Raw genomic sequence first — 57,671 nt, forward strand, 5'->3', positions numbered from 1 at the left:
CTGCACAGCCTGATTAACTATCAATCCATGCTGGTGGGATGCTTAACGGGGGTACCGCTCTGCTACCTGGTAATCAGGGCTGTCCGCAATCCTTTGTACCTGCGCTCGTTTTATTCTCAGCTTCGTCTGCAGATTGACTATAAAGTTTCAACGATGGAGATCGCACTCTGGTCGCTGATTTTATTGATGATTATTGGATTACTTTTTATTCCAGAGCCGAATGCTGCTTCTATTTTTACCACCAACTACACGCTCTCTCTGCTGCTGCCCGTGATGCTGTGGGGGGCAATGCGCTTTGGCTATCGTCTGATGTCCATTATATGGACGCTGGTGCTTATCGTCAGTATTCACTTCTATTACCGCTACATTCCGGTTTATTCGAGCTACAGCACACAGCTGGCGATCACGTCGTCGAGCTACCTGGTGTTCTCATTTATCGTGATGTACATGGCGATGCTTGCGACAGAACAGCGCATTATCCATGCCCGGGTGAAGCGGATGGCGTATATTGACCCCGTAGTTCAGATGCCAAATCTGTGGGCGCTAAGCCGTAAGCTATCTTCCACGCCGTGGTCCGTGCTTTGCTTCCTGCGTATACCGGAGCTGGAAGTGCTCGGGCGCCACTACGGCATGATGGTAAGGATTCAGTACAAGCAAAACCTCGGCAAATGGCTGGAGTCCGCTCTGCAGGATGGTGAGAGCATTTATCAGCTCTCCGGTCACGATCTAGTGATCCGCCTTAACACGGATTCGCACGAGCTGCGCATTGCTTCTCTCGATGCGCTTATTAAGACATTCCGCTTTGTCTGGGATGGTATGCCGCTGCAGCCTAATGTGGGCGTCAGCTATTGCCACGTTCGTTCTCCGGTGCTGCAACTGTCGATGCTGCTGGGGGAGCTGAGCTCCATTGCGAATGTGTCGCTGATTACGGGCTCTCCCGAGAATTTGCAGCACCGTAATACCGTGTATTTACAGCAGCGGCTGAAAGAAAAGGTCACGGTGATGAATCGCCTCCAGCTGGCGCTGGAACATGACGGCTTCAGCCTGATGGTTCAGCCTATCGTCGGGATCCGCGGCGACAATTACCACGAGGTGCTTATTCGTTTGCAGGGTGAAAACGATCGGCTGATCGCGCCGGAGGATTTTTTACCGGTTGCGCATGAGTTCGGTCTGTCATCGCGCATCGATCTTTGGGTGATAGAACACGCTCTGATCTTCATGGATACCCGTCGTAAAGCGCTGCCTGGCCTGCGCCTGTCGATCAATATTTCACCGTCATCGGCCTGCGGCTCGCAGTTTCCAAAAACGGTAGCAAGCCTGTTGACGCGCTATAACATTCAGGGCTGGCAGCTGGTGTTCGAGGTAACCGAAACGCAATCGCTGAGCCACCCTGAACAGGCGATGCAAAATATTGAGCAGCTCCAGGCGCTTGGCTGCCGGATTGCTATCGATGATTTTGGTACCGGTTACGCCAGCTATTCGCGGTTGAAAAAGATCAATGCCGATATCCTGAAGATCGATGGCAGCTTTATTCAGAACCTGCTTTCCAGCAGTCTGGACTACCAGATTGTGTCGTCTATCTGCCACCTTGCGCGGATGAAAAACATGCATGTCGTGGCGGAGTTCGTTGAAACGGAAGAGATTCAGCAAGCTGCACTGGAGCTGGGGATTGATTATCTGCAGGGCTTTTATATCGGCAAGCCAGAGCCTTTGGAAGGCCTGGCTGCCGCAGATGAGTGAACCGCGCCCGTCAGGCCGCGATATCGGGTGACGCTTCTTCGGTAATTTTCAGCGCCCAGCCGGTTACCGCCTGCCAGTACTGCTGCTCTTTTTCCAGATCGAGCAGCACCAGCGCGTTCTGGCTAAACCAGTCGTGCGGGAAGCACAGCGTCCAGTGATTCGCTTCGGTGGTGAGCTTCAGCGTCGGCGGAGTGGTTGTCGCCTGACGCTGGTTATTCAGCAGCACGCCGAGGCGCAGCAGCTGGATCATCGGCAAGAACTGCTTTTTCTTAAACAGCGTAAAACGCGGCAGATCGTCGAGTTTTACCGCCTTGCGATGATAGCGAACCAGCGTGGCGATAAGCATCTGCTGTTCCTGATTAAAGCCCGGCAAATCGCTGTTTTGCAGAATGTATGCCGAATGGCGGTGCATTCCGCTGTGATTGATATTCAGCCCAACCTCGTGCAGCATCGCGGACCACTTCAGCAGCGCTGCCAGCTGCGGGTGCGCCTGCTTGCCGTTTTGCTCAACCCACTGCTCGTACATGCGGTTGGTGGTTTCCAGCACGCGGCGCGCCTGTTCGCGGTCCACGTTGTACTGGCTCGCCAGACTTTCGGCGGTGCGGATACGAATATCATCGTGGCGGAAGCGACCTTCCATTTCGTACAGCACGCCCTCGCGCAGCGCGCCGTCAGACAGGCGCAGCTCTTTAATTGCCAGCGAATCAAACACGCCGCAAAGAATGGCGAGGCCAGGCATAAAGACCGCCTGGCGGTCTTCGGACAGGCCCGGCAGGCTCAGTGCGCTGAAGCTTTTGAACTTCAGTACCTCTGCAACCAACATATCCAGGCGTTCAGGGGTGATGATGCCGTCCTTCTCGCCCATTTCGACCAGCACTTCGTGCACCGCTTTAATGGTGCCCGATGCGCCCATCGCCACGTTCCAGCCCTGAATACGATACTGCCAGGAGAGCGTTTCAAGCTTCTGCACCGCCGCGAGGCGAGCGCGCTGGAAGTTCTCTTTGCTGATGGCGCCGCCGGGGAAGAACGTCTGGGCGAAGCTGACGCAGCCCATACGGCGGCTTTCCACCAGCTGCGGGGTGAAGTCTTCGCCGATCACAAGCTCCGTTGAACCGCCGCCGATGTCGATCACCAGCTTGCGGCCTTTTTCCGGCTGCGTGTGCTCCACGCCCATAAAAATCAGGCGGGCTTCTTCATTACCCGAAATGATTTCAATCGGGTAGGGGATAACCTTTTCTGCACGCTTGAGAAACTCTGGCGCGTTCAGCGCCTGGCGAAGCGTGTGGGTGCCGACGATGACCACGTTTGCCGGGGAAAACCCTTGCAGACGCTCAGCAAACAGAGAGAGGCAGCTCATGCCACGCTCTATTGCTTCTTCGCTGAGCATGTTATTTTCACCCAGGCCGTCGGCCAGATGAACGCGCTGCTTCAGGCGGCCAATAATTTGCAGTGCACCGTCGACGACGCGCGCAATCACCATATGAAAACTGTTCGATCCCAGGTCGACCGCAGCAATCTCCTGCGGTCGTGACGTTTTGGTTTTAATGGGCATAGATTAGTCGGCTTGCTCAAGGGTTTTGATGTAGTCGTAAATCGCCAGCTGGGCCCGGACTTTGCGGCGATTGCCGCGAGGCACATAGCGATTACTCAGCTCTTTGTCGATAAAACGGGCTTTTACGGTGTCGCTGAACAGCAGATCGATGATATCCAGCACCTGCTGCTTCAGGCGCGGGTCAAGCAGCGGCGTGGCGACTTCAATGCGGTAGTCGATATTTCGCGTCATCCAGTCTGCCGACGAGAGCCACACCTTTTTGCTGCCGCCGTCTTCAAAAATATAGATCCGATCGTGCTCAAGGTAGCGGTCAACGATGCTGATGACGTTAATATTTTCGCTGATGCCTTCCAGCTGCGGGATCAGCGAACACATGCCGCGGATCAGCAGATTCACCGGTACGCCGGAGCCGGACGCCGCATAGAGTCTGTCAACCAGGCCTTTGTCGACCAGATTGTTCAGCTTCAGCGTTATGCCAGAAGGCAAGCCATTCTGGGCATTGGCGATCTCTTTGTCGATCATCTCGTACAGCAGGCGGCGCGAGTTTTGCGGCGACACCATCAGGTAATCGAAATTCACCGGACGGTAAGGGTTCTCAATGAAGTTAAACACCCGACGCACTTCGTTAGTGATGCGCGCATCGGCGGTCAGCAGCGAATAGTCGGTGTAAATACGGGCGGTTTTTTCGTTGAAGTTCCCGGTGCCGATATGCGCGTAGCGCACCACTTCATCGCCCTCCTTACGTGAGATAAGGAACAGCTTGGCGTGAATTTTCAGGCCCGGCGCGGAGAAGATAACGTGCACGCCCGCTTCGGTGAGGCGCTTCGCCCAGTGAATGTTGGCCTCTTCATCAAAGCGCGCCTGAAGCTCGACCACTACGGTAACTTTTTTGCCGTTGTGGGCGGCGTGAATCATCGAATCAATGATGCGGGAGTCTTTTGCCACGCGGTAGATATTGATTTTGATCGCCAGCACGCTTGGGTCAAACGATGCCTGACGCAGCAGTTCCAGAACGTGCTCGAAGGTGTGATACGGATAGTAGAGCAGCACGTCGCGCTCGCGGATCGCATCAAACCCGTTACGGAATTTATCAAACCAGACGTGTCGCAGGCGCGGCAGCGGCTTGTTCACCAGGTTGGCTTTGCCAACGTTCGGGAAGCCGATAAAGTCCTTAAAGTTGTGGTAGCGTCCGCCGGGGACGATGGAGTCATAGCGGGTGATGGCGAACTTATTGCGCAGCATTTCGACCATCGCATCCGGCATGTCGCGCTGATAAACAAAGCGCACCGGCTCTGCGGTCAGGCGCTGCTTAAGGCTGGAAGACATCAGCTCCATCAGGCTCGATTCCATCTCGTGCACCAGGTCGTACTCGGCGTCGCGGGTCATTTTCATCGAGTAGGCGTTCAGGGCGTCGTAATCAAAGAAGCCCTTAAAGATGTCGTCGAGGCAGTAGCGAAGAATGTTATCCAGTAGGATCATCGGCTTACGGCGGCGCGGCGTTTCCGGTGGCAGGTTAACAAAGCGCGGTACTTTATCAGACGGAATTTCCAGCAGCGCGTAGCTGATTTCGTCGCCGCGAATAATCTCCACCGCCAGATAGGTGTAATCGTCCTTCAGGAACGACACCAGATCGGTTTCGCGGTTAATCAGGATTGGCGTGATGTGCTGGCGCAGATAGTGTTTAAAGTAGTGGCGCAGCCAGCCTTGCTGATTGACCGACAGCTGACGTTCGTTGATCAGGAATATCTGGTTGCGTGCCATTTCCAGCAGCAGCTCGTTATAGAGACTGTCGAATTCCTGGTCGGCCTTCAGCACCCGGGCCTGAATTTTACCGAGTAGATGGCGGGAATGGGCGGTAATGCCTTGCTCTTCACTGATGATAATGCGGCGCTTGAGTTCGGCAAAACGCACCTTGTAGAACTCATCCAGGTTATTGGAGTAGATCCCCAAAAAGCGCATGCGTTCTATCAACGGGTTGCTTTTATCCGCCGCTTCCTGGAGAACGCGCTCGTTAAATGACAACCAGCTCAGTTCTTTTTCGATATAAAGCTTATCCTGACCCATTACTCCTCACACTCCGGTTGATTGACGCGGGCAGCCCTCACATTATGGCGAGCTTTGACCTGAGATGTCCAACTGTGCCAGATAAGTATGACAGTTAATTTTTTTCTTGAGGATATTAAGGCGTTGGGGCGTAGATGCGCGGCAGCGCTGTGCTTGCCCGGGCCTACGGTTTGTAGGTCGGGTAAGCGTAGCGCCACCCGACGGTAAGTTAGTCTTCGGAAGCATGTCCCTGAGCAGGAAGCTGCACGCCGTCGAGCCAGGCGCCGTTATTTTTCATTTCCAGACGGCCATCAACAAACCAGCTGACGACCAGCGGATAGATTGCATGCTCCTGATGCTGCACGCGGTCGGTGATTTCCTCTTCCGTGTCGCCGGCAAACACCGGCACTTTGGCCTGAAGGATCACCGGGCCGCCGTCGAGCTCGTCGGTAACGAAATGCACCGAGGTGCCATGCTCTTCGTCGCCGTTGTCCAGCACCTGACGATGGGTATGCAGGCCCGGGTATTTCGGCAGCAGGGAAGGGTGAATGTTCAGCAAACGGCCATAATAGTGCGCGACAAAAGCCGGGCTGAGAATGCGCATATAGCCTGCAAGTACGACTACGTCGGGCGCGTAGGCGTCAATCTCCTGGATCAGTTCGCGATCGAAGGCTTCGCGACTGGAAAACTGACTGGCGGACAGCGCATGGGCAGGAATATCTGCTTCACGCGCTCGCTCAAGGCCGAACGCATCGGCCTTGTTGCTGAACACTGCACGCAGGGTGCCGTTGATTCTCTTCTGCTTGCAGGCATCGATAATCGCCTGCAGGTTGCTTCCGTTGCCAGAAATCAGCACCACAATGTTTTTCATTACTCGATGACCACACGCTGTTCAGAATCGGAAGCTTTGATATACCCGATTTTCCACGCGTTTTCACCTTTCTCATTCATCAGCGCGACCGCTTTATCCGCCTCAGTTGCCGGGAGCGCAATCACCATCCCTACACCGCAGTTAAAGGTGCGGTACATTTCGTGTTGGCTAACGTTGCCCGCTTTTTGCAGCCAGTTGAATACGGAAGGCCACTGCCAGGAGGATTCGTCGATTACCGCCTGGGTGTTGTCCGGCAGCACGCGCGGGATGTTCTCCCAGAAGCCGCCACCCGTCAGGTGGGCAATGGCGTGGACGTCAACGTTCGCAATCAGCTCCAGCACATTTTTCACGTAGATGCGGGTCGGGGCCAGCAGGTGATCGGCCAGCGATTTGCCTTCCAGCGCTTCGGTTTCCGGGTTGCAGCCGCTGACTTCGATGATCTTACGCACCAGAGAATAGCCGTTGGAGTGCGGACCGCTGGAGGCCAGCGCAATCAGCACGTCGCCGTCGGCCACTTTGCTGCCGTCGATAATTTCTGACTTCTCAACCACGCCGACGCAGAAACCGGCTACGTCATAATCTTCGCCGTGGTACATGCCCGGCATCTCTGCCGTTTCACCCCCGACCAGCGCGCAGCCGGACTGCAGGCAGCCTTCGGCGATGCCGGAGATAACGCTGGCTGCGGTATCGACATCCAGCTTGCCGGTGGCGTAATAGTCGAGGAAGAACAGCGGTTCAGCGCCCTGAACCACCAGGTCGTTAACGCACATCGCCACGAGATCGACGCCAATGGTGTCATGACGCTTAAGATCCATTGCCAGGCGAAGCTTGGTGCCAACGCCGTCCGTGCCGGAAACCAGCACTGGCTCACGATATTTTTGCGGCAGCGCGCACAGTGCGCCGAAGCCACCCAGGCCACCCATCACTTCCGGGCGACGGGTTTTCTTCACCACACCTTTGATTCGGTCAACCAGAGCATTACCTGCGTCAATATCAACACCGGCATCTTTGTAGCTGAGAGAGGTTTTGTCGGTCACTGCAAATCTCCACGAAGGGCGTTAGCAAATAAAATCGGCGCCATTCTAACAGCCTAAGCAAACGTTTGCGAGCCTGGGAGAGGGATATCTTTTGCTGACGAATATTTACACGATAGTGAAGCCCCGGCGGCAAATTTGAACCCGTTCACGAAAATGAAACCGGTTACGGTTTAATGCTTGCAGGTTATTGCCAGAGCACACAATATTCCACTGAAACCGGTTTCTGAAATGGCATTCGGAGGAAGGCACAGATGCACATTGCCGCGTTTGATATTGGTGGAACGGCGCTGAAAATGGGCGTAGTGACGCAGGAAGGGGCGATACTCGCCAAAAGTAAAGCCATCGTTACCGGCAGCGACGGGGATGCGATTTTAGAGGGGGTCCTGCACTGGATCGACACGCATTCTGAGTGCGAAGGCATTGCCATCAGCGCGCCAGGCTATGTGAATCCCCACTCTGGCTTTATCGAGATGGGCGGTGCTATCCGCAAGTTCGATAATTTCGCCATCAGGGCGTGGCTTGAAGAGCGCACCGGGCTTCCGGTTGCGATCGAAAACGACGCCAACTGCGTGCTGCTGGCTGAGCGCTGGCAGGGCAGAGCCGCTGAAATGAGCGATTTTCTGGTGCTGACCATCGGCACGGGGATCGGCGGTGCCATCTTCTGTAACAATCAGCTGGTGCGCGGCGCAAAATTTCGTGCGGGCGAGTTTGGCTATATGTTCACTGAACGCCCCGGCAGCCGCCATCCCACGCATTACACCATGAATGCCACCTGCACAATGCGCGTTCTGCGCAGCCGTTACAGCCAACACTGTGGTAAAGCGCTGGAAGAAGTCAGCGGTGAGGAGATTTTTGATGCCTGGGATGCCGGTGATGTGACCTGCCAGCGTCTGGTCGAAGAGTTCTTCAATGGCCTGGGCGCCGGGCTTTACAACCTGGTTAATCTTTTCGATCCGCAGGTGATATTGCTCGGCGGCGGCGTTACGGAGCGCCCCGGTTTTCTGGCGCAGCTCAAACAGCATCTCGCCTGGTTTGGCATCGACGAATACGTCGATACCGTGAGCCACGGCAACGACGCCGGGTTACTCGGCGCGGTTTATCATTTTAATCAGCAGTCTGAACGTTAAAGAGGGAGTGGTTATGTCCGGATTTAAAAGCGATTTTCTGTGGGGCGGGGCCGTGGCGGCACATCAGCTGGAAGGCGGCTGGAAAGAGGGCGGCAAAGGCCCAAGCGTGGCTGATGTGATGACAGCAGGCGCTCACGGCCTGGCGCGTGAAATTACCGACGGCGTGCTGCCAGGAAAAAACTACCCGAACCACGAGGCGATCGATTTTTATCACCGCTATAAAGACGACATTAAATTGTTCGCCGAAATGGGCTTTAAATGCTTCCGCACCTCTATCGCGTGGACGCGACTGTTCCCGAAAGGCGACGAGCTGGAGCCGAACGAAGCGGGTCTGAAATTCTACGATGACCTGTTCGACGAGTGCCTGAAGTACGGCATCGAGCCGGTGATCACCCTGTCGCACTTCGAAATGCCTTACTTCCTGGTGAAAGAGTACGGCGGCTGGCGTAACCGTAAAACCATCGACTTCTTCGTGCGCTTTGCGAAAGTGGCCTTCGAGCGCTATCAGCACAAAGTGAAGTACTGGATGACCTTCAACGAAATCAACAACCAGGCCAACTACCACGAAGATTTCGCACCGTTCACCAACTCCGGCATTAAGTATGAAGAGGGTGAAGATCGCGAGCCGATTATGTATCAGGCGGCGCACTACGAGCTGGTGGCAAGCGCCCTGGCGGTGAAAATTGCCCGTGAGATTAACCCGTCATTGCAGGTCGGCTGCATGATAGCCATGTGCCCGATTTACCCGCTGACCTGCGCGCCGGATGACATGATGATGGCGATGAACGCCATGCATAAACGCTACTGGTTTACCGACGTCCACGTGCGCGGCAAATACCCGCAGCACCTGCTGAACTACTTCGACCGTCGCGGCTTTACGCTGGATATTACCGCCGAAGATAAAGCGGCGCTGCTGCAGGGCTGCGTCGATTATATCGGCTTCAGCTACTACATGTCCTTCGCAACTAAGGCGACGGAAGATAACCCAATGCTGGACTACGATGAAACGAAAGCGCTGGTCTCCAATCCGTACGTGAAGAAATCTGACTGGGGCTGGCAGATTGACCCGGTGGGGCTGCGCTACTCCCTGAACTGGTTCTGGGATCACTATCAGCTGCCGCTGTTTATTGTTGAAAACGGCTTTGGGGCGATTGACGTACGTGAAGCGGACGGCAGCGTGAATGACCAGTACCGTATCGATTATCTGTCTGCGCACATTGCTGAGATGAAAAAAGCGGTCGTGGAAGACGGCGTGGATCTGATGGGCTATACGCCATGGGGCTGTATCGATCTTGTTTCTGCCGGGACCGGCGAGATGAAAAAACGCTACGGCTTTATCTACGTTGATAAAGATAACGAAGGCAACGGCACGCTTGAGCGCAGTAAGAAGAAGTCGTTTGAGTGGTATCAGCAGGTGATCGCCAGCAACGGAAATAACCTGTAGCTGTCGGGTGGCGCTAATGCTTACCCGACCTACAATACACGTAGGCCCGCGTAAGCGTAGCGCCACCGGGCAGAACCCTGCGCCCAAGCCGGAGCCCTGCCTCCGGTTTTTTTGTCTCTAAATCACTTTGCTTGATATACGTCAAGCAACACGGGTATGGCGCAATCCAAAAAAAGCGGTATAATCCCGCGATTTTTTTGCGGATGCCACCTCAGAGGAGAAAGAGAATGAAGATTGTTGAAGTGAAACACCCACTCGTCAAACACAAGCTGGGCCTGATGCGTGAGCATGACATCAGCACTAAACGCTTCCGTGAACTCGCCTCAGAAGTTGGCAGCTTACTGACCTATGAAGCGACCTCCGATCTGGAAACCGAAACCGTTACCATCGAAGGCTGGAATGGCCCGGTGCAGATTGAGCAGATCAAAGGCAAAAAAATTACCGTTGTACCAATCCTGCGTGCAGGCCTCGGCATGATGGAAGGCGTGCTGGAGCACGTTCCGAGCGCGCGTATCAGCGTGGTCGGCATCTACCGTAATGAAGAAACCCTCGAACCGGTTCCGTATTTCCAGAAGCTGGTCTCCAACATCGACGAGCGTATGGCGCTGGTGGTTGACCCGATGCTGGCAACCGGCGGCTCTATGATCGCCACCATCGACCTGCTGAAAAACGCCGGCTGTAACAGCATTAAAGTGCTGGTACTGGTTGCTGCGCCGGAAGGTATTGCCGCGCTGGAGAAAGCGCATCCGGACGTTGAGCTGTACACCGCTTCCATTGACCAGGGCCTCAACGAGCACGGGTACATCATCCCTGGCCTCGGCGATGCCGGCGATAAGATCTTTGGTACCAAGTAAGTGATTCACTAAAAAGAGCCGACTTTGAGAGTCGGCTTTTTTTTGACTACAACACAACAACAATACTCAGAGGAAACGACTATGACGCGCCGCGCTATCGGGGTTAGTGAAAGACCGCCGCTTTTACAGACCATCCCGCTTAGTTTGCAGCATCTGTTCGCCATGTTTGGCGCAACCGTGCTGGTGCCTGTGCTTTTTCATATTAACCCGGCAACGGTCCTGCTGTTTAATGGCATCGGCACGCTGCTGTATCTGTTCATATGCAAAGGCAAAATTCCGGCCTATCTGGGCTCAAGCTTTGCGTTTATTTCCCCCGTACTGCTTCTGCTGCCGCTGGGATATGAAGTGGCGCTCGGCGGCTTTATCATGTGCGGCGTGCTGTTCTGCCTGGTGTCATTCATCGTGAAGAAAGCCGGAACCGGCTGGCTGGATGTGATGTTCCCGCCGGCAGCGATGGGCGCAATCGTCGCGGTTATCGGTCTCGAACTGGCAGGCGTTGCCGCGAACATGGCCGGTCTGCTGCCTGCCGACGGCCAGAGCGTCGACAGCAAAGTGATCATCGTGTCCATGGTGACGCTGGCTGTGACGGTGTTTGGCTCCGTGCTGTTCCGTGGCTTCCTGGCGATTATTCCTATTCTGATTGGCGTATTGGTGGGTTACGGCCTGTCATTCTCCATGGGCATGGTGGATACCGCAGCAATCAGCCAGGCGCACTGGTTTGCGCTGCCAACGTTCTATACGCCTCGCTTTGAGTGGTTTGCTATTTTCACCATTCTGCCTGCGGCGCTGGTGGTTATCGCGGAACACGTCGGCCACCTGGTGGTTACCGCGAACATCGTGAAAAAGGACCTGATCAAGGATCCTGGCCTGCACCGTTCAATGTTTGCCAACGGCCTTTCCACTGTAATCTCCGGTTTCTTCGGCTCCACGCCAAATACCACCTACGGCGAAAACATCGGCGTAATGGCGATCACCCGCGTATACAGCACCTGGGTTATCGGCGGCGCGGCGGTGATTGCTATTCTGCTCTCCTGCGTGGGTAAACTGGCGGCGGCTATCCAGATCATTCCGGTGCCGGTCATGGGCGGCGTTTCGCTGCTGCTGTATGGAGTGATCGGTGCGTCCGGTATTCGCGTGCTGATTGAATCGAAAGTGGATTACAGCAAAGCGCAGAACCTGATCCTGACCTCCGTTATCCTGATCATCGGCGTCAGCGGTGCGAAAGTTCACATTGGCGCAGCGGAGCTGAAAGGCATGGCGCTGGCAACCATCGTCGGTATTGCACTGAGCCTGATCTTCAAGCTGATCAGCGTCCTGCGTCCGGAAGAAGAAGTGCTGGACGCGGCCGACAGCGAGACGCCGTCTCACTGATCGTTCTGACGATCGAATGACCGGGCGAAGGATCCGCCCGGTTCTCTCCTTCATGGCTTTTGTGTTACACTCATCGCGTTTTTAGCAGTTCCATGTTGAGGTCACTCTGAACGCTCCGGCTCAGCTCTCTCTGCCACTCTATCTTCCCGACGACGAAACTTTCGCGAGTTTCTGGGCGGGCGATAACTCTTCTTTACTTGCCGCAGTGCAAACCATGCTGCGTCAGGAACACAGCGGATACATCTACGTCTGGTCGCGCGAAGGCGCTGGCCGCAGCCATTTGCTGCACGCGGCGTGCGCCGAACTGTCGCAGCGCGGTGATGCGGTGGGCTATGTTCCGCTCGATAAACGCACCTGGTTTGTGCCTGAAGTGCTGGAGGGAATGGAGCAACTGGCGCTGGTCTGCATCGATAATATCGAGTGCGTGGCCGGGGATGACCTGTGGGAAATGGCGATTTTCAATCTCTACAACCGCATTCTGGAATCCGGCAAAACGCGGCTGCTGATCACCGGCGACCGTCCTCCGCGTCAGCTCAATCTTGGCTTACCGGATCTGGCCTCGCGCCTCGACTGGGGGCAAATCTACAAGCTTCAGCCGCTGTCGGACGAAGACAAACTGCAGGCATTGCAGCTGCGTGCAAAAATGCGTGGTTTCGAAATGCCGGAAGACGTGTGCCGCTTCCTGATGAAGCGCCTTGACCGTGAAACCCGCACCCTGTTTATGACGCTGGATCAGCTCGATCACGCGTCAATCACCGCCCAGCGTAAGCTGACGATTCCGTTTGTGAAAGAGATCCTTAAGCTCTAGCGCGAGTTCCCCTCACCCTAACCCTCTCCCCAAAGGGGAGAGGGGATTCGATTGTGCCAACAGTAAATCCAGCGTGGTTTTCTCCCTCTCCCTTAGGGAGAGGGCAGGGGTGAGGGTCAACGTACTTCAATATCGTCCAGCAAATGCTGCATCAGCAGCGGAATCGGCCTGCCGGACGCCACGCTTCTTCCTCCTTCGCGCCACAGCGCCGTGCCGCTGACGTCCAGATGCGCCCATGGGATTTCCGGTGGGCAGAAGGCCTGGAGCAGCCATGCCGCCGAGGCGCTTATCGCCGCATTGTTTGTCGGCGTGTTGCACAAATCCGCAATGGCGCTTTCGGTTTGCTTTTTCAGGCGCTTATCGAGCGGCAGCGACCATACTTCGTCCCCGCTTTTCTTGCCGGCCTGCGTAAGCTGTTCCCGCAGCGTTTCACTTTGCGTCATCAGCCCGCTCAGCTCATAGCCCAGCGCTTTGACTACTGCGCCGGTCAAGGTCGCCATATCGATGATGAAATGCGTCTGTTCATGGCGCTGGCTGGCCCAGGCGATGGCGTCGGCCAGCACCAGACGGCCTTCGGCATCGGTATTGTTGATTTCCACCGTCATGCCGTTGCAGGCGCGCGCCACGCTGCCGGGCTGCATCGCGTCCGGACCAATCGCGTTTTCCGCCAGCGCCAGTACGCCCATCACCCGCACGGGCAGCGCCAGTTCGGCAATGCTCAGCATCAGCCCCAGCACGTTCGCCGCGCCGCACATGTCGTACTTCATGGTGTACATGCCTGCGCCTTCCTTCAGCCACAGACCGCCGGTATCGAAGGTAATACCTTTGCCGACGTAAGTGCGTACCGGGCCGTTTGCCACGCCATCATAGTGAATCGCCAGCAGGCGAGGAGGGCGCGTGGAGCCCTTGCCAACCGCGTACAGCAGCCCAAGGCCTTGCTCCTGAATGGCGTGCTCATCCAGCACTTCGCAGCGTAGCGCCGGGAAAGCGGCACAAAGACGCTCAGCTTCTTCCACTACAAACTGCGGCGTGCAGGCTTCCGACGGGATATCCGCGAGACGACGGGCTACGAGCATTCCGTTGGCAATAGCCGACTGCTGACGGCAGGCCTTCTGCAAGGCTTCCTGCTGTGACGACAGACAGAAAACGGTCAGCGTTTTGACCCGTACGCTGTGACCGGCAGTCGTTTTCAGGCCCAGATCGTCCAGTCGATGATCGAGATTGAAGAACCAGCGTAGCGCTGAATCACGAACGCGAGTTTCGGTAATGACGGAAAAATCCACTATCACATTGTCGCTGGAGGGCGCTTTGAAAAGCGGGCGCAGCTGCGCGAGCAATTCGTCCGTCAGGGTATCGTCCCAGGCTTGATTCGGGAGCAGCGTCAGGCGGGAAAAAGGCGCGCAGGCAAAGCGGCAGTCTGCCACTTCACCTTTGTCTGTCAGGGCGATCATCTCACCTGTAACGGAAAGGTTGAGAGAGCTCAGCAGCGGGCTGCGCGGCGAAGTGATTAAATGGCTGTCAGGGGGCAGATCGTAAGGCTCAGTGATAACGTGGTATTCCATTCTTTTACTCCTCAATCGGTGCGCGAATGCGTGCGGCGTAAGCCTGCATCCATTCGTCGTCGACTGGCTGATAGTGAGTTTTTTCTGCGCGGCGCTCGGCGCGGAAGACGGTCAGCGGCTGTTTCTCAGTCGCTACCACAAACGAGAACGTTTTGATGTTGGTTGCGGCGCCAAACTCGCCGTGGCGATTCATACACACCACGGAAAGATCGCCCGCGCGGCCAAAGCGTGACATCAGCTTGTCTTCCAGTTCGAAGACCACGGAATCGGCGGCCTGCTGCGGCGTCATGCCTCCCGCCATGCGGCGGACGATTTCATAGCTGGTGCAGCCCTTCATCAAATCTTCGCCCACGCCCGTGGCGGTTGCCGCGCCGGTTTCGCTGTCGCAGTAGAAGCCGGAGCCCATAATCGGTGAGTCACCGATGCGGCCACGCTTCTTCATAAACAGGCCGCTGGTGGAGGTGGCGACGCTCATTGAACCTTGCTTATCGAGGCCGATAATGCCAACGGTGTCGTGGCCATCATACGGACTTAAGCCTTTATCCAGCGTTTCGCGACAGCGCTTGCGGTAATGCTGCATCGCGCGGTCAGTGAGCATGGTTTTCTCCGCGAAGCCCTGTTCCAGAGCCCATTCGCGTGCGCCCTGGCCGACCAGCAGCGAGTTGTAGCGCTGGCGGCTCAGCGCCTGGGCCACGCGCACCGGGTTGGCGATATCGATCAGGTTACCGACGGCACCAAACGCCAGAGTATCGCCGTCCATAAAGGCGGCATCCAGTTCGACTTCACCGTTTTCCGTCGGCAATCCGCCATAGCCCACGGATTTGTAGTACGGAAAATCTTCCACGGCGGCAACCGCGTCGACGATACTCGCCGAAGCACCACTCCCTGCGGCAAGCTTTGTGGCGGCTTCGGTAACCCCTTCCAGCGCCATACGCCAGGTTGCAATAATTCCCCACATCGTTACGACTCCTGTTTTGCAAGCTTGCTGGTTTCTGTTTCGGTGATGGCTTCTGCGGCGCGGTACTGCTTGTCGAGGATGCGCATAAACGGCAGGTAGAGCATCGCGCCAATCAGCAGATTAAGGATTTGCATCACGCTGCCCGAGAGGTGCCCGGTGACGATAAACCCGCTCAGCACAGGCGGCAGCGTCCACGGAATAAATACTCCGGTGGTGACGGCCACCGCGCCAATTTTCATTGCTACATACTGGATTGTGACCAGCACCAGCGGGACGAGGTTGAACGGGATCAGCATGATCGGGTTCATGATCACCGGCAGGCCGAACAGCACCGGTTCGTTGATATTAAAGAGGGAGGCACCCGCACCGAGGCGTGCCACTTCGCGCATGTTTTTACTGCGGGCGAAAATCAGCATCGCGATAACCAGCGACAGCGTGGCCCCGGCGCCGCCCATCCAGATCATATCGAAGAACTGCTCGGTAATGATGTGCGGCGGCGTGACGCCGGCCTGAATGGCGGCGATGTTGTCGGTCTGATTTTCCATCCACAGCGGGCGAATGATGCCGTTGATCATCGACCCGGAGTTAATGCCGACGGACCACAGAATGGTGATGCTGAATACCGTCATCAGCGCACCGAAATAGGAGGTGCCATAGTGGCGCACCGGCGTGGCGACCACTTCATAGATGAACTGGTGGATGGTGCGGTAGTGGGTATTTTCAAAGCCGATACGGATAACCAGCACCAGAATCATCACCAGCAGCGCCGGGATCAGCGCGGCAAAGGATTCCTGTACCGCAGGCGGCACGCCATCCGGCATTTTAATAACCAGCTTTTTACGCTTCAGCCAGCAGAACAGCTCCGTCCACAGCAGGGAGCCAATCATTGACACAAACAGCCCTTTAGTCCCGATCCACTCAACGGGCATGACGGTGATGCCGCCGTTTTCGGCCACTTTAATAAACGGCGTGAGGATCAGAAAACAGACCAGCGCCAGGATCCCACAGGAAAGGCGGTCTTCTTTATAGTGTTCCGCCAGACGATAGGCGACCAGGAAGCTGATAAACAGCGACATCGTGGAGAACACCGCGTTAAACGGGATCTCGACGATGCTGCTCCAGCTGTCACCAAAGGTATGAGACATGAACTGCTGGTAGCCCTGATTCGGGAAGGAGGAGATCACCAGCAGGATCGAACCGACGATAATAAACGGCATGAATGAAACGTAGGCACCGCGAATCGCGCAAAGGTGGCGCTGTGCCGCCGCTTTGGCCGCCAGTGGCATCAGTTTGGCTTCTAAAAATCCCAGAACATTGTTCATTGTGAGCTCCGCACGAGACTGAGTGTTGGGTTGTGTGTTATGACTGCGGATTATCAATGAAAGGCGGATGGTGAAAGGTGAATTCGGTCACAATGCCAGCGCACAGAAAATGTAAGTCTCATATGATTAGTTATATAAAATCATCAGGAGCCGACGATGGAAATTAAGCTGCACGCCAATGCCACCACCACGCCGCGGATCCGTCGTTATCTTCAGGAATCCGATAAAAGCGACCGGGAGCTGGCGAAAGAGCTGGGTATTTCCGTGACCACCGTTCGACGCTGGCGCAACCGCGAACAAACGGGCGACCGGCATACGACGCCGCATGTGATATACAAAGCAATGAGACCTGAGCAAATCACGGTGGTGAACGCACTGCGCGATACGCTGCACGCACCGCTGGATGAGCTGCTGTTTATGGTAAATGAAGGGCTGGGGATCCCGGTTTCCCGCGCCACGCTCAACCGCTATCTTCGTCCTGCGCATCAGCGGGAAAAGCCGGGGCCGCAGGGCGTCAGGGCCCTGAAAAACGGGCATATGCCTGACACGCTGACGCTGCACTACCGTCGATTGTCGATGACCATGGACGATGGAGGTGAGCACCATCTGCTGTGGGCGCGTGAATCCGTCAGCGGCTGGTGCTCAGCGCGGGTCTTTTCCGGGATGTCTCTCCCGCTGGTCAAAACCTGGCTGGATGAAACGCTTGCATGCTGCCCGGCTGATATTCAATGTCTTGAGACCGAGGCCATTAAATGGTTCGCGATTGAGATACCGGGGCTGATTGTTATTCGTAAGCCGGAGCTCACTCCTGTGGCGATAACCTTCACGGAAAATCTGAGTACGCTGATCCCGGCGGCAGTGGAGCCGGATACACTGGTGCGGCGGCTATGTGAACTATGGAATACAGGCAAGGCGCAGAAAAAATTAGGAGAGTGTACGCCGCAGGCCTTTCTGGAAGCGCTGCGGCGCTGAAGATTACAGGATTTCCAGCACGGACTCCGGCGGGCGACCAATGCGCGCCTGGCCGTTTTTCACCACAATCGGGCGTTCAATCAGCTTCGGATTGGCAATCATTGCGTTGACAAGATCGGCCTCGCTGAGCGAGCTGTCCGCCAGATTCAGCTCTTTATAGAGATCTTCTTTCTGGCGCATCAGCTCGCGGGCACTTTTCATGCCGAGCATCTTCAGCAGCTGTTTCAGCTGGGCGGCATCCGGCGGCGTATCAAGGTACAGAATGACCTCCGGCTCTATGCCTTTCTCTTTCAGCTGCGCTAAGGTTTCGCGGCTTTTGGAGCAGCGCGGGTTATGGTAAATGGTGACCGGGTGGCTCATCGGGTATCCTTACATTTTCATATAGGGTTTAAAGGTGGCCTGCAGCTGGCGGAACTGATCGATGCGTGCGTCATAGCGGGCCTGCTGCAGACTGCCGAGCTTAACCTGCGAACTGGCGCTGCTGAGCAGAGAAATGGCCTGATCGAGCCGGCCAACCAGCGCCATATTTTCAGCGCGTGCCGCCAGCTCCTGATCGCGATTGCCGAGCTGGCCTTCCGCCTGCGCCAACAGATCCCAGCCGTTGGTGTCATCTTTATAAGTGAACGTATAGCGGTTAAGCAGCGTTGCCGCTTCACCCGGATTGCCTGACTGTAGCAGGGCGTTGGCAAGGTTCAGCTGCAGGACAGGATTGGTACGTAAATCTTTTGCTGCTTTCAGGCGATTAACCGCCTCGGCGTTCTTTTTCTGCCCGAGCGAAATGTCGGTGGCGAGGTCGAGATACCAGGCGTTTTGCGGGTTGGCCGTGAGCAGCGGCTGTAGTTGCTTGCTGGCTTCCGCGTAGTTATTGGCTTCCATCGCCTGAAGCGCCCGGCCATACTGCGCGGCGCGCTGTTCGCGAATATTACCTTTCGACCAGTTGTCCAGCAGATCGCTGCCAAGCTGATTCTGCCCGTTGTTGTACATGCCAAGCGTACGCGCTTTTGCCATGTAGAAATCTTCTGAAGACTGCACTACCACCGGACGCATCTGGTTGGCGCGGTTACGCGCATCGGCAAGACGGCTCTCCGGCAACGGGTGCGTCAGCAGCATTTCCGGCGGGCGCGATGAATAGCGGGACTGATCCATCAGCTTGTCCATAAACTGCGGCATGCCCTGCGGGTCGAAGCCGGAGCGCTGCAGCACCTGGATCCCGATACGGTCGGCCTCTTCTTCGTTCTGACGCGTAAAGCTGATGAGCCCCTGCTGCGTGCCTGCCAGCGTGCCGGTCAGCGCTGCCATCCCGGCCTGCGGGCTTGCCATCGCTAACAGAATGGAGCCCAGCGCCCCGACCCAGGTCAGCGGCGCATTACGCTTCTGATCTTCCATTGCGCGTGCGAGGTGACGCTGGGTGACGTGAGAGATTTCGTGCGCCATGACCGACGCCAGCTGGCTTTCGGTATCGGCATAGCGGAACAGCGCCGAGTGCAATACTACGTTGCCGCCAAAGAAGGCGAAGGCGTTCAGCTCGTCGTTGTTAATTAAAAAGAAATGGAACGGCGTGCGCACCGAGTTGGCGTGGGAAACCAGGCGCATCCCGAGGCCGTTAATGTACTGCACCAGCAGCGGATCGTTTATCAGCGGGGCGCTGCCGCGCAGCTGGCGCACGTAGTAATCACCCATTTGCATCTCTTGTCCGATAGAGAGCGTGCTGCCTGCGGTGGTGCCCATATCCGGCAGGGAATCGGCGGTATCCGCGAAGGCAGGCAGGGCCTGGCCCAGGGTCAACGACGCGATGAGAGTCGCAACCAGCGTTTTCTTTAACTGCCTGAACATAACTCGATCCTGTCTGTAGGGTGTGCCAGTTTGACCGACAACGCGGCGTAACGTTCCACTGTCGGCTGCCCTGGCAGTGTAGCTGGCAGAGAGACGCCTGGAAATACCCGCGCGCGACTTTTGCTGTCATGTGCGGCCCGCGGCAAAAAGCGAAGGCAATTTTGTGACACTTCGATACAATTCATGCGGGCCTTTTGCCCGCCATTCAGGGAACGGTGTAGTTATGCTCGAAATGTTAATGCAGTGGTATCGTCGTCGTTTCAGCGACCCGGAAGCGATAGCGCTGCTGGTCATTCTGCTTGCCGGCTTCGGCATTCTCTTCTTCTTCAGCGGACTGCTGGCCCCCTTGCTGGTGGCGCTGGTACTGGCCTATCTCCTCGAATGGCCGACCGCGCGTCTGGAGCGTATTGGCTGCTCGCGCCGTTGGGCAACCTCAATTGTGCTGGTGCTTTTCGTTGGTGCGATGCTGCTGATGGCGTTTGTGGTGATGCCCGTCGCCTGGCAGCAGGGCATCAATTTAATTCGCGACATGCCCGGCATGCTGAATAAGCTCTCTGATTTTGCCGCCACGCTGCCGCGCCGCTATCCGGCGTTGATGGATGCAGGGATCATCGATGCGATGGCGGAGAACATGCGTGCGCGAATGACGACCATGGGTGATTCGGTGGTGAAATATTCGCTCGCTTCGCTGGTCGGGCTGCTGACGCTTGCCGTCTACCTGGTGCTGGTGCCGCTGATGGTGTTCTTCCTGGTGAAGGATAAAGAGCAGATGCTCAATGCCGTGCGCCGCGTGCTGCCAAGAAACCGCGGACTGGCGGGGCAGGTGTGGAAGGAGATGAATCAGCAAATCACCAACTACATTCGTGGCAAAGTACTGGAGATGATCGTCGTCGGCGTGGCGACCTGGATTGGCTTCCTGCTGTTTGGCCTGAACTACTCGCTGCTGTTGGCGGTGCTGGTGGGCGTGTCTGTACTAATCCCTTACATCGGCGCGTTCGTGGTCACCATTCCGGTGGTGTGCGTGGCGCTGTTCCAGTTTGGCCTGGGAACAGAGTTCTGGAGCCTGTTTGCCGTGTACCTGATTATTCAGGGTCTTGACGGCAACCTTCTGGTGCCGGTGCTGTTCTCCGAAGCGGTGAACCTGCACCCGCTGGTGATTATTCTTTCAGTGGTGATTTTCGGCGGCCTGTGGGGCTTCTGGGGCGTGTTCTTCGCCATTCCGCTGGCGACGCTGATTAAAGCGGTAGTACATGCCTGGCCGGACAGCCCGGCGGTAGAAGAGTAGAAAAAGGCCCGCAAAATTTGCGGGCCTTTAGCTTTATGAGGAGATGTCAGCTGTTCTCTTTCAGCCAGCTCAATACCACATCGTGGTGATTGCTGGTTTTGAAATCATCGAAGACGTGCTGGACTTTGCCGTCGCCGTCGATAAGGAAACTGATGCGGTGAATGCCGTCGTAGGTTTTACCCATGAAGGATTTCTCGCCCCAGATGCCAAACTGTTCGCAGACCTGGTGGTCTTCGTCAGAGAGCAGGGTGAAATTCAGCAGCTCTTTTTCGGCGAAACGGGAGAGCTTTTCCGGTTTGTCGGTGCTGATACCCAGCACTTCAACGCCCGCTTTCTTTAACTCATCCATATTGTCGCGCAAGCCGCAGGCCTGTACGGTACAGCCCGGGGTCATGGCTTTCGGGTAGAAATAAACCAGAACACGCTGTCCCTGGAAGTCGGTCAAATTTACTTGCTCACCGTCTTGATCGGGCAAGCTAAATTTCGGTGCGATGTCACCGGCTTTCAGTGGGGTCATTACTAAACTCCATCTTGTTCATCATGCTGTGAATAATTGACGATGTTTATACTGCCTTGCGCTTTCAGTTCTGTACACAGGTCTTTAAACGCTTGTTCGATCTTCGCCGCATTTTGCGACGCCGGACTGTGTGCCGTCACCTGAATAAACAGCTGCGGCGAAGAGGCGTTATCGCCCGGCTGCGTGCGGGAAACCAGCTCGGCGATGTTCATTTCATGGGCGTCCAGCAGGCCGGTAAAACGCTCGATAATATGCGGTGAATCAGGTACTTCTACCTGAAGCCAGACGGTTGACGGCTGCGCCGGACGTGGCTGTGCCAGGGTACGCTTCATCACAATGAGCAAATCCAGCTCCGCCCCTTTCAACGGCAGCGTGGACTCAATCAGGGTGATGGCGTTCCAGGAGCCGGAGAGCAGCATAATAAACGTAAATTCATCGCCGAGCATCGCCAGCCTGCTGTCCTCAATATTACAGCCGCAGCTACTGACGTGACGGGTGATGGTGTTCACGATGCCGGGGCGGTCGGCACCCAGGGCGGTAATCACCAGATAGTGATGCAGGGAGGCTGTCAAACCTTGTTCTTCCTGTGAAAAGGGGAGGTTGTGACTAGGAAAGCATAAAAAAAACCGGCATACAACATCCTGAGTGCCTCCGCTCTCTTGCTTTTATAACAAGACCAAACGTACCATTGAGGCTCTTGTCCGCACCCGCACCGAGGATGGCCCATGTTCACGGGAAGTATTGTAGCGCTTGTCACGCCGATGGATGAAAAAGGTCAGGTCGACCGCTCCAGCCTGAAAAAACTGATTGATTATCATGTCGCCAACGGAACCTCGGCGATTGTGTCGGTAGGGACTACCGGTGAATCCGCCACCCTGAGCCACGATGAGCACGGTGACGTGGTGTTGATGACCGTGGAGCTCGCCGATGGCCGCATCCCGATCATTGCCGGTACGGGCGCTAACGCCACCGCCGAAGCAATCAGCCTGACCCAGCGCTTCAATAACAGCGGTATTGTCGGTTGTCTGACCGTCACGCCTTACTACAATCGCCCGACTCAGGAGGGGCTGTTCCAGCACTTCAAAGCGATTGCCGAACATACTGATTTGCCACAAATTCTGTATAATGTGCCGTCCCGTACCGGCTGCGATATGCTGCCGGAAACCGTGGGCCGCCTTGCCGAAATCAAAAATATTATCGGTATTAAGGAAGCCACGGGGAACTTAAGTCGCGTTCACCAGATCAAAGAGCTGGTTTCAGATGACTTCATTCTGCTGAGCGGTGACGACGCTACCGCGCTGGACTTTATGCAGCTTGGCGGCAACGGCGTCATTTCCGTCACCACCAACGTTGCCGCGCGCGAGATGGCAGAAATGTGTAAACTGGCCGCCGAGGGGCGCTTTACTGAAGCCCGTGCGATTAACCAGCGTCTGATGCCGTTGCATAATAAATTATTTGTCGAACCCAATCCTATCCCGGTGAAATGGGCCTGTATGGAGTTGGGTCTTGTGGCGACCGATACGCTGCGCCTGCCAATGACCCCGATCACCGCCCATGGCCGTGACGTGGTGGCATCCGCGCTGAAGCATGCCGGTTTGCTGTAAAGTTTAGGGAGATTTGATGGCTTACTCAGTACAGAAGTCGCAGCTGGCAAAAGTTGCGGGTGTTTCGCTTGTTCTGCTTCTCGCAGCCTGCAGTTCCGATTCGCGCTACAAGCGCCAGGTGAGCGGTGATGAATCCTACCTGGAAGCGGCGCCGCTTTCTGAACTTCATGCGCCTGCCGGGATGATCCTGCCGATCCAGAACGGCGACTACAACATCCCGGTTGCCCGCGGCGACGGTGCCACGGGGAAAGCGCTGGATATTCGTCCACCTGCACAGCCGTTAGCGCTGGTTTCTGGGGCGCGTACCCAGTTTACGGGGGATACCGCACAGCTGCTGGTTGAAAGCGGCCGTAGCGGCAACCTGTGGCCGCAGGTTGTGAGCATCATTCAGGGCCAAAACTACACCATCGACAAGCGCGACGACGCCTCGCAGTCCCTGACTACCGACTGGGTGCAGTGGAACCGTCTGGACGAAGATCAGCAGTACCGCGGTCGCTATCAGGTTTCAGTGAAGCCTCAGGGCTATCAACAGGCCGTCGTGGTGAAGCTGCTGAATCTTGAGCAGGCTGGTAAGCCTGTTGCCGATGCCGCGTCCATGCAGCGCTACAGCGCGGAAATGCTGAACGTGATTTCTGCGGGTCTGGATAAGAATGCCACCACGGCGCAGAACGCTGCGCAGAGCCGTGAAGGTGCCTCTTTCGATGTGCAGAGCGCAGCGGACGACACGGGGCTGCCAATGCTGGTCGTACGCGGTCCGTTCAACCTGGTGTGGCAAAAACTCCCGGCAACGCTTGAAAAAGTGGGCATGAAAGTGACCGACAGCACCCGTTCCACCGGTAGCGTGGCTGTCACCTACAAACCGCTTTCCGACAGCGGCTGGAGCGACCTTGGCGTGAAGGATCCGGGCCTCGTTTCCGGCGACTACAAGCTGCAGGTTGGTGACCTCGATAACCGCAGCAGCATGCAGTTCATCGATCCGAAAGGACATACCCTGACCCAGTCGCAGAACGACGCGCTGGTGGCGGTGTTCCAGGCGGCATTTAAGTAAGATTTTAAAGGGCTGGCGCAAACCAGCCCTTTTTTCTGATATGATACGCAAACGTGTGCGTAGCGCAGAAAACCTGATTTTTTGTTCATTTTCCTGACCGGAGTATTGAAAGATGCAAAAGCAAGCTGAGTTGTATCGCGGCAAAGCGAAAACCGTTTACAGCACGGAAAACCCGGACCTGTTGGTGCTCGAATTCCGCAACGATACGTCAGCAGGTGACGGAGCGCGTATTGAACAGTTCGACCGTAAAGGCATGGTGAACAACAAGTTCAACCATTTCATTATGAGCAAGCTGCAGGAAGCGGGAATCCCAACTCAGATGGAGCAGTTGCTGTCTGATACCGAGTGTCTGGTGAAAAAGCTGGAGATGGTCCCGGTGGAGTGCGTGGTGCGTAACCGTGCGGCAGGCTCTTTGGTGAAGCGCCTGGGTATTGAAGAGGGCATTGAGCTGAACCCGCCGCTGTTCGACCTGTTCCTGAAAAATGATGCAATGCACGATCCGATGGTCAATGAGTCCTACTGCGAAACTTTCGGTTGGGTTAGTAAAGAAAATCTGGCGACCATGCGCGAGCTGACCTACAAAGCCAACGACGTGCTGAAAAAGCTGTTCGACGACGCCGGTCTTATCCTTGTCGACTTTAAACTGGAGTTCGGCCTGTTCCACGGCAAAGTGGTGCTGGGGGACGAATTTTCCCCGGACGGCAGCCGCCTGTGGGACAAAAACACCATGAATAAAATGGATAAAGACCGTTTCCGTCAGAGCCTTGGCGGCCTGATTGAAGCCTACGAAGAAGTTGCGCGTCGTCTGGGCGTGAACCTGGATTAAGGCTAACCCCTTCTGATTAAAGAGGATGCTGTGCATCCTCTTTTGCTATCTGGCTTGTTTACTATGGTAATTCCACGCTTAACCGCCTACGATCAATCTATCAGAAACATAACGTTCAGAGGTTGTTATGCGTTGGCAAGGTCGTCGTGAAAGCGACAATGTGGAAGACAGGCGAAACGATTCCGGCGGGATGCCGCCGATGATGGGCGGCGGGCGCGGCGGTTTTCGTCTGCCAAGCGGTAAAGGCGGTATTATTCTGCTGATCGTCGTGGTGGTCGCGGGCTATTACGGCGTGGATCTCACCGGCATGCTGACCGGCCAGCCAATGGTGCAGCAGCAGAGCACCCCGCGTTCTATCAGCCCGAACGATGATGAAGCCGCCAAATTCACCTCCGTGATTCTCGCTACCACTGAAGATACCTGGGGGCAGATTTTCCAGAAAATGGGCCGTCAGTATCAGCAGCCCAAACTGGTGATGTACCGGGGTGCAACTCGTACAGGCTGCGGCACCGGCCAGTCCGTAATGGGGCCGTTCTACTGCCCGGCAGACAGCACTGTCTATATCGATCTCTCCTTCTACGATGACATGAAAAGCAAGCTCGGGGCCGATGGCGATTTCGCCCAGGGTTACGTGATTGCTCATGAAGTCGGTCACCACGTGCAGAAGCTGCTGGGCATCGAGCCAAAAGTGCGCCAGATGCAGCAGAATGCTTCCCAGACTCAGGTCAATCAGCTGTCGGTAAAAATGGAGCTGCAGGCCGACTGCTTCGCGGGCGTCTGGGGCCACAGCATGCAGCAGCAGGGCGTGCTGGAAGCCGGTGACGTTCAGGAAGCGCTGAACGCCGCCGAGGCGATTGGCGACGACCGTTTGCAGCAGCAGAGTCAGGGCCGCGTGGTGCCGGACAGCTTCACACACGGCACGTCCCAGCAGCGCTACACCTGGTTCAAACGCGGTTTTGACAGCGGTGACCCGTCTCAGTGCAACACCTTCGGTAAAACCGCGCTGAACTGATTGATGAACGACAGGGAAGCCATTTTCGCGTTAACCGTGAGCATGAAGGAGCAGGGCATTCGCCGCCTGCTGGTGCTGAGCGGCGAAGCGGGGTGGGCTGAACAGCAGGTGCTATGGCTGAGAATCAATCTTGGTGGAGATGGCCTGTTTGTCAGCCCGCAGACGCAGCCCGAGCCCTGGTGTGCGCCTCAGGCGCTCAGGACGCTGCTTGGACGTGAATTCGAACATGCCTTTTTCGATGCCCGCGCAGGATTTGACGTCGCTGCCTTTGCCGCGCTGGCCGGAACGCTTAAGGCCGGAAGCTGGCTGGTCCTGCTGGCTCCCGATTTAAGCCGCTGGCATGAGCGAGTGGATGCCGATTCCGTTCGCTGGAGCGACAGCGCCGAGCCGATCCCCACGCCGCACTTTATTCATCATTTCTGTCATACGCTGCAAAACGATGCTGAAGCCATTATCTGGCAACAGCATCAACCTTTCACGCAGCCTGAATTTACCTTTCGACCATCGTGGCACGCTGCTAACGGGGAACCGCAGGCGGAACAGGCGCGCATTCTGGCGGCTCTCGCGAAGTCGCCGCCGGGCGTGGCGGTGGTGACCGCTGAGCGCGGTCGCGGTAAATCTGCGCTGGCGGGAATGCATTTGCGTGCGCTGGCGGGCACCGCTATTGTTACCGCTCCGGCGAAAGCGGCCACCGATGTACTCGCTCACTTCGCCGGGGAACGCTTTCGTTTTATGGCACCCGATGCGCTGCTCGCGTCAGCAGAACAGGCCGACTGGCTGATTGTCGACGAAGCCGCTGCCCTTCCCGGCCCACTGCTGGAAAAGCTGGTTAACCGGTTCCCCCGAACGCTGTTAACGACAACGGTTCAGGGCTACGAAGGCACTGGCCGGGGGTTCTTACTCAAATTTTGTGCGCGATTTTCGCAGCTGGCATCTTATTCCCTGAGCCAGCCAGTGCGCTGGGCCAGTGGCTGCCCGCTGGAGAACTTCGTCGCCCGGGCTTTGCTCTTTGATGACGCACTGCCCGCGTTATCGCCACCCGAGCCGCTATCCCTGAAGCGGGTCGAACAGAATGCCTGGCAACAGGACCCTGATTTACCTGCGTCGATGTACCGCCTGTTATCCGCCGCGCATTACCGCACTTCGCCGCTGGATCTACGGCGAATGATGGACGCGCCCGGTCAGCACTTTGTCAGCGCGCAGGAGAGGCACGACCTGGTCGGTGCTCTGTGGCTCGTCGACGAAGGCGGCCTGAGCGTGGGGCTGAGCGAGGCCGTCTGGGCAGGGTTTCGCCGCCCGCGCGGCAACCTCGTGGCGCAGTCTCTGGCGGCTCACGGCGGCAGCCCGCAGGCGGCCATGCTGAAAAGCCGACGTATCAGCCGTATCGCCATTCACCCGCAGCGCCAGCGGCAGGGCATCGGACAGCGAATGATTGAAGAGGCTATCGTCAGCGCGGACGGCTGCGATTATCTGTCGGTGAGCTTTGGCTTTACCAACGAGCTGTGGCGCTTCTGGCAGAAGTGCGGCTTCCGGCTGGTGCGGCTTGGCACCCATCGTGAAGCCAGCAGCGGCTGCTATACCGCCATGGCAATTTATCCACTGAATGCGGCGGGTGAGGCGCTGGCTGAGCGCGAACAGCAACGCTTCGTGCGAGACGGAGCCTGGCTGGCATCCTGGCGCGATGAGGATACGCTGACGGTGAGTCCGCCGTCAGAGGCTATTCTTACAGAGGATGACTGGCAGGAGCTGGCCGGATTCGCCTTCGCCCATCGTCCGCTGATGGCGGCAGTGGGGAGCCTGAACCGGCTTGTTGCCACGGTGGTGATACCGTTGCCTGCGCTGCGTAGCGCACTTCAGCCGCACAACCCAGCCGCACAGGCTCATGGCGGACGTAAGGCCTTCCTCGCGCGGCTACGCGAAGAGGCGGCGGATGCGCTGACGGCGCTCGATCCGCAGCGCACTCAGCGGTTGGCGGAGAAGGTCAAAAACCTGCAATTTTTTTAACTGAGTCATTCAGTTTAATGTCATGGTCATTGCCGCCCAACGGCGTAGACTCCCCGGCAACAGATTAAGGAGAAAGCCATGAAATACGACCATTTTGTTGTCCAGAGCCCTTCAGCCCCGGCGAAACAATTGCTGCTGCTGTTTCATGGCGTGGGTGATAACCCGGTGGCGATGGGGCAGATTGGCAGCTGGTTTGCGCCGCTGTTTCCGGAGTCGCTGATCGTCAGCATCGGCGGCGTGGAGCCCTGTGGCCCAACGGGCAGACAGTGGTTTTCCGTGCAGGGCGTGACGGAGGAAAACCGCCAGCAGCGCATCGACGCTATCATGCCGACGTTTATCGAAACGGTGCGCTTCTGGCAAAAAGAGAGCGGCGTCGGCCCGCAGGCTACCGCGCTGATTGGTTTCTCGCAAGGTTCGATCATGGCGCTGGAAAGCACCAAAGCGGCACCAGGCCTGGCGTCACGCATCATCGCTTTCAATGGGCGTTTTGCCACGCTGCCGACAAAAGCCAGTACCGCCACCACCGTGCATCTGATTCACGGCGGCGAGGATAGCGTGATTGATTTGGCGTACGCAGTATCGGCCCAGGAAGCGCTGATGCAGGCAGGCGGTGACGTCACCCTGGATATTGTTGACGAACTCGGCCATGCCATCGACGACCGTAGTATGCAGTTCGCGCTCGACCATCTGCGCTTCACCGTGCCGAAGCACTACTTCGACGAAGCGCTGAGCGGCAGTAAGCCTCAGGATGACGATATTATTGAGCTGATGTAGCTCTGTCGCCTTTATTAAGCAAAAACGCCCCGATACTTTGGTGTCGGGGCGTTTTTTTGAGAGGGATTCTTCATTTGCAGTATGGCGGGTGATTTGTGCCAAACGCGGACGTTGAGAATTTTAAAATCAAAGAATCAACAAGACAGCCAGTAAAAACCAGAGGAGCTAACGAAAAGACTAAACTGTGAGCCTGATACGTTTGATACAGCCAACCTCAATAAGCGATGCAGGGGAGCCTATTATTATAATCCCCCTAAAAGTTTTATTTCTCTGAGTCGTAATAACTCTGCTTCTCGCCATTCTTCCCATCTCGATCTGAGTACTTTTCTGTCAGTGTCTATACATTCATTTAACAATAAAAGACTGACCAGGCGATCGGCACGAAAATGTCTAAAACTCTCTCTTTTTTCACACCAGGCGATGAGGAGACAATGAGTCTGGTCATAGCCAAGTACGATCGGCCAGACAACTCTTTTGGAGAGAGTTCCATCAGCGGAACGGTACTCGATCAACAGTTTTCTACCGTCACGGATTGCGGCTCTGATCTGGCGGGTGTCAGTTTTCGTTGCGATCGGCTCTTCGGGTTTTAAGGCAACCGCCGATGGGTTTAAAACACTCTGCAACTTACCCGGAATCACTGATGATATTTTTGATAATACATCCTTTGCGTTGTTGACAAGTGTGGCATCCGGCAGGCGTTGTACCAGTTCAACGCCGAGCAATAAGGCATCAAGTTCATCCGGGGTGAACATTAAAGGGGGAAAATCATAATATTCACTGAGTCTGTAGCCGGACCCGGCCTCACCTTCAACCGGAACCCGCTGTCCTGCCAAATCAGCAAGATCCCGATATACGGTGCGTTTAGATACCTCGAGCTCATCAGCCAGCCTGGCCGCCGTGACCGGGAGTTTTGTCCGTCTGAGTATCTGAATGATCTGGAAAAGTCGGTCTGCCCGCCTCATTTTTTTTACCTGTTGCCACCATGTTGTCAGCAGACCTGAGTGATGATTCTCCCGAATGCTGCACTTCTCGCAGCAATAAGGAGTAGTCTGTGAAATTAGTATCAATACGACTTATCGTACAAGATATCAACAAAGTTGTTAATTTTTATGAATTAATAACAGGATATCAGGCTGAATGGCTGGCACCGGTGTTTGCTGAAATCATAACGCCTACGGCAGTAATAGCCATTGGGAGCGAAGAAACCGTCGCTTTATTTAAAGAAGGTTGCGCCCGGCCTGCGTCCAACCACTCAGCAATTCTTGAATTTATGGTCAAGGATGTTGATAAGGCATTCATTAGATTAAAAGAATACAGTCTGGAATTTGTTCATGAACCCAAAAATATGCCCTGGGGAAACAGAACAATGCAGATTCGCGATCCTGAAGGAACGTTGGTGTCCTTCTTCACGCCAGTAACGGATATTGCCATCAGTCGTTTTAATCGATGAATATAATGCTCACTCAGGCTTGAATTTTACAATACGGGTCAACGGTAACCATCAGCAATGGCTTTATTATGTGCTAAAAGCCATTGCTGCTCTATGCTCCGCACCAATGTCAGCTTTTCGCTTATAGCAGAAGAAAGGAGGCCGCACAAAAGATGCGGCCTTCGCTGTCAGGCGACCAGTTCAGGCATTTGTGCCATCACAAACGCTAAAACTTTTTCCGCGTCGAGTGATGCATAGGGCAGACTTTCAATAATGGCAATTGAACGAGAGTTTCCAACAATGTCTTCAATTTCAGCGAGCTTATATTGAATATGCGGTGCGACAAGAAATCCGTCGAAAGCGGGAGCCACGCTGGCAAAATTTTCCAGACCCACCGCACCAACAATGAGTGGGTGGCCCTTTTTTTCCGCCAGCAGCTGCATCTTTTTGGCGAGAGAATTTGCTGTGTTTCCAAACAAACAACATATCAGAAGCTTTTTCATGTGTTTACCTCCTGAGAATTACTCACAGGATATGACTCGCAAAGCTTATAAAGTGAGGTCTACCTCATAGTTGTGTGACAAAACCATAGTCGTTGTTCCCCTGCCGGGCGCTAAGCCTGAAGCGGACGTTGGTTTAACCGTTTTGGTTCTTCTGGCATTCATTCGCAGCAGAAGGCCATGTAAAGAGAGTATGTTTAATTAACCCGATAAGCGCTTTTCTTGATGCGCCTGCTTTAGCCTGCACGGCCATGCCTTGCGCAATTGCCATCACAAAGGAGGCGAGCGTTGTGCAGTCAATCGACTCGGGCAAATCTCCCTCAAGGCGGGCCTTGTCGAAGCGTTTTTGTAACGCCAGCTGAAATTTTGCACGGCGTTTAATAAGTTCAAGACGAATGGGTTCTGCATCTTCAGAACACGCCAGTGCACCGTTTATGCCCAGGCAACCAGGATGAGCCGCATTTGTGGTCTGAAGGAAGGCGGAGCCTCTCAGGATACCTTCTACAACCTGGCGGGACGTCGGTTCATCGAGCGCCTTCGACATATATCCCATGTATTTGCTTTCATAGAGATCAAGTGCCTTCCTGAAAAAGGCTTCCTTGTTACCGAATGCTGCGTACAGACCGGGACGTGCTACACCCGTCGCGCGAGTTAAATCCTGAAATGAGGTGCCTTCATAACCTTTTTGCCAGAAGACAGAGAGCGCAGCTTCCAGAGCTTCACCTTCATCAAATTGTTTATGTCGTCCCATTTTAAGCCTTCGCCAAATTTCAATAACGATCAGTATAAAACGCTTGACGATGCACATGCAATAAAATACCGTTCGGTATGATATCGATCGGTATTGTATTTGCTATGCGCTTAATGAGTCGCGTATTAACCGGGCTCCAACCTGAATTTCAACAACAAGGTATCCAAATGAACAAGAATCTTTCTGGCAAAGTTGCCCTCGTCACCGGTGGTTCCCGCGGGCTTGGTGCCGCTACTGCTGCGGCGCTGGCAGAGCAAGGGGCGGATGTCGCTATCACCTATGTCGCTTCCGAAGAAAAAGCGTTTAGTGTTGTCTCTGCTCTCGTTAACAAAGGCGTACGTGCAATCGCGATAAAAACCGACCAGGGCGATCCTGATGGTGCTGAATTGTTAATCCGTGAAGTTAAAGAAAAACTTGGAAAACTGGATATTCTTGTCAATAACGCAGCCGTTGCTTTGCAGGGAAAGAACATAGACGCTCCTGACATCGACAATGCGGCAATGGATCGTCAGTGGGCGATTAATACGATGGGCGTCATCGCCAACATTCGTGCTGCGGTAAAGGTTCTGCCGGAAGGTGGACGTATTATTTCGGTTGGGTCTGGTCTCGGGACCCGTGTTGCTTTTCCCGGTACGACCGATTACGCCGCCAGCAAAGCGGCAATTGTCGCCTACAGCAAGGGAGCAGCACGCGATCTCGGGGCCCGCGGTATTACGGTTAATGTGGTCCAGGCGGGGCTTATGGATACGGATATGGCGTCAGAATCGAAGGATAAGCTGCCACCTATCATTATGGAGTCACATGCCATCAGGCGCTATGTAACGGTTGAAGAAGTCGCCGCCGCAATCGTATTTCTTGCCGGACCCGATGCGAGCTCAATAACAGGTTCAGTGATCGACGTTAACGGCGGCTTTACCGCTTGAGTCTTCTCTGTTTCTTTAAGGGCATACCAGCCGCCTGAGCGGCTGTTCCCTTCATATCCAAATTGTATCAATGTTATCGGGGCCCGGTGTACCAAGGGTGCGTGGGACTAATGTCTTCTTTTCGTTCCAAACCCGCACCATCTGAATTTACGCCAGGATGGCGAAAGGGAAAATGTAGCGCTGAGCAATGCGATATGAATTAAGTGATCATGGCATCATGTGATTCTAAAACCCTCTAGATCGTGATTCCCCCATCAACGCTAAGAGTCGTGCCTGTGATAAACCCGGCACCTGACGAGCACAGGTAAAGAATCGCCTTTGCAATCTCTTCGGGGCGTCCGGTTCGTTTCATCGGTTGCAGGTCATTGAGAAAATTACGTCCACTCTCTTCAGCTCGCATCGCCTCGTTCATCGGCGTGTCAATCACGCCCGGGCACACTGCATTGATCCGGACTCCTTGTGAAGCAAACTCCACCGCCGCTGATTTGGTCAGCCCGATAACGGCAAATTTACTCGCGTTGTATATTGCTGACCCCGGAAAGGCCCGGAGCCCCAGGAACGAAGCGGTATTAACGATGCTTCCTCCACCGCTTTTCAGTATCGCGGGGATTTCGTACTTCATACAAAGTGCAGTACCGCGCACATTGACGGCCAGAGTACGGTCGATGTCATCAGCGGAGGTTTCAGTAATCGAAGCAGACGGGAGAAATACACCTGCGTTGTTGAATGCGAAGTGTAAGCCCCCAAATACCTCCACGGTTCGCGTGACTGAGAGCGCTACCTGTTCTTCGACAGAAAGATCGGCCTGTACAAAAAGACCTTTACCCCCAGCCTGCTCGATGAGTGTGACACTTTCTTTGCCCTCGGCCTCCCGCCGTCCCACAACGGCAACATTTGCCCCTTCCTGGGCAAATGCAAGCGCGGTGGCCCGGCCAATACCAGAGGTGCCGCCAATAACGAGTGCAACTTTATCGCTGAACGTTTTCATAGTGCTTAGTTCTCAATATTTCTGAAGGTTGCCGCACCCAGTACAGCCAGTACGAGCCGCGTCAATATGGATGAGTTACCTGAACGCTGAGAAATAACTATAGGATGCTTTATTGTTGAAGATAAGCCATGCTTTATCGCATGTATTACTGGCTAATATTCATCAATGGGATAGCTAATATGCGCACTAATCAACTGGGTGAATTGACAGCTTTTGTGGCTGTTGCCGAAGAGCGAAACTTTCGACGAGCAGCCGCGAGGCTTAACCTGACAGCCTCAACACTCAGTCATTCTTTGCGCGCACTGGAAGAACGGCTCGGTGTGAGATTGCTTAATCGCACTACCCGTACCGTTTCGCCTACCGCAGCCGGAAAGGCATTGCTTGAGAGAATTGCCCCCGCCTTTTCGACAATCGCTGAGGCAGTCGAAGAAGTGAACGTCTTTCGCCAGCATCCCCATGGCAGCCTACGGATCAACTCTCCGCGTATTGCGTACCAGATGGTTTTTATGCCCATTTCTAAGCAGTTTTCGCATGACTTCCCCGATATAACGCTGGAAATTTCTCTCAATGATAGCTTTGTGGATATCGTCAAAGAGGGCTTTGATGCCGGTATTCGTCTGCGCTCTGATATCCCGAAAGACATGAACGCAGTACGGGTCACACAAGACTTCACCGCCGCAGTATATGGTTCACCCGATTATTTTCGCCGCTTCCCTTTGCCCCGGACGCCGCAAGATTTACAAATGCATTTATGTATTGGCCGACGTGAAATCTCCAGCGGTAACCTGTATCGATGGGAATTTGCCAAAGACGGTAAGCGCGTCGCGATATCGGTAGAGGGCCCGCTGATACTGGACACGGTAGACATGATGATTGATGTCGCACTGCGGGGTACAGGTCTGGTATATGCCCCTGATTGCGAAGAGAATCAGCAGCATGTAGCTGCTGGCCGGCTGGTTCGCGTCCTGGCAGACTGGTCACCTACCGTCCCCGGCTTTTACCTTTATTTTCCGGGCCACAGGCAGATGCCTGCGGCGCTTAACGCATTGATTGAGACAGTTCGCGTGGATGCTGAGCTTACTGATTAAACAATAGAGAACTCGCCAGCAGGGCCTTATACATATGTTACCGGGTGCCTCCCGCTAAGCCTTTGGGTAACTCCATGACTCACAGTTTCAGTTGTACATGAAGAATATACCAGCAGAAGAGTCATCAGGTTAATTAGCCCTGCCGCTGAGGAGGATTCATCATAAAAGGCAAGATAGCAGGAAGGGGATGAGTGAGATACGGTATTTTGTCAGCGCACAAAGAATGATTTTATCTTCAGGGTAAGTATTAAACATTTTTAATATGTCAGAAAAAAAAGCCTGCTAATAGCAGGCCGTCAAGGTTTGTTACTCATTTTTTGTTCGCATCTGATAAATAAGGTAAGTACACAATTAAACGTGAAGCAGAGAGGATAATGAAATACTATAAGTATTTTTAGCAACATCAGGTATTTCCTTTGAGGTCAATTCCCTGTCAGAAGTTGCGTAAATAACATCATGATCGCCGGTTAAGGAAGGAAAGTCTGTGGACATAATCCGAAGATGTGTTTCCTCACCGTTTTTCAGGCTTTTCATACAGCAGGACTGCACTTCACCACATCGGTCAGCACACTCATACATGCGCAAAAATATGCTGACCTGATATTAAGAATAAACGGATTTTCTCTGGTTTAATTTATGGGGCTGTCTACTCAGGAATAATCCTTCATCGTTGTCGCAGACCCATAAATATTTATTTATCGCAAAGTATTACATTTGTAGCAGCAGGACCTTTGTCACCACCGTGTATTGCGAATTCAACTTTCTGTCCTTCAAATAAAGTTTTGAAGTTGTCGCCGTGAAGCGCAGAAAAATGAACAAAAACATCTTTGCTTCCATCAAGAGGAGAGATGAAACCAAAACCTTTATCTTCGTTAAACCACTTTACCAGGCCTTTAACTCTTGAGGTCATACTGGCTCCTGTCATACATGATTGTATTGATAGTAAACGTATAGTATTAAACGTATGGACTCAAAAGGAGGGGATATCAGCGATAACGCCTGGTAATGAGGACTGCCCGGAAAATGTTTTACGTTCGTTTGTACATCGAACTGATGGGGGTCATTAAGGCACGGGAAGTCATAATAAGCAAATTATATTTTAGCCGTCCGGAGGTCCTGCCAGAAAAATTAAAAGTGGCAAAAAAATTATCCAGCGTGTGGTCTTTGTTTGTTTTAAAAAAGTGACTTGTTGCATAAACTGGCAGGCATTATCAAAAGTTGTGATATTCCCAGTGGTAAATGCCTCATTACCGCTTCAGATGGCCGAAAAGACGTTCTGCTTCACATTTCAGCCGTTAACGCCTGCGGTTCAGAATTACTCATCTCAGGAAGCCGTATTGAATTTTGTCGGATCGATAGTCTCAGGGTGCCTGTGGCTGCAAATATCTCTATTTTCTGAATCTCAGTGCACCAAAATAATTAGATTAAAACTTAACCATATGTGATACGGTGAAGCTCATTCATTGAAAGGTTAATGATTATGTCCATTATCGATTATGCAATGAAACTCTTCAGCGGTGCGTCTACCACTACTGCCGTCTGCCCTGTTTGTGGCCTAAAATCAGCGCAACCGCTATCAAAAATCCGTCGCAATCAGGCCATGCTTTGCCCCGGGTGTAAGGCCCTGTTTATCTCCCGACGCTAGTTCGACCGATAAACCGCAGACAGAGCCCATATTCTATACTTAAGTTAAATTCCAGCAGCTGTTAAATCCCTGATGCCTTACGCCCATCCTGAGAGAACGTTTCTGAACTGATTTCGCAACTGCTCCTGCGTGCTAACGTTGCATCAGAGCAATGCCATGAAAATGAACCCCAGAGCGTGGTTTTACCGCTCCCGTATTCCGATGAATGCCGCTGAAAGCGTAACGTTTTCGGCGAACGATCCTGGCGGTGAAAGCACTCCGCAGTCAGAACTCTTTTCGACCGTCCAGATGGAACGCTATGGTCAGAAGCTGGCGCGGACCCATAAATTATCGCCGAATAAACTCCCTTATTACCTTCTGAAAAGGCTCGGCGACAATGAAGTCCTCATCACGCAAAACTGCTATGAACTTAACACGGCTAAAAAGACGAGTATCATGCCCGCCGGGGAGTGGTTGCTGGACAATTATTATCTGATTGAGGAACAAATCCGCACTGTCCGCCAGCACTTGCCGAAAAGCTTTGGTAAAGGTCTCCCGTCGCTGATGCCGCCGCTGAACTGTCCACGAATTTACAATATTGCCTCAGAGGCCATCGTTCACGGTGATGGCCGCTGGGATATCGCCAGCCTGACCAGCTACCTCACAGCCTATCAACAGGTGACACCGCTGACATTAGGTGAAGTCTGGGCCTTACCTGGGATGCTGCGTCTGGCGCTGATTGAAAATCTTCGTCGTATCAGCCTGGAAGTGATAAAAGCGCAGCGGGACAGAAACCTGGCAGATGCGTGGATAACAAGAATTTTCGAATGCGCAGAGAATGAGCCTGGTGATTTAATCATGGTGGTTGCCGATATGGCTCGCTCCCGTCCTCCGTTAAGCAGTGCGTTTGTCGCAGAACTGGTGCGGCGGCTGCAAGGACACGGAAACGCGCTGTCGTTACCGCTGACCTGGGTTGATCAGTGCCTTCGGGAACAGGGGATCACCACCGACGTTCTCATCCATAGCTTCAATCAACAGCTTGCCGCCAGCCAGCTATCCGTCAGTAACAGCATCGCGGGTTTGCGATTACTGAGTGAAACGGACTGGGCTGATTTTGCCGAAACGATAAGCGTTGTCGAACAAGCATTACGCAATGATCCTGCCGGTATCTATCCCCGGATGCACTTCAATACCCGGGATCATTACCGACACATTGTGGAGATCCTGGCCAGAGACAGCGGTCTCAGCGAGCCTGAGGTTGCTGACAGGGTGCTGGCGCTTTCAGGGAACAGTGCTCCCGATACACCGGAACATCATGTTGGTTATTATCTCGCGGGCGAAGGTCGACAGATGCTGGAAATTCATCTGTTGGCAGACACCTCAAGGCTCATACGCTTGCGGCACAGTTTCAACAGAATAACCCTGCTGTCATGGCTTGGAAGTCTGGCTTTGTTGACCACAGCAACGACCGCGGCAATATTGCACGAAACTGCCATGCAGGGCACAGACTGGCTGTTGATCGCGGTGATATTGCCTCTGATTATCGCTTTAACTCAGTTAATGAGCGACTTACTCAGTGACGCAACCACCCGTTTCCGCGTTCCTCGTCCCTTGCCGGGGATGGATTTTTCAACCGGTATTCCCGCTGACAGTGCCACCCTGTTAGTCATCCCCTGCATGCTGACCAGCCACGAAAGTTTCAGCCAGCTCCTCACCAGTCTTGAAGTCTGCTGGCTGGGGAATGAAAACGAAAATCTCAGGTTCGCGCTGCTCACTGATTTCGCTGATTCTGATAATGAACCCTCGCCGGAAAGCCACGCGCTGCTCAGACAGGCGATCGCCGACACGCAGGCGCTGAATCGCCGCTACTCCTCCAGCTGCCCACGTTTTTATCTGCTACACCGCCAGCCTGAATGGAACCCCGCTGAAGAAAAATGGATGGGCTATGAACGCAAGCGGGGAAAACTGGCGTTGCTGAACAGCTGGTTGCGCCATCCGGGAACACAATTCGTCAGCGTTGCAGACCTACCTCCCCACCTTTTACCGGGTCACATTAAGTACGTCATTACCCTGGACAGCGATACGATGCTGCCACGCGATACGGCACACAAACTGGTCGCGACGATGGCGCATCCGCTGAATACGCCCGAGTATGATCCGGTACGCCAGAGAGTTGTCAAAGGATTTGGTATTTTACAACCCGGTCTTGCGGAGGAGATACCACGCAACGGTCAGGGGCGTTACGCAGCACTGCGCAGCAGCATACCGGGCAATAACCCCTATTCGATGATGTCTTCGGATATCTATCAGGATCTCTTTGGGGAAGGATCGTTCGTGGGCAAAGGGATTTACGATGTTGATATTTTTATGCAGGCCACTGCTAACACCTGCCCGGAAAACTTGGTTCTCAGCCATGATCTCCTCGAAGGATGCTATGCACGTTCGGGTCTGCTGAGTGAAGTGCTACTCTACGAACAATACCCTAATAATTATCTGTCGGATGTTGCACGCCGTTCACGCTGGATCCGCGGTGACTGGCAACTGCTTAACTGGCTGAAACCACGCGTCAGAAAAGCTGATGGAACCCGGGCCAGGAATCCGCTGACCGCGCTTTCTTACTGGAAATTACTTGATAATCTGCGTCGCAGTCTGGTCGCTCCCTCTTTACTGGTATTGCTGTTCTTCACCCTGTCCGGGGCACCCAATCCGGTTTACTGGCTTGGCGTACTGTCGATGATATGGCTGTTGCCAGCCATCCTCTGTATCGCCCATGACCTTCTGCATAAACCTCTGCGCCGCCGCCTGAAGCCGCATCTGTTACTGGTGGGGGAGGGCGCGCTGAAGCGTTTGTCAGGTATCGGCCTTAATTTTGCGATACTGCCGCACGAAGCCGGATATTCGCTGAAGGCGATTGCCGTGACGCTATGGCGACTGGGGATCAGCAGGCGTAACCTCAGCCAGTGGGTCAGTCACGGCCTGGACAGCAATCAGGCCAGACCCACCGTTGCGCGTTTTTATCAGGCGATGTGGCTGAATGTTGCAGGTGGCGTGACGCTGACAATACTGACCGGGCAATGTGCACCACAGCTGCTGGGGATTGCGTTGCCGATCGGTTTGTTATGGTGTGTGGCGCCGCTGCTGATGAGTTGGCTGAGTCGCCAGCCCATGCGTAAGGTGTTTGCGCCAAATCAGGAACAAAAACAGCTGTTACGCCAGACAAGCCGTGAAATCTGGGCATTTTTTGAGACCTTTGCCACAGAAAAAGAGAACTGGCTTCCGCCTGATAACTACCAGGAAACGCCGCAACCGACGGTGGCCCATCGAACTTCCCCTACCAATATTGGCCTTTCCCTTATGGCTAACCTGACGGCATGGGACTTTGGCTACCTGCCCGGCGGAGAAGTGCTCCGGCGCGTGTCGCTCACGCTCGACACGCTGGATAAAATGGAGCACTACCGGGGCCATCTCTACAACTGGTATGACACCCGTACGCTGGCCCCCCTCAGCCCACGCTATATCTCAAGCGTCGACAGCGGCAACATGGCGGGGCATTTGTTGACACTGCGTGCAGGGCTGTCCGCCATGCGTCATCTGCCAGTTTTAAACAGCCAACAGATACTGGCGGGGCTGAACGATACGCTGGATATTCTGGAAAAACAGTGGGGTCAGACCCCACCTGACGGCCTGCTGCAGCTGCGCAAACACTGCCTGAACGCAGCGTTTCTCTCACCGAAGGCATTTTTCAGCGAGCTGAAAAACATGCGAACCCAGTGCAACCACCTGACCACGCAATGTCATCAGGGATCTCCCCTTCAGAAGCGTTGGGCAGGACATCTGGAGCATCAGCTGGTTCAGCTTTGCCATGAGTGGTCACTGCTGCTTGGCTGGTTACCTTCATCCTGGAACGAACAGACGCTGCCGACGCTGAGTGAGCTTGCCTGTGCGACATTTACGGGTAAAGGAACACCTACGGCGTCAGCGACGGAACAGGCCCGGATGCGACTCAATATAATCGCCGAGCTTGAACAGCGGCTGGATGAGCATGCCCGGATGGATTTCGTCTTTCTGTACAGCGAAGCAACCAGTCTGCTCAGCGTCGGTTATAACTGTGACACAAATATGCCTGACAAGAGCCACTACGATCTCCTGCCGTCTGAAATCCGCCTGACCAGTTTTCTTGCCATTGCGACTAACCAACTGCCTCTTAAAAGCTGGTACGCGCTGGGTCGACTGTTTACTACGATTGATAATGAAACTGCCCTGATGTCATGGAGCGGGTCTATGTTTGAATACCTGATGCCAAATCTGGTGATGCCTACCTGGCCCGGCAGCCTGCTCGATGAAATGAGTCAGTCGGCGGTCAGGCGCCAGATTCACTGGGGGAAAGAGCGCGGGGTACCATGGGGCGTTTCAGAGTCTGGCTATCATGCTTTTGATGTTCAGCATAATTATCAGTATCAGGCATTTGGCGTACCGGGTCTTGGTCTGCGCAGGGGGCTTGCCGATGACATGGTTGTCGCACCTTACGCCACACTGCTGGCGCTGATGGTTTCTCCACAGAGAGCCTGTGAGAACCTGTTCAGGCTGCAAAAAAATGGCGCACACGGCGAATACGGCTTTTATGAAGCGCTGGACTATACCCCTTCACGCCTCGCAACCGGTCAGCTCTATGCGGTGGTACAGTCCTGGATGGCGCATCACCAGGGTATGGCATTTCAGGCACTGGCTCATGTGCTGCTTGATGCCCCCATGACTGAACGATTCATGTCCAGTACGGTCTTCCGGTCAGCGAGCCTGCTGTTACAGGAGCGCGTGCCGGATGCGGTCGATCTGTACAGTCCCCGCCGTCATTTTGAATCTCATGAGGGCAGGGTCAAACCCGTTCGCTATGAACCCCGAATTTTTAATGGGGTGGAGACACCAGCCCCGGATATTCAACTGCTGTCCAACAGCCATTATCATCTGATGTTGACAGCGGGCGGCGGCGGCTACAGTCGCTGGAATAATATTGCTCTTACGCGCTGGCGCAGTGATACCACCTGCGATAACTGGGGAGCATTCTGCTATATCCGCGATATACAGACGGGGAATGTGTGGAGTAATACCTGGCAGCCGACTGGCTATACCAGCGGACACGACGAGGAAGTAATATTCACCGATGCGAGTGCTGAATTCAGACGCACCTTCGGGGGACTCAGCGTCAAAACTCAGATTGTGATCTCCCCGGAGGATGATATTGAGCTGCGACGACTCACACTGATTCATCGTGGTCGCCAGCCCCGCTCCCTGGAACTGACAACCTATGCCGAAGTGGTACTGGCACCTGAAGCCAGCGATCTTGCACACCCGGCATTCAGCAATCTGTTTATTCAGACCGAGCTGGATCCTGAGCGTGACGCTATTCTTTGCCGCCGGCGCCCGCGCTCCCCGGATGAACCGAGCCCTTGCCTGTTTCACATGATGGTGGTGCATGGCGATAACCGACATAACGTCTCATTTGAAACAGACAGGGCAAAATTTCTTGGCCGTGGCAGAAACCCTGCTGATGCCCTGGCAATAGAGGCGGGAGGGGCGCTCAGCAACACGTCGGGGTCCGTGCTGGATCCGATACTGGCAATACGCCACGCCCTCATTCTGCAGCCGGGGCAGCCGGTCACGATTGATATCATTTATGGTGTCAGCGAGACCCGACAGCAGAGCCTGGCGCTGCTGGAAAAATATCGCGATTACCCTATCGCCGATCGCGTCTCTGAACTGGCCTGGTCTCACAGTCTGGTGGTATTACGCCAGATGAACGCCAGTGAAGATGATGCCACTTTATTTAACCGTCTCGCCAGCGCTGTGCTTTACCCTGTCCAGGAGCTACGCGCCGAAGGCCAGGCGATCGGCCGCAATCGGCGTGGTCAGTCCGGTCTGTGGGGGTGGGCAATTTCAGGCGATCTGCCGATAGTGTTGCTCGGTATTACCAGCGAGGAAGGTATCACCTCCGTTACTACACTGATTCAGGCACACCGTTACTGGAGACAGAAAGGACTGAATGTTGATTTGGTTATCCTGAATAACAGCCCCGGCGGCTACCAGCAGGAATTACAAAATAAGATTATGGATTTAATTTATGCCGGGTCTGAAGCCAGTCTGCTGGATAAAACGGGCGGTATTTTTGTCCGTAATGGTGAGCATCTCTCCGCTGAGGATAAGTTGCTTTTGATGAGCGTGGCTTGTCTTTATCTTGATGACCGCACAGGGAGTATTAATGAGCAGCTTAACCAGCGTACTCATACCCTGAAACCTCCGGCCAGGGCATTCATTCCGCGTGCTGTGCGGGAACGTAATCAACATACGGACTGGAGCCCTGATATCAGTCAGTTATGCCACTTCAATGGGTACGGTGGATTTTCTCAGGATGGTCGGGAGTATCAGATTGTCCTCCGTGAAAATGCGCAGACACCGGCTCCGTGGTCAAACGTACTGGCAAACTCCCGTTGTGGCAGTGTGATTTCAGAGGCGGGGCAGGCCTACTCCTGGTATGAGAATGCGCATGAGTACCGGTTGACGCCGTGGGAGAACGATCCGGTGAGCGATCGCAGCGGCGAGGCGTTTTATCTGCGCGATGAAGAGAGCGGTGAGTATTGGTCACCGACGGCTTTGCCCGTTCGCGGACACGGTGATTACCTGACCCGTCATGGTTTTGGTTACAGCGTTTTTGCCCATCGTGAGAGTGGTATAGACAGCGAGCTGACGGTCCTGGTTGCCGAAGAGGCGCCGGTTAAACTGGTGCTCCTGACGCTCAGTAACTCTTCGGGACGGACACGTAAACTCTCCGTCACAGGCTATGTGGAGTGGACGCTCGGAGGATCACGAACTCGCTCAGCCCCTCACATTGTGACACATGCGACCAGAGCGCCTGGGGGTTGCGGGGTGCTGGCGAACAACTTTTATGGCGATAACGGTGGTGACCGTACTGCATTTTTTGCCGTCAGCGGTAATGACTGTTCACTGACAGGGGACCGCCGGGAGTTTATCGGCCGTAATGGTTCCCTGCATGCCCCGTCGGCCATGAAACTGCGCAGGCTTTCAGGTAAGACGGGCGCGGGTCTGGATCCCTGCGGGGCAGTACAATCGGCGGTGACATTAATTGATGGCGATCAGAGAACGTTTATTTTCATCCTCGGCGCAGAGGAGAATCATGCCCGTGCCCAGGAGACGCTTGCACGCTATATGAATGAGGAGACAGTTCGCCAGGAGCTGAACCGGGTTCATAACCATTGGCACAATGTGCTCGATAAAATCGTGGTTAACACTCCCGATACTTCCGTAAATTTACTGGTTAATGGCTGGCTGTTGTATCAGACAGTCGCCTCTCGCCTGTTGGCCCGCAGTGGTTACTATCAGTCTGGCGGTGCATTTGGTTTTCGCGATCAGCTGCAGGACACGCTGGCACTGAGTCATGCCGATCCGAACAGGATGCGTGAACAGATAATACTGTGCGCATCACGGCAATTTATTGAGGGTGATGTGCAGCACTGGTGGCACCCGCCACATGGCAACGGTGTGCGTACCCGCTGCTCTGATGACTACCTGTGGCTTCCGCTTGCCGTTTGCCACTATGTGGACACGACGGGAGATAAAGATGTCCTGGAAATGCGCATCCCTTATCTGGAGGGGCGTCTGCTTCAGCCTGGTGAAGAGTCTGTCTATGACACGCCGGTTATCAGCGGCACCGAAGAGACACTCTGGTTACACTGCGTCAGAGCGATTAAACATGGATTGCGGTTCGGAGAGCATGGTCTGCCGTTGATGGGTGCCGGTGACTGGAATGACGGGATGAACAGGGTGGGTATCGAAGGCAAAGGTGAGAGCGTCTGGCTGGGCTTCTTCCTGTACGACATTCTACAGCGGTTTGCGGCGCTGGCGGAGAGCAGGCAGGATGACAGTGTCGCTTCAATGTGTCGTTCGCAGTCCCTGCGCCTGCAAAACAATCTCGAAACCCACGCCTGGGATGGTGAATGGTACCGGCGCGGCTATTTTGACGATGGTACTCCCCTGGGGTCGAAAGCCTCACCGGACTGCCGGATTGATGCGATTGCGCAGAGCTGGTCTGTATTGTCCGGCTCCGCAAGTCCGGAACGGTGCGCAAAGGCCATGCAGGCGCTGGATAAGCATCTTGTGGATAACGAGGGGGGGCTGATAAAACTGTTAACGCCGCCTTTCGATGGTCACGGTCCAAATCCGGGCTACATTCAAGGGTATCTGCCCGGTGTGCGGGAAAACGGGGGGCAGTATACACATGGTGCCATCTGGGCAGTGATGGCATTTGCCCGAATGGGGAATGCCGAACGTGCCTGGCAACTCTGGTCAATGCTCAACCCGATAAATCATACCCTGAATGAAGACTCCGTCGGGATTTATAAAGCAGAGCCTTATGTTATGAGTGCTGATGTCTACAGCGTCGCTCCCCATATCGGACGAGCAGGATGGAGCTGGTATACCGGTTCAGCAGGCTGGGCTTATCGCCTGCTTACCGAAGAGTTACTGGGGATAAAACGCTCCGGTGCTGCCTTTACTGTCCATGCCCGGTTGCCGGATGCGTGGCCATCTTTTTCTATGACATATCAATATGGCGAAAGCTATTATCAGATGACTGTTTCACGCGGCGGCGAATATCGGGTTACATTGGATGGCGTCCTCTTGCCTGATGACAGAATCCCGCTGCGGGATGATGGACAAAACCATACGGTTGAGATCGTTCAGAACTGACGCTGGCTGCAAAAGCGCATTAACGTCTGCCGTTAATGCGCTGATTATCTCTGAGAACATCGATCGCAGTCTGCATGGCGATTTTGTCATCCCGCCTTTTTTGCTTCTTCTGCATTACCTGAAGATACTCAAGTAAGGTTCGGGTATTAATTGGTCGACCCTGTTTACCCACAGTCAGTACGGCTTCACCAAGGATAATTTTCACCGGTGGCAACTGTGCCGGGTACCAGTCAAGGGTGTCTTCTGATTTCATCATAAATTTCTCATGGAAGGGTATTGTATCATAAATCAGACATTTATTTTCTAATGTCTGATGTTTTGATTCAGACATAAATCATCATAACTTAATGCAGTTATTTTTATATTAAAGCGTATGATAATTATTATATTCCCCCGAGAATTATTTATGTCTTATACAGAAGGGCTCAGACACTTTAAAGAAAGACCGGTTCATGTTGCTTGCCCGGTATGTGCGCACAGGGCCGATCAGAAAGCAGGTAAACTACGAAAAGATGCGACTCTGGAATGCCCCGCCTGCGGGCTGTTGTTCAGGCCATCAGAATGCTGGTGTATCGGCGGCTGATCGGCTCTCGCGGCTTAACGTGAGCGGTACCGGGAATGACAACATTTCTCTTGTATTACAGTTGCAGAGGGCATGATGATGAAATCTAAAAAATCTGTTTTTATTGTAGGAGAAATCCTTTCGAACAGCCTTCATGGACAGGCTGGTCAATCTTACTGTATTCACAGGGTTAGATTTAACAATGGAAAATACGCAGTTGTTCGGGAAGCATCAGGGATGTGTTTCAAGCCTGGCGAATGTATTCAACGAAACGATTGTCAATGGTTTTATAATTTCACCCAAATTCGTCTTCTCTCATTTGAGTATCTTGATGATAATGAATCCAGAAGGCAATTTATTGAATATCAATGACAATTCCGTGAATTTTAGGTTGAATAACATTGATGGTTGACAATTTTTGCCTGGCTTCCCATATTTTTTACCATTAATTACCTGATTATTTATTTTTTTCTGAATTTAGACATACTTAAACTGTCTAACACGATGTGTATCGCTAAAGACGAATTCTCTCATTCTTTTCCTTATGCGTTACAACTTTCATTAGCATTCAGGAAATTTATGTCACATCTCTTTACTCATAATTTACTCCATCCCCGCTACTGGCTTACCTGGACTGGTTTGGGTCTGCTGTGGCTTATCGTTCAACTTCCTTATCCGGTTTTACATATTCTGGGCTCTGGTCTTGGAAAAATGTCCAGACCTTTTCTGAAACGTCGGGAAGGTATTGCGATTAGAAATATCGAACTCTGTTTTCCTGAGATGACCCCGTTTGCCCGAAGTCAGATGATCAATAAAAACTTTGTTTCTCTCGGGCTGGGACTGATGGAAACTGGCATGGCCTGGTTCTGGAGCGATGCGAGAGTCAAAAAATGGTTTGATGTCGAAGGGATTGAAAACCTGACCGGCGCAACCAGAGGGGTAATGGTTGTCGGGATTCATTTCATGTCTCTTGAATTGTGCGGAAGAGTCATGGGGTTATGTCACCCTATGATGGCAACGTATCGTCCACACAATAATCCATTGATGGAATGGGTTCAGACGAAAGGGCGTATGCGTTCAAATAAAGCGATGATTAATCGACGTAATTTGTCTGGTTTTGTTCATGCGCTCAAGGCCGGTGAAGCTGTGTGGTTTGCACCGGATCAGGATTATGGGGCAAAGGGGAGCATTTTCGTACCTTTTTTCTCGGTAAAAAAAGCAGCCACGACGAATGGAACGTATGCACTGTCAAAACTCGCTGGTGCACATTTGATCACACTGAGTATGATTCGACGGAGCGATAAAAAAGGTTATCACATGTATATCAGTCATCCGTTGCCGGACTATCCTGAGGAGGACGGGGTCGCCGCAGCTGCTTATATGAATAAAATCATTGAGCGTGAAATTCTCCGTGCCCCTGAGCAGTATCTCTGGATGCATCGCAGGTTTAAAACACGTCCGGAAGGAGAAATCTCTTTATACAAATGAATCATCCTGCTTGTCATGAGTCAGAATCTATCTTTCTTGCCACTGAATGTATTTGTTAAGAATGAAATGGGTCGTTATTCAGTCTGCTCCATGTTAATAACGGCAGAACTGACAGCCATGGTTCATCAACGGAGCCTATTCGGATTTGAAGGTCCGCTTTTCGCTCTCAACGGACTCATACAAAGCTGAGAAATGCCGTCCGAAGGCGGCATTTGCACGTTATCAAGCTTCTTTTTCTTGACGGTTGGCCGTTAAGTCAGGTTGCACAGCACCTTGATTTTGTCAGCGACAGTGCCTTTATCGTTTTTTTCCGTCATTATACGGGGACAACACCGACTCGCTATCTGCGTCATTCAGGCGCTGAAAATCAGGCCTTATCTTCTGTTTAACCGCTAAACAAAAAAGCGCCCGCAGGCGCTTTTCTTTTAAACTATTAAGGCTTCTTCTTCGGCCAGTCGTCGTCATCGTCCCATTTGTCGTTGAAGTCACGATGTGGGGGAAGCTCAGGCTTGTTTGCCATAAACTTCTTCGGATCGACGCGCTTGAGATCTTTGATCACGTTAATCATCACGCCTGCCAGAAACACCAGCACCAGAATCCACCAATATTTTGCCAGCCAGTCCATGCCTGTTACCTCTCAAAGTCATGCCGCCTACGCGACCAGTTGTTCCATAATCCGCTGATACATCCGGGCCAGAAGCTGCAGGTCGGCGGCGTTCACGCATTCGTTGATTTTATGAATGGTGGCGTTCACCGGCCCAAGCTCTACCACCTGCGCCCCCATCTGTGCGATAAAGCGCCCGTCGGAGGTGCCGCCCGTGGTCAGCAGCTGCGGTTTAATTTCATTATAGTGCTCAATGGCATTCACCACCGCATCCACCAGCTTACCGCGGGACGTCAGGAACGGCTGGCCGGACACCCACCAGTCAACGCTGTAGCGCAGCTCGTGTTTATCCAGCAGGGCGATCACCTTCTGTTTAATCATTTCGTCGGTCAGTTCGGTGCTGAAGCGGAAATTGAACTGTACGAACAGCTCGCCCGGAATGACGTTGTTGCTGCCGGTGCCTGCTTTGATGTTGGCAATCTGCATGCTGGTCTGCGGGAAGAATTCGTTGCCTTTATCCCACTCCGTCGCCACCAGCTCGGTGAGCATCGGGGCTGCGCGGTGCACTGGGTTATCGGCCAGATGCGGATAAGCCACGTGGCCTTGCACGCCGTGAATGGTCAGATTGCAAGTCATGGAGCCGCGACGACCGTTTTTCACCACGTCGCCCACCACTTCAGTGCTTGATGGTTCACCTACCAGGCAGTAATCCAGACGCTCGTTGCGCGCCATCAGCGCTTCCACGACTTTCACGGTGCCGTGGGTGGCGCTGGCTTCTTCATCGGAGGTGATAAGAAATGCCAGACGGCCTTTGTGGTTCGGATGCTGTGCGACGAAGCGTTCTGCCGCAACCACCATCGCTGCCAGAGAACCTTTCATGTCTGCGGCACCGCGCCCGAACAGCATGCCGTCGCGAATGGTGGGTTCAAACGGTGGATTGATCCAGCGATCGGCATCGCCGGTTGGCACCACGTCGGTATGTCCGGCAAAGGCGAGCGTTTCCCCTTTGCCGCGCCAGGCCCAGAAGTTTTGGGTATCGCCAAAGTCCATGGCTTCCACGGTAAAACCAATTGCGCGCAGGCGCTCAACCATCAGCGCCTGGCAGCCCGCGTCGTCGGGGCTAAGGGAAGGGCGGCGAATAAGCTGCTGAGCCAGCTCAATGACCGGGCATGACATACACTACACCTCGTTAAACGTCTGGTAACTGGAATCACTAAAGCCCAGCAGCATAGGCTGACCGGGCGCGCAGAGCAATGGGCGTTTGATGATTGCCGGCATTTCGATCATCAGCGCGGCGGCGGCATCGGCGTTGGTAATGGTGGAACGAAGCGATTCATCCAGCTTGCGCCAGGTGGTGCCGCGCGTATTGAGCAGCGCTTCCCAGCCCAGCTCAGCGATAAAAGTGTCTAACAATGCACGATCGAGACCGTCTGCCCGGTAGTCATGAAAGCGATACTCCACATGATGGTTATCCAGCCAGCGGCGGGCTTTTTTAATGGTGTCGCAGTTTTTAATCCCATACATCGTAATCATGGTTAATCCTTTTGCAGTAAAGCAGGTGAATAGCTCAGATTTTTAGAATAAGCGAAAAGCCTGCCTGAATCATACGCGAAATAGGCCTCAGACCCTACCACGGTCGTCTGAAAATAGCGCGAAAATAAGATGAATGAATTTTCGGTAATAGTGCATAACGAGGTGAAATCATGCGGAAGTTGTACTGTTTCTGAATATTGCTGTGCGTCACATTAAATTAACATAAATTCGCTCATAGTTAGCACATGCCCGGTCTGTAAGGGCTGAGAGGCAGTTATCGCAGCGATGGAGCAAACCGTCTTCACACCACCAGGCTATTTTCGTACACTACCCATAATAATAAGAGAGGCTGTTATGATCGAACATGAACTGGGAAACTGGAAAGACTTTATCGAAGGGATGCTTCGTAAATAATTCCAAATAAGAGCAAATGCGCTAACTGTTTTCGAGGTGTACCGGCAGGAGCGACAAAAAAGGCGACCAGCAAAGTCGCCTTTTTTAATGCCTGCTTTTTATTCCGGCTTCGGCTTCAGCGGGAAGCGACGACGCACCAGCACGAAGAACAGCGGTACGAAGAAAATGGCCAGTACGGTCGCAGAAATCATCCCGCCCATTACCCCGGTGCCGACGGCATGCTGGCTGCCGGAGCCCGCGCCGGTGCTGGTCGCCATCGGCAGCACGCCGAAGATAAAGGCCAGCGAGGTCATCAGGATTGGGCGTAGACGCTGGCGGCAGGCGTGCAGCGTGGCCTTCAGCAGATCCTCACCCTTCTCATTCATTTCGTTCGCGAATTCAACAATCAGAATGGCGTTCTTCGCCGACAGCCCGATAACCGTCAGCAGACCGACCTGGAAGTAGACGTCGTTTTCCAGCCCGCGCATCCAGGTGGCGAGCAGCGCGCCGATCACCCCAAGCGGCACCACCAGCATGACCGAGAACGGCACTGACCAGCTCTCATACAGCGCTGCCAGGCAAAGGAATACTACCAGCAGCGAAATGGCGTACAGGGCAGGGGCCTGCGCGCCGGAGAGGCGTTCCTGGTATGACATTGCCGTCCACTCCAGACCAAAGCCTGTCGGCAGCTGACTGACCAGCTGTTCCATCACCTGCATTGCGGTCCCGGTACTGACGCCCGGTGCGGCTTCACCGATAATCTCCAGCGCGGAATAGCCGTTGTAACGTTCCAGACGCGGCGAACCGGTTTCCCAGCGTGAGGTGGCAAATGCAGAGAAAGGAACCATTTCGCCTTTGTTATTACGCACGTACCAGAAGTTGATGTCGTCCGGCAGCATGCGGTATGGCGCGGCGGACTGCACGTAAACCTTCTTGGTACGGCCCCGGTCCATAAAGTCGTTGACGTAGTCTGAGCCCCATGCGGTCTGCATGGTGTCGTTGATGTCATCGATAGCGATGCCGAGCGCCTGTGCTTTGCGCTGGTCGATATCAATCTGCAGCTGCGGGCTGTCGTCGAGGCCGTTGTGGCGCACGCGGGTCAGCTCAGGATCGCTGGCTGCCAGATCGAGCAGCTTATCACGGGCGGCCATCAGGGCCGTGTGGCCCAGCCCGGCGTGATCCTGCAACTCCATGTCGAAGCCTGCTGAACTGCCGAGGCCGCTAATCGCGGGTGGGTTGTTGGCGAACACGCGCGCTTCGTTGATCTTATTAAAGGCTTTAGTGGCTCGTTCAATAATGGCAAACGAGGAGCCTGTTTTGGCGTCGCGGTCGTCCCAGTCCTTCAGGCGAATAAACATACGCGCCACGTTCTGGCCGTTGCCTCCGGGGCCGGAGCCGATGGTGGCAAAGATAGAGGCAACGTTAGCCTTCTCGTTTTTAAAGAAGTAGTCCTCGACCTTCTCCACAACCTTCAGCGTCTGCTGCTGCGTGGAGCCGCTCGGCAGCTGAATAGAGGTCAGGAACATGCCGCGGTCTTCCTGCGGCAGGAAAGAGGTCGGCAGCCTGAGGAACAGGAACACCATCCCGCCCAGCAGCAGGACGTAAATCAGCATCCAGCGCATGCTGCGGTGGAGGATTTTGCCGACGCGGGTTTCGTAGCGCTCGGCGTTGCGGTTGAACATGCGGTTAAACCAGCCGAAGAAGCCTTTTTGCCCGTGCTGTTCACCCTTGTGCAGAGGCTTAAGCAGCGTGGCGCACAGCGCGGGCGTCAGGATCAGCGCCACCAGCACCGACAGCACCATCGCCGACACGATAGTCACCGAGAACTGGCGGTAAATCGCGCCGGTGGTGCCGCCGAAAAAGGCCATCGGGATAAATACCGCTGACAGCACCATCGCGATGCCGACCAGCGCACCCTGAATCTGACCCATCGATTTTCGCGTCGCTTCACGCGGCGAGAGCCCTTCTTCGCTCATGATGCGTTCGACGTTCTCCACCACCACGATGGCGTCATCCACCAGCAGGCCGATGGCTAATACCATCGCGAACATCGTCAGGGTGTTTATCGAATAGCCAAAGGAGAAGAGGATGGCGAAAGTGCCCATCAGCACCACCGGCACGGCGATGGTCGGGATAAGCGTGGCGCGGAAGTTTTGCAGGAACAGGTACATCACGAGGAACACCAGCGCGATGGCCTCCAGCAGCGTTTTCACCACGTCGTGAATCGATGCCTTAACGAACGACGTGGTCTCATACGCTATTTTGTATTCCAGCCCGTGCGGGAAATAGTGCGAGAGTTCGTCGAGACGCGCCAGCGTCGCCTCTGCGGTCTGCATTTCGTTAGCGCCGGAGGCGAGCTGAACCCCTAGCCCCGAAGCCGGATTGCGGTTATAGCGGCTGAGGTAATCGTAGTTTTCCGCGCCGAGTTCAACGGTGGCAACGTCGCCGAGTGTGACAACGGAACCGTCCTGATTAACGCGTAATGTGATATCGCGGAACTGCTGCGGCGTCTGCAGCAGGGATTGCGCATTTACCGTGGCGTTCAGCGCCTGTTTGTTCACCTGCGGCGTACCGCCCAGCTGGCCGACGGCGACCTGGGCGTTCTGTGAGCTGACTGCGTCGGTAACATCCTGGGTAGTCAATTGATAGCTGTTGAGCTTCGCCGGGTCCAGCCAGATACGCATTGAATACTGAGAACCGTAGGCGGTGATGTTGCCCACGCCGTTGACGCGGCTCAGCGGCTCCTGGACGTTACTGGCGACGTAGTCAGCGATGTCCTGCTTATCCATACTGCCGTCCGTGGACACGAACGCGATGGTCAGGATGTTGGTATCGCCGGTTTTACGTACCGTCACGCCCTGATCCTGCACGGCCTGCGGCAGTTTTTTCAGCGCGGACTGTAGCTGGTTTTGCACCTGCTGCATCGCTTCGTTCGGATCGGTTCCGGCGGTAAAGGTGATGGTGACAGTAGCCTGCCCGGCAGAACTACTCTGGGAGGACATGTACATCATGTTGTCGAGCCCGGTCATGTTCTGCTCGATAACCTGGGTGACCGTATTTTCCAGCGTTTGTGCGGAAGCCCCTGGATAGTTAGCGATGATGCGCACGTTTGGCGGCGCTAAATCAGGATATTGCTCAACGGGAAGCGACAAAATTGCCAGCGTGCCGGTCAGGCACAACAGAATGGCCAGCACCCAGGCAAAAATGGGGCGATCGATAAAGAAATTCGCCATCAGAATCAGGACCTCATTACGCGTATTTTTTTGTTATGACAGGCTTTGCACACTGTAGCGGCAAGGCCTGGGCGAAACGTGGAGAAATTAAGGAGATAGTGTAAATTATCATGCCGCTTTTCGCCCAAAGCATACATAAGTCAAGATAAACGTCCGTAAGGACAAAATGTGACGTAGCGCGTAGACTGAGACGCTTATTTGACGCTGAGGAGCCAGCATGGCGTTTCACATCGACATCATCAAAGACAAAATCCTGTCGGACAATTACTTCGTTCTTCGCAACATCACCTACGACTTAACGCGCAAGGATGGCGAAGTGGTGCGCCATAAGCGCGAAGTCTACGATCGCGGCAACGGCGCGACGATCCTGCTCTATCATCCGCAAAAGAAAACCGTGGTGCTGGTGCGTCAGTTCCGCGTGGCGACGTGGGTTAATGGCAACGCCGATGGCAGGCTGATTGAAACCTGCGCCGGCCTGCTCGATGACGACGAGCCGGAAGCGTGCATTCGCAAAGAAGCCGTTGAGGAAACCGGTTATAAGGTGAAGGACGTGCGCAAAGTGTTTGAACTGTATATGTCGCCGGGCGGCGTGACGGAGCTGGTGCACTTCTTTATCGCTGAATATGACGACTCACAGCGGGCCAACGCAGGTGGCGGCGTGGAAGATGAAGATATTGACGTACTGGAACTGCCGTTTAGCCAGGCGCTGGCGCTGGTGAAAAGCGGCGAAATCCGCGACGGCAAAGCCGTCATCCTTCTGCAATATCTGCACAACGCCGGTTTAATGGACTAATCCGATTGAGTAAAAGATGGCCGCCAGCGAGGATACGAGCCAGTTTGGGGCGTTTTTTTCTTCTGGGGTCATCTCGTGCTTTACCGTCTGTTTTTCCTTTGCTGGCTTCTCGGGTTGCCGTTGACGCAGGCCTGGAGTGCGCCTGTGCAACAGGAATTCAGCGACTGGCAGGTTACCTGCAATAACCAGAACTTCTGTACGACGCGAAACACCGGCTTACATCACGGGCTGGTGATGACCCTGACCCGCAGCGCAGGGGCGCACAACGACTCCACGTTGCGTATCGAACTGGGTGGCCCGCAAAATGTGCTGCCCAAAATCCCGCCCATTGCTCCCCGCTTGCTGCTGGATGCGTCACCACTGAAGCTCACCGGCGATCGCTGGCAGATTACGCCGTGGCACCTCAGTACTCATGATACGCAGACCATCAACGTCTTCCTGCAGCATATTCAGGAAGGACAGGCGCTGACGCTGGTGCAGGGCACGCAGCAAATTTCCCTGCAGGGGCTGAAAGCGGCGCTGCTGTTTATCGACGACAGGCAAAAACGCGTCGGAAGCGAAACGGCGTGGATTGGAAAGGGTGATGAGCCCCCGCTGAGCGTGCCGCCCGCGCCCGCGCTGAAATCCGTGGCGAAAGTTAACCCGACGCCTGTGCCGTTCAGCCACGACGAATTTAACGATCTACTGGATTATGGCAGTCTGCGCATGAGCAGCAGTCAGTGCTCGCTCGACCCGCTTCGGCGCGAAGTGTGGGTTACACCGCTTACCGATGAAAAAGCGCTGCTGATGATGAGCTGTGAATCCGGGGCGTATAACACTATTTATCGCGCATGGCTGGTATCACGGCACAAGCCGTTTGTGGCGCAGGCCGTGCGCCTGCGTCTGCCGTTTCAGCCGCCGGACAGCGAAGAAAGGGAGATTGAACTGGTCAATCTCACCTTCAACGACAAAACCCGGGAGCTGATCACGCTGGAGAAGGGACGCGGCCAGGGCGACTGCGGTGTGCAAACGCGCTGGCGCTATGATGGCCAGCGTTTTCGTCTGGTGCGCTACGCCGGGCAACCGGCCTGCGACAGCTGGCAGGGGCCGGATGCCTGGCCGACGCTGTGGATCACTCGCTGATTGCCCGATGCGCTTCGCTTATCGTGCCTGCAAGGGCTGGTGCTTTGTAGGCCGGATAAGGCAAAGCCGCATCCGGCAACAACCAACGACTATTTCCCCAACACCTTGTGCGCCTTCGCGACGATATTCTCTACCGTAAAGCCGAAGAATGGGAACAGCTTCTCGGCAGGCGCGGACTCCCCGAAGGTTGTCATGCCGACAATCGCCCCTTTCAGCCCGACGTATTTGTACCAGTAGTCGGCAATCCCGGCTTCTACCGCCACGCGCGCCGTTACGTCCGAAGGCAGTATGGATTCGCGATACGCTTCATCCTGGGCGTCAAATACATCCGTAGAGGGCAGCGATACCACGCGAACGTTGTGCCCGGCACCCGTGAGTTTTTCCGCCGCCAGTACGGTGATTTCAACTTCCGAACCGGTGGCGATAAGGATCAGATCGGGTTTACCCCCCGCGTCTTTCAGCACATAGCCGCCGCGCGCGATGTCTTTCACCTGATCCGGTGTCCGTTCCATCTGCGCCAGGTTCTGACGCGAGAGGATCAGCGCCGTCGGCCCGTTATGCCTTTCGATAGCCGCTTTCCACGCGACTGCTGTTTCCACCTGATCGCATGGTCGCCAGGTACTGAAGTTTGGCGTCAATCGCAGGCTGGCGAGCTGTTCCACCGCCTGGTGCGTTGGACCATCTTCGCCAAGCCCAATGGAGTCGTGGGTGTAAACCATGATCTGCCGGGCCTTCATCAGCGCCGCCATGCGCGCCGCGTTGCGGGCGTATTCGACGAACATCAGGAAAGTGGCAGTGTAAGGCACGAAGCCGCCGTGGTGGGCGATACCGTTGGCGATGGCGGTCATACCGAATTCTCGTACGCCGTAGTGAATGTAATTTCCGGCATGATCTTCTTTCAGCGAAACCGACTCTTTCCAGATGGTCAGGTTGCTGGGCGCAAGATCGGCTGAACCGCCCAGCAGCTCCGGCAGCATTGGGCCATAGACATTGAGCGCATTCTGCGACGCTTTACGGCTGGCGATTTTAGCGGGTTCAGACTGCAATTTTTCAATATAAGCCTGAGACTCATTCTGCCAGTTTTCCGGCAGCTCACCGCGGGTGCGGCGTATAAATTCTGCTGCCAGTTCAGGATGTGCTTTTTTGTAGGCTGCGAGCTTTTCATTCCAGCTCTGCTGGGCTTTTTCGCCTTTCTCATGGGCGTCCCAGGCCTGGTAAATCTCTTTTGGGATCTCAAACGGCGGGTACTTCCAGCCCAGCTGCTTACGCGCCAGCGCCACTTCTTCTTCGCCCAGCGCCGAGCCGTGCGACTCCTCTTTCCCGGCCTTGTTCGGTGAACCAAAGCCAATCACCGTCCGGCAGATGATCAGCGACGGTTTGTCCTTCACGCTTTGCGCTTCCAGAATCGCCTTTTTCACCGCTTCCGGATCGTGCCCGTCGATCTCATGCACTACGTGCCAGTGATAGGCCTCGAAGCGTTTGGCGGTGTCGTCGGTGAACCAGCCTTCGGTTTCACCGTCAATGGAAATACCGTTGTGATCGTAGAAACCAATCAGCTTACCGAGCCCCAGCGTGCCTGCCAGAGAACAGGCCTCGTGCGAGATGCCCTCCATCAGGCAGCCGTCGCCCATAAAGACGTAGGTATAGTGATCGACGATATCATGATCCGGCCGGTTGAACTGCGCAGCGAGCGTGCGTTCAGAAATCGCCAGCCCGACGGCATTCGCCAGCCCCTGACCGAGCGGCCCGGTGGTGGTTTCAATGCCCGGCGTATAGCCTATTTCTGGATGGCCAGGCGTTTTGGAGTGCAGCTGGCGGAAGTTTTTAATCTCTTCCATCGACAAATCGTAGCCCGTCAGGTGCAGCAGGCTGTACAGCAGCATGGAGGCATGGCCGTTGGATAAAATAAAGCGGTCGCGGTCGAGCCAGTGCGGGTCGTTCGGGTTGTGCTTTAGAAAATCGTTCCACAGCACCTCGGCGATATCCGCCATCCCCATGGGCGCGCCCGGGTGGCCGGAATTGGCTTTCTGTACTGCGTCCATGCTCAGGGCGCGAATGGCGTTGGCAAGCTCTCTACGGGACATAGTTATTCTCCGTGGCAAAAATTACAGTTTGGCGGCAAGCAGATCTTCGAGTTTGCGCTGATCGACGGCGAACAGGCGGATGCCTTCGGCCAGCTTATCCACCGCCATGGCGTCCTGATTGTGCTCCCAGCGGAACTGTGCTTCGGTGAGCGGTGCAGGGCGGTTAAAGAACTGCGAGGCCGGGATCAGCTTGCGCTTCACTTCAGCGTCTTTCTCCTGCAACTCTTTCAGCAGCGGCGGGGCAATGGTCAGCCTGTCGCAGCCCGCCAGCGCCAGAATTTGCTCGGTGCGACGGAAGCTTGCGCCCATCACCACCGTTTCATAACGGTGCTGTTTAAAGTAATCGTAGATATTGCGCACCGATTTCACGCCGGGATCTTCTTCCACCACGTACGGATCCATCGGCTCGCGCTGCTGATACCAGTCATAGATACGCCCGACGAACGGGGAAATCAGGAACACGCCCGCTTCTGCGCAGGCGCGGGCCTGGGCAAAGGAGAACAGCAGCGTCAGGTTGCAGTGAATGCCCTCTTTTTCCAGCACCTCGGCGGCACGAATGCCCTCCCAGGTTGACGCGAGCTTGATAAGAATGCGGGATTTGTCGATGCCCTGATCGGCATACAGCTCTACCAGATGGCGCGCTTTTGCGATGCTCTTGTCTTTATCGAACGACAGGCGTGCGTCCACTTCGGTGGAAACACGCCCGGGAATACTTTTCAGAATTTCTACCCCGAAGTTGACCGCCAGTTTGTCGCTGGCGTCGACCACCTGCTGTTCGCGGCTTGCCCCCTGCTTTTTGGCATAGGTCACGGCGTCGTCAAGCAGGTGTGCGTAGTGCTCAAGCCCGGCGGCCTTGAGTAAAAGCGACGGATTGGTGGTGGCATCTTCGGGCTGATAATGGCGGATGGATTCGATGTCGCCGCTGTCGGCGACCACGGTGGTGAATTTCTTAATGCCATCTAGCTGGTTCATGAAATAAGACTCCTTAGAAAGCAAGGCGTTATACGAATGTTTTCGCTTGCCGTTCCGGATGATGAATGAAGGTCTTAACTCAAAAGCATAGCAGACGACGATCGCCTTGCTTTGCGATGCGTGTTAACAGAGGTGTTAAAAATTAATAACAAAATGGCGTTTTGATGACGAGAGTATGGCGGCCTTCAAAGTTTACAAAACAGTAACGGAGGATACTCAGGGGTTAGCACCGGGAAGACATTTCTCCTGATAATGACGTGATG

48 protein-coding genes and 1 pseudogene (1 of these 49 running past the window's edge) are annotated in these 57,671 nt (G+C 54.5%); 26 read left to right on the plus strand and 23 right to left on the minus strand.

Going from position 1 to position 57,671, the window contains the following annotated elements; translation table 11 throughout:
- Positions 1-1,740, plus strand: the 3' portion of a protein-coding gene (locus RTU33_RS02450; protein WP_312625048.1) for an EAL domain-containing protein. The gene continues 486 nt to the left of window position 1, outside the view; the window shows 1,740 of its 2,226 coding nt (coding positions 487-2,226); its start codon lies off the left edge, out of view; the stop codon is at positions 1,738-1,740.
- A gap of 10 nt (positions 1,741-1,750) precedes the next feature.
- Here the strand turns inward: RTU33_RS02450 and ppx are convergent, their stop codons facing one another.
- The 4 genes from ppx to purM all read right to left on the minus strand — a co-directional run bounded on the left by ppx (position 1,751) and on the right by purM (position 7,243).
- Positions 1,751-3,292: an exopolyphosphatase gene (gene ppx / locus RTU33_RS02455; RefSeq protein WP_312625049.1), complete on the minus strand. Its 1,542-nt coding sequence runs from the start codon at positions 3,290-3,292 to the stop codon at positions 1,751-1,753.
- Between the two features lie 3 nt (positions 3,293-3,295).
- Positions 3,296-5,356, minus strand: coding sequence for a polyphosphate kinase 1 (gene ppk1 / locus RTU33_RS02460; RefSeq protein WP_312625050.1), 2,061 nt, complete (start codon positions 5,354-5,356; stop codon positions 3,296-3,298).
- A gap of 208 nt (positions 5,357-5,564) precedes the next feature.
- Entirely contained in the window at positions 5,565-6,206 is a 642-nt protein-coding gene (gene purN, locus RTU33_RS02465) for a phosphoribosylglycinamide formyltransferase (protein WP_312625051.1), read from the minus strand.
- Positions 6,206-7,243, minus strand: a complete 1,038-nt coding sequence (purM, locus tag RTU33_RS02470) for a phosphoribosylformylglycinamidine cyclo-ligase (RefSeq protein ID WP_312625052.1) — start codon at positions 7,241-7,243, stop codon at positions 6,206-6,208. The genes purN and purM overlap by 1 nt, the downstream gene beginning before the upstream one ends.
- Before the next feature lie 251 nt (positions 7,244-7,494).
- Between purM and bglK the strand changes: the two genes are divergently transcribed.
- The 5 genes from bglK to RTU33_RS02495 all read left to right on the plus strand — a co-directional run bounded on the left by bglK (position 7,495) and on the right by RTU33_RS02495 (position 12,847).
- A complete protein-coding gene (gene bglK / locus RTU33_RS02475; RefSeq protein ID WP_312625054.1) occupies positions 7,495-8,370 on the plus strand; it encodes a beta-glucoside kinase BglK in 876 nt (291 codons plus the stop codon).
- 13 nt (positions 8,371-8,383) lie between these two features.
- Entirely contained in the window at positions 8,384-9,814 is a 1,431-nt protein-coding gene (locus RTU33_RS02480) for a 6-phospho-beta-glucosidase (protein WP_312625055.1), read from the plus strand.
- A gap of 227 nt (positions 9,815-10,041) precedes the next feature.
- Positions 10,042-10,668, plus strand: coding sequence for a uracil phosphoribosyltransferase (gene upp / locus RTU33_RS02485; RefSeq protein ID WP_312625056.1), 627 nt, complete (start codon positions 10,042-10,044; stop codon positions 10,666-10,668).
- Positions 10,669-10,749: 81 nt separating this feature from the next.
- The gene (gene uraA / locus RTU33_RS02490; protein ID WP_312625058.1) at positions 10,750-12,039 is read left to right on the plus strand and encodes a uracil permease; all 1,290 of its coding nucleotides are present in this window, start codon (positions 10,750-10,752) and stop codon (positions 12,037-12,039) included.
- Between the two features lie 106 nt (positions 12,040-12,145).
- Positions 12,146-12,847 carry a DnaA inactivator Hda gene (locus tag RTU33_RS02495; RefSeq protein ID WP_312625285.1) on the plus strand — a complete coding sequence of 234 codons (702 nt, stop codon included), beginning with the start codon at positions 12,146-12,148 and terminating at the stop codon, positions 12,845-12,847.
- 116 nt (positions 12,848-12,963) lie between these two features.
- On the opposite strand, the gene RTU33_RS02500 is transcribed toward RTU33_RS02495, so the two are convergent.
- From RTU33_RS02500 to celB, 3 genes are read right to left on the minus strand one after another with little or no spacing between them, the layout of a single operon-like run.
- Positions 12,964-14,409 (minus strand): leucyl aminopeptidase family protein, encoded by a 1,446-nt coding sequence (locus tag RTU33_RS02500; protein WP_312625059.1) that lies wholly within the window; start codon positions 14,407-14,409, stop codon positions 12,964-12,966.
- Positions 14,410-14,413: 4 nt separating this feature from the next.
- Positions 14,414-15,367 (minus strand): N(4)-(beta-N-acetylglucosaminyl)-L-asparaginase, encoded by a 954-nt coding sequence (locus tag RTU33_RS02505; RefSeq protein WP_312625060.1) that lies wholly within the window; start codon positions 15,365-15,367, stop codon positions 14,414-14,416.
- 2 nt (positions 15,368-15,369) lie between these two features.
- Positions 15,370-16,689: a PTS cellobiose transporter subunit IIC gene (gene celB, locus RTU33_RS02510; protein WP_312625062.1), complete on the minus strand. Its 1,320-nt coding sequence runs from the start codon at positions 16,687-16,689 to the stop codon at positions 15,370-15,372.
- A 156-nt stretch (positions 16,690-16,845) separates the two neighbouring features.
- Here celB and RTU33_RS02515 point away from each other — a divergent pair, with 156 nt between their 5' ends.
- Positions 16,846-17,661: a helix-turn-helix domain-containing protein gene (locus tag RTU33_RS02515; RefSeq protein ID WP_312625064.1), complete on the plus strand. Its 816-nt coding sequence runs from the start codon at positions 16,846-16,848 to the stop codon at positions 17,659-17,661.
- Positions 17,662-17,664: 3 nt separating this feature from the next.
- Here RTU33_RS02515 and arsC read toward each other — a convergent pair whose 3' ends face one another.
- Together arsC and bepA are read right to left on the minus strand one after the other, a co-directional pair.
- On the minus strand, positions 17,665-18,021 hold the full coding sequence (gene arsC / locus RTU33_RS02520; RefSeq protein WP_312625066.1) for an arsenate reductase (glutaredoxin): 357 nt from the start codon (positions 18,019-18,021) through the stop codon (positions 17,665-17,667).
- Between the two features lie 9 nt (positions 18,022-18,030).
- Positions 18,031-19,494 carry a beta-barrel assembly-enhancing protease gene (gene bepA / locus RTU33_RS02525; RefSeq protein WP_312625067.1) on the minus strand — a complete coding sequence of 488 codons (1,464 nt, stop codon included), beginning with the start codon at positions 19,492-19,494 and terminating at the stop codon, positions 18,031-18,033.
- Between the two features lie 223 nt (positions 19,495-19,717).
- On the opposite strand from bepA, the gene RTU33_RS02530 reads away from it, so the two are divergent.
- Entirely contained in the window at positions 19,718-20,779 is a 1,062-nt protein-coding gene (locus tag RTU33_RS02530) for an AI-2E family transporter (RefSeq protein WP_312625068.1), read from the plus strand.
- A gap of 46 nt (positions 20,780-20,825) precedes the next feature.
- Here the strand turns inward: RTU33_RS02530 and bcp are convergent, their stop codons facing one another.
- Together bcp and RTU33_RS02540 are read right to left on the minus strand one after the other, a co-directional pair.
- Positions 20,826-21,296, minus strand: coding sequence for a thioredoxin-dependent thiol peroxidase (gene bcp / locus RTU33_RS02535; RefSeq protein ID WP_312625069.1), 471 nt, complete (start codon positions 21,294-21,296; stop codon positions 20,826-20,828).
- A 2-nt stretch (positions 21,297-21,298) separates the two neighbouring features.
- The gene (locus RTU33_RS02540; protein ID WP_312625071.1) at positions 21,299-21,868 is read right to left on the minus strand and encodes a glycine cleavage system transcriptional repressor; all 570 of its coding nucleotides are present in this window, start codon (positions 21,866-21,868) and stop codon (positions 21,299-21,301) included.
- A 153-nt stretch (positions 21,869-22,021) separates the two neighbouring features.
- Between RTU33_RS02540 and dapA the strand changes: the two genes are divergently transcribed.
- The 6 genes from dapA to ypfH all read left to right on the plus strand — a co-directional run bounded on the left by dapA (position 22,022) and on the right by ypfH (position 28,564).
- Positions 22,022-22,900, plus strand: a complete 879-nt coding sequence (dapA, locus tag RTU33_RS02545) for a 4-hydroxy-tetrahydrodipicolinate synthase (protein ID WP_312625073.1) — start codon at positions 22,022-22,024, stop codon at positions 22,898-22,900.
- Between the two features lie 16 nt (positions 22,901-22,916).
- A complete protein-coding gene (bamC, locus tag RTU33_RS02550; RefSeq protein WP_312625075.1) occupies positions 22,917-23,948 on the plus strand; it encodes an outer membrane protein assembly factor BamC in 1,032 nt (343 codons plus the stop codon).
- Between the two features lie 112 nt (positions 23,949-24,060).
- The gene (gene purC, locus RTU33_RS02555) at positions 24,061-24,774 is read left to right on the plus strand and encodes a phosphoribosylaminoimidazolesuccinocarboxamide synthase (protein WP_312625076.1); all 714 of its coding nucleotides are present in this window, start codon (positions 24,061-24,063) and stop codon (positions 24,772-24,774) included.
- Positions 24,775-24,901: 127 nt separating this feature from the next.
- The gene (locus tag RTU33_RS02560) at positions 24,902-25,786 is read left to right on the plus strand and encodes a neutral zinc metallopeptidase (protein ID WP_312625077.1); all 885 of its coding nucleotides are present in this window, start codon (positions 24,902-24,904) and stop codon (positions 25,784-25,786) included.
- A gap of 3 nt (positions 25,787-25,789) precedes the next feature.
- Positions 25,790-27,790 carry a GNAT family N-acetyltransferase gene (locus RTU33_RS02565; RefSeq protein ID WP_312625079.1) on the plus strand — a complete coding sequence of 667 codons (2,001 nt, stop codon included), beginning with the start codon at positions 25,790-25,792 and terminating at the stop codon, positions 27,788-27,790.
- A gap of 78 nt (positions 27,791-27,868) precedes the next feature.
- Positions 27,869-28,564 (plus strand): esterase, encoded by a 696-nt coding sequence (gene ypfH, locus RTU33_RS02570; RefSeq protein ID WP_312625080.1) that lies wholly within the window; start codon positions 27,869-27,871, stop codon positions 28,562-28,564.
- Positions 28,565-28,806: 242 nt separating this feature from the next.
- Here ypfH and RTU33_RS02575 read toward each other — a convergent pair whose 3' ends face one another.
- Entirely contained in the window at positions 28,807-29,526 is a 720-nt protein-coding gene (locus RTU33_RS02575) for a YafY family protein (protein ID WP_312625081.1), read from the minus strand.
- Positions 29,527-29,615: 89 nt separating this feature from the next.
- On the opposite strand from RTU33_RS02575, the gene RTU33_RS02580 reads away from it, so the two are divergent.
- Positions 29,616-30,014: a VOC family protein gene (locus RTU33_RS02580; protein WP_312625082.1), complete on the plus strand. Its 399-nt coding sequence runs from the start codon at positions 29,616-29,618 to the stop codon at positions 30,012-30,014.
- Positions 30,015-30,181: 167 nt separating this feature from the next.
- On the opposite strand, the gene RTU33_RS02585 is transcribed toward RTU33_RS02580, so the two are convergent.
- Entirely contained in the window at positions 30,182-30,496 is a 315-nt protein-coding gene (locus tag RTU33_RS02585) for a PTS cellobiose transporter subunit IIB (RefSeq protein WP_312625084.1), read from the minus strand.
- A 133-nt stretch (positions 30,497-30,629) separates the two neighbouring features.
- Positions 30,630-31,301: a TetR/AcrR family transcriptional regulator gene (locus RTU33_RS02590; RefSeq protein ID WP_312625086.1), complete on the minus strand. Its 672-nt coding sequence runs from the start codon at positions 31,299-31,301 to the stop codon at positions 30,630-30,632.
- 110 nt (positions 31,302-31,411) lie between these two features.
- Here RTU33_RS02590 and RTU33_RS02595 point away from each other — a divergent pair, with 110 nt between their 5' ends.
- Positions 31,412-32,167, plus strand: coding sequence for an SDR family oxidoreductase (locus RTU33_RS02595; RefSeq protein ID WP_312625088.1), 756 nt, complete (start codon positions 31,412-31,414; stop codon positions 32,165-32,167).
- Positions 32,168-32,402: 235 nt separating this feature from the next.
- Here RTU33_RS02595 and RTU33_RS02600 read toward each other — a convergent pair whose 3' ends face one another.
- Positions 32,403-33,155, minus strand: coding sequence for a glucose 1-dehydrogenase (locus RTU33_RS02600; protein ID WP_312625089.1), 753 nt, complete (start codon positions 33,153-33,155; stop codon positions 32,403-32,405).
- 140 nt (positions 33,156-33,295) lie between these two features.
- Here RTU33_RS02600 and RTU33_RS02605 point away from each other — a divergent pair, with 140 nt between their 5' ends.
- The gene (locus RTU33_RS02605; RefSeq protein ID WP_312625090.1) at positions 33,296-34,243 is read left to right on the plus strand and encodes a LysR family transcriptional regulator; all 948 of its coding nucleotides are present in this window, start codon (positions 33,296-33,298) and stop codon (positions 34,241-34,243) included.
- Between the two features lie 691 nt (positions 34,244-34,934).
- Here the strand turns inward: RTU33_RS02605 and RTU33_RS02615 are convergent.
- Positions 34,935-35,153 (minus strand): cold shock domain-containing protein, encoded by a 219-nt coding sequence (locus RTU33_RS02615; RefSeq protein ID WP_312625091.1) that lies wholly within the window; start codon positions 35,151-35,153, stop codon positions 34,935-34,937.
- A gap of 276 nt (positions 35,154-35,429) precedes the next feature.
- Here RTU33_RS02615 and RTU33_RS02620 point away from each other — a divergent pair, with 276 nt between their 5' ends.
- The 3 genes from RTU33_RS02620 to RTU33_RS02630 all read left to right on the plus strand — a co-directional run bounded on the left by RTU33_RS02620 (position 35,430) and on the right by RTU33_RS02630 (position 44,624).
- A complete protein-coding gene (locus RTU33_RS02620; RefSeq protein WP_312625093.1) occupies positions 35,430-35,642 on the plus strand; it encodes a cold shock domain-containing protein in 213 nt (70 codons plus the stop codon).
- Positions 35,643-35,723: 81 nt separating this feature from the next.
- Positions 35,724-35,888, plus strand: a complete 165-nt coding sequence (locus RTU33_RS02625; protein WP_312625094.1) for a YnfU family zinc-binding protein — start codon at positions 35,724-35,726, stop codon at positions 35,886-35,888.
- A gap of 156 nt (positions 35,889-36,044) precedes the next feature.
- Complete coding sequence (locus RTU33_RS02630; protein WP_312625095.1) at positions 36,045-44,624, plus strand: GH36-type glycosyl hydrolase domain-containing protein; 8,580 nt, start codon at positions 36,045-36,047, stop codon at positions 44,622-44,624.
- 19 nt (positions 44,625-44,643) lie between these two features.
- On the opposite strand, the gene RTU33_RS02635 is transcribed toward RTU33_RS02630, so the two are convergent.
- Positions 44,644-44,877 (minus strand): hypothetical protein, encoded by a 234-nt coding sequence (locus tag RTU33_RS02635; RefSeq protein WP_312625286.1) that lies wholly within the window; start codon positions 44,875-44,877, stop codon positions 44,644-44,646.
- Between the two features lie 153 nt (positions 44,878-45,030).
- On the opposite strand from RTU33_RS02635, the gene RTU33_RS21830 reads away from it, so the two are divergent.
- The 3 genes and pseudogenes from RTU33_RS21830 to RTU33_RS02645 form a co-directional block, all read left to right on the plus strand.
- The gene (locus tag RTU33_RS21830; protein ID WP_409438218.1) at positions 45,031-45,207 is read left to right on the plus strand and encodes a YnfU family zinc-binding protein; all 177 of its coding nucleotides are present in this window, start codon (positions 45,031-45,033) and stop codon (positions 45,205-45,207) included.
- A gap of 558 nt (positions 45,208-45,765) precedes the next feature.
- Entirely contained in the window at positions 45,766-46,674 is a 909-nt protein-coding gene (gene lpxP / locus RTU33_RS02640; RefSeq protein WP_312625097.1) for a kdo(2)-lipid IV(A) palmitoleoyltransferase, read from the plus strand.
- Between the two features lie 179 nt (positions 46,675-46,853).
- A pseudogene (locus RTU33_RS02645) lies at positions 46,854-47,063 on the plus strand (helix-turn-helix domain-containing protein); the annotation flags it as partial.
- A 44-nt stretch (positions 47,064-47,107) separates the two neighbouring features.
- Here RTU33_RS02645 and RTU33_RS02650 read toward each other — a convergent pair.
- Genes RTU33_RS02650 through RTU33_RS02660 form a run of 3 tightly spaced genes read right to left on the minus strand, consistent with a single transcriptional unit; the run spans position 47,108 to position 48,811 of the window.
- Positions 47,108-47,299, minus strand: a complete 192-nt coding sequence (locus RTU33_RS02650; protein ID WP_312625099.1) for a YpfN family protein — start codon at positions 47,297-47,299, stop codon at positions 47,108-47,110.
- Positions 47,300-47,326: 27 nt separating this feature from the next.
- On the minus strand, positions 47,327-48,454 hold the full coding sequence (gene dapE, locus RTU33_RS02655; protein ID WP_312625100.1) for a succinyl-diaminopimelate desuccinylase: 1,128 nt from the start codon (positions 48,452-48,454) through the stop codon (positions 47,327-47,329).
- Positions 48,455-48,457: 3 nt separating this feature from the next.
- Positions 48,458-48,811 carry an ArsC family reductase gene (locus RTU33_RS02660; RefSeq protein ID WP_312625102.1) on the minus strand — a complete coding sequence of 118 codons (354 nt, stop codon included), beginning with the start codon at positions 48,809-48,811 and terminating at the stop codon, positions 48,458-48,460.
- Between the two features lie 354 nt (positions 48,812-49,165).
- Between RTU33_RS02660 and ypfM the strand changes: the two genes are divergently transcribed.
- A complete protein-coding gene (gene ypfM, locus RTU33_RS02665; protein ID WP_100181659.1) occupies positions 49,166-49,225 on the plus strand; it encodes a protein YpfM in 60 nt (19 codons plus the stop codon).
- A gap of 98 nt (positions 49,226-49,323) precedes the next feature.
- Here ypfM and acrD read toward each other — a convergent pair whose 3' ends face one another.
- Complete coding sequence (acrD, locus tag RTU33_RS02670) at positions 49,324-52,437, minus strand: multidrug efflux RND transporter permease AcrD (protein WP_312625103.1); 3,114 nt, start codon at positions 52,435-52,437, stop codon at positions 49,324-49,326.
- Positions 52,438-52,654: 217 nt separating this feature from the next.
- On the opposite strand from acrD, the gene nudK reads away from it, so the two are divergent.
- Entirely contained in the window at positions 52,655-53,230 is a 576-nt protein-coding gene (gene nudK / locus RTU33_RS02675) for a GDP-mannose pyrophosphatase NudK (protein WP_312625104.1), read from the plus strand.
- 75 nt (positions 53,231-53,305) lie between these two features.
- Positions 53,306-54,352 carry a DUF1176 domain-containing protein gene (locus RTU33_RS02680; RefSeq protein WP_312625105.1) on the plus strand — a complete coding sequence of 349 codons (1,047 nt, stop codon included), beginning with the start codon at positions 53,306-53,308 and terminating at the stop codon, positions 54,350-54,352.
- Between the two features lie 89 nt (positions 54,353-54,441).
- On the opposite strand, the gene tkt is transcribed toward RTU33_RS02680, so the two are convergent.
- Entirely contained in the window at positions 54,442-56,436 is a 1,995-nt protein-coding gene (gene tkt, locus RTU33_RS02685) for a transketolase (RefSeq protein WP_312625106.1), read from the minus strand.
- A gap of 21 nt (positions 56,437-56,457) precedes the next feature.
- Positions 56,458-57,408, minus strand: coding sequence for a transaldolase (tal, locus tag RTU33_RS02690; protein WP_312625107.1), 951 nt, complete (start codon positions 57,406-57,408; stop codon positions 56,458-56,460).
- Between the last annotated feature and the right edge of the window lie 263 nt (positions 57,409-57,671).

Origin of the sequence: Scandinavium sp., from assembly GCF_032012665.1 — a bacterium.
In the GTDB taxonomy this organism is placed as follows: Bacteria; Pseudomonadota; Gammaproteobacteria; order Enterobacterales; family Enterobacteriaceae; genus Scandinavium.

What these genes read in the sequence shown, in the direction of transcription:
- acrD (WP_312625103.1), bottom strand. Translation starts at nt 52,437, where the DNA reads ATGGCGAATTTCTTTATCGATCGCCCCATTTTTGCCTGGGTGCTGGCC.
- tkt (WP_312625106.1), bottom strand. Translation starts at nt 56,436, where the DNA reads ATGTCCCGTAGAGAGCTTGCCAACGCCATTCGCGCCCTGAGCATGGAC.
- RTU33_RS02565 (WP_312625079.1), top strand. Translation starts at nt 25,790, where the DNA reads ATGAACGACAGGGAAGCCATTTTCGCGTTAACCGTGAGCATGAAGGAG.
- uraA (WP_312625058.1), top strand. Translation starts at nt 10,750, where the DNA reads ATGACGCGCCGCGCTATCGGGGTTAGTGAAAGACCGCCGCTTTTACAG.
- RTU33_RS02650 (WP_312625099.1), bottom strand. Translation starts at nt 47,299, where the DNA reads ATGGACTGGCTGGCAAAATATTGGTGGATTCTGGTGCTGGTGTTTCTG.
- ppk1 (WP_312625050.1), bottom strand. Translation starts at nt 5,356, where the DNA reads ATGGGTCAGGATAAGCTTTATATCGAAAAAGAACTGAGCTGGTTGTCA.
- RTU33_RS02500 (WP_312625059.1), bottom strand. Translation starts at nt 14,409, where the DNA reads ATGGAATACCACGTTATCACTGAGCCTTACGATCTGCCCCCTGACAGC.
- RTU33_RS02605 (WP_312625090.1), top strand. Translation starts at nt 33,296, where the DNA reads ATGTATTACTGGCTAATATTCATCAATGGGATAGCTAATATGCGCACT.
- RTU33_RS02480 (WP_312625055.1), top strand. Translation starts at nt 8,384, where the DNA reads ATGTCCGGATTTAAAAGCGATTTTCTGTGGGGCGGGGCCGTGGCGGCA.
- bcp (WP_312625069.1), bottom strand. Translation starts at nt 21,296, where the DNA reads ATGACCCCACTGAAAGCCGGTGACATCGCACCGAAATTTAGCTTGCCC.
- RTU33_RS02590 (WP_312625086.1), bottom strand. Translation starts at nt 31,301, where the DNA reads ATGTGCATCGTCAAGCGTTTTATACTGATCGTTATTGAAATTTGGCGA.
- bepA (WP_312625067.1), bottom strand. Translation starts at nt 19,494, where the DNA reads ATGTTCAGGCAGTTAAAGAAAACGCTGGTTGCGACTCTCATCGCGTCG.
- RTU33_RS02630 (WP_312625095.1), top strand. Translation starts at nt 36,045, where the DNA reads ATGAAAATGAACCCCAGAGCGTGGTTTTACCGCTCCCGTATTCCGATG.
- nudK (WP_312625104.1), top strand. Translation starts at nt 52,655, where the DNA reads ATGGCGTTTCACATCGACATCATCAAAGACAAAATCCTGTCGGACAAT.
- bglK (WP_312625054.1), top strand. Translation starts at nt 7,495, where the DNA reads ATGCACATTGCCGCGTTTGATATTGGTGGAACGGCGCTGAAAATGGGC.
- celB (WP_312625062.1), bottom strand. Translation starts at nt 16,689, where the DNA reads ATGAACAATGTTCTGGGATTTTTAGAAGCCAAACTGATGCCACTGGCG.
- ppx (WP_312625049.1), bottom strand. Translation starts at nt 3,292, where the DNA reads ATGCCCATTAAAACCAAAACGTCACGACCGCAGGAGATTGCTGCGGTC.
- dapE (WP_312625100.1), bottom strand. Translation starts at nt 48,454, where the DNA reads ATGTCATGCCCGGTCATTGAGCTGGCTCAGCAGCTTATTCGCCGCCCT.
- RTU33_RS02515 (WP_312625064.1), top strand. Translation starts at nt 16,846, where the DNA reads ATGGAAATTAAGCTGCACGCCAATGCCACCACCACGCCGCGGATCCGT.
- RTU33_RS02635 (WP_312625286.1), bottom strand. Translation starts at nt 44,877, where the DNA reads ATGAAATCAGAAGACACCCTTGACTGGTACCCGGCACAGTTGCCACCG.
- dapA (WP_312625073.1), top strand. Translation starts at nt 22,022, where the DNA reads ATGTTCACGGGAAGTATTGTAGCGCTTGTCACGCCGATGGATGAAAAA.
- RTU33_RS02575 (WP_312625081.1), bottom strand. Translation starts at nt 29,526, where the DNA reads ATGAGGCGGGCAGACCGACTTTTCCAGATCATTCAGATACTCAGACGG.
- RTU33_RS02660 (WP_312625102.1), bottom strand. Translation starts at nt 48,811, where the DNA reads ATGATTACGATGTATGGGATTAAAAACTGCGACACCATTAAAAAAGCC.
- ypfH (WP_312625080.1), top strand. Translation starts at nt 27,869, where the DNA reads ATGAAATACGACCATTTTGTTGTCCAGAGCCCTTCAGCCCCGGCGAAA.
- RTU33_RS02625 (WP_312625094.1), top strand. Translation starts at nt 35,724, where the DNA reads ATGTCCATTATCGATTATGCAATGAAACTCTTCAGCGGTGCGTCTACC.
- lpxP (WP_312625097.1), top strand. Translation starts at nt 45,766, where the DNA reads ATGTCACATCTCTTTACTCATAATTTACTCCATCCCCGCTACTGGCTT.
- RTU33_RS02560 (WP_312625077.1), top strand. Translation starts at nt 24,902, where the DNA reads ATGCGTTGGCAAGGTCGTCGTGAAAGCGACAATGTGGAAGACAGGCGA.
- RTU33_RS21830 (WP_409438218.1), top strand. Translation starts at nt 45,031, where the DNA reads ATGTCTTATACAGAAGGGCTCAGACACTTTAAAGAAAGACCGGTTCAT.
- RTU33_RS02530 (WP_312625068.1), top strand. Translation starts at nt 19,718, where the DNA reads ATGCTCGAAATGTTAATGCAGTGGTATCGTCGTCGTTTCAGCGACCCG.
- bamC (WP_312625075.1), top strand. Translation starts at nt 22,917, where the DNA reads ATGGCTTACTCAGTACAGAAGTCGCAGCTGGCAAAAGTTGCGGGTGTT.
- RTU33_RS02600 (WP_312625089.1), bottom strand. Translation starts at nt 33,155, where the DNA reads ATGAAAACGTTCAGCGATAAAGTTGCACTCGTTATTGGCGGCACCTCT.
- RTU33_RS02615 (WP_312625091.1), bottom strand. Translation starts at nt 35,153, where the DNA reads ATGACCTCAAGAGTTAAAGGCCTGGTAAAGTGGTTTAACGAAGATAAA.
- RTU33_RS02505 (WP_312625060.1), bottom strand. Translation starts at nt 15,367, where the DNA reads ATGTGGGGAATTATTGCAACCTGGCGTATGGCGCTGGAAGGGGTTACC.
- upp (WP_312625056.1), top strand. Translation starts at nt 10,042, where the DNA reads ATGAAGATTGTTGAAGTGAAACACCCACTCGTCAAACACAAGCTGGGC.
- RTU33_RS02585 (WP_312625084.1), bottom strand. Translation starts at nt 30,496, where the DNA reads ATGAAAAAGCTTCTGATATGTTGTTTGTTTGGAAACACAGCAAATTCT.
- purC (WP_312625076.1), top strand. Translation starts at nt 24,061, where the DNA reads ATGCAAAAGCAAGCTGAGTTGTATCGCGGCAAAGCGAAAACCGTTTAC.
- tal (WP_312625107.1), bottom strand. Translation starts at nt 57,408, where the DNA reads ATGAACCAGCTAGATGGCATTAAGAAATTCACCACCGTGGTCGCCGAC.
- arsC (WP_312625066.1), bottom strand. Translation starts at nt 18,021, where the DNA reads ATGAGCCACCCGGTCACCATTTACCATAACCCGCGCTGCTCCAAAAGC.
- purN (WP_312625051.1), bottom strand. Translation starts at nt 6,206, where the DNA reads ATGAAAAACATTGTGGTGCTGATTTCTGGCAACGGAAGCAACCTGCAG.
- RTU33_RS02595 (WP_312625088.1), top strand. Translation starts at nt 31,412, where the DNA reads ATGAACAAGAATCTTTCTGGCAAAGTTGCCCTCGTCACCGGTGGTTCC.